Source organism: Mycobacterium sp. NGS18 (assembly GCF_059813185.1).
Genome location: NZ_JCALEC010000006.1, coordinates 56,669 through 112,111 on the forward strand (window position 1 = coordinate 56,669; position 55,443 = coordinate 112,111).

The following is a 55,443-nucleotide window of genomic DNA, read 5'->3' on the forward strand; positions in this document are numbered from 1 at the left end:
TCGAGCAGCCCGACGAGGTAGCCGACCGGGTGCTGCAATTCCTGACCTGATGAGCCGCGCGATGAGCGGACATCGGATGGCCGTGGTCGACGCGCAGTTCTACTGGATGTCGGCGAAGATCCCCAGCGACCAGTTCCTGCTCTACGCCTTCGCCGGAGTGCCGGCCGACCTCGACGCTGCCGTCGCAGAGGTGCTTTCCCGGGCCCGGCAGAGCCCGGCGCTGACCATGCGGGTCGAGGATGCCGGTTCCCTGAGCTACCCGCGGTGGGTTCCGGCGTTCGGCCACATCGGCGCGCTTCGGCATCGCGTTCCCGAGGACAGCTGGGCCGGTTGCCTGGACGCGGTGGTGCGGCTCGGCGGTGACCAGCTTGACGTCCGGGCGGCGCCGTGGCGGCTGCACGTGTTCGCACCGGTGCGCGGCATCCCCGGCCACCGCGGCGCCGGCACGGTGGCCGTGCTGCAGGTGGCACACGCCCTCGCGGACGGGGCGCGGGCCTCAGCGCTGGCGGCGTGGCTGTTCGGGCGCGCCGCACCGGTAACCGAGGTGGGCACCCCGGCGCGCGGGTTTCTGCCCTGGCGCGCGGTCGTCGCGGCACGGGCGCACCGCAGCCGCGTCCGCGACACCGCGGCCGGACTGTTGCCGCCTGCCGTCGGGGACCGGCCGCCGCTGGCCACCAACAACCGGCCGGCCGGCGCCCGCGCGGTACGCACCCTGGTGCGCCGCCGTGCGGAACTGAGCGGGCCCACCGTCACCGTGTCAGTGCTGTCGGCGGTGTCCGCGGCGCTGTCGGACTACCTCGACGAGCCGTGCGATGCGCTGGGCGCCGAGGTGCCGATGGCCAAGACCGGTGTTCGCCTGGCGCACAATCATTTCGGCAATATTGCGGTAGGACTGTATCCGCGATCGGATCGTGAGGTGCGCTGCGAACGGATCGCTGCCGACCTGGCCGGCGGCCGGCTTCGTGCCGAGCACCCGGCCACGGCGGCCGCCGACCGGGCCTTCGCGGCGACACCGGCGGCGCTGTTGCGTTGGGGTATCGGAAAGTTCGACCCGCTGGCCCGGCCGGTGCGGGTGACCGGCAACACCGTGGTGTCCAGCGTGCACCGAGGTGCGGCGGACCTGCGCTTCGGCACCGCGCCGGTGCTGCTGACCGCCGGGTTTCCCGCGCTGTCCCCGGCGATGGGCCTCACCCACGGCGTCCACGGCATCGGCGACACCGTGGTGATCAGCGTGCACGCCGCCGAGTCGGCGATCAGTGACGGATATCTACGATTACTGGATGCGTCATTGTAGTTTGGGGCACATGGCCGCTGCTGATGTTGCTTTGCTGATCCTGCGCCTGGTGCTGGGTGTGACCCTGGCGGCACACGGTTTCAACAAGTTCTTCGGCGGGGGCCGCATTCCGGGCACCGCCGGGTGGTTCGAGAGCATCGGGATGAAATACGGCACATTCCAGGCGGTGACGGCCGCCAGCGCCGAGATCGCCGCCGGGCTGGGACTGGCCGCCGGCCTGCTCACCCCGATCGCGGCCGCCGGGTTCGTGGCGCTGATGTCGGTCGCGGTGTGGACCGTGCACCGCGGCAACGGCTTCTTCGTGCTCAGCGAGGGCTGGGAATACAACCTGGTGCTGGCCACCGGCGCCGTCGTGGTGGCAATGCTCGGGCCGGGCCGGCTCAGCCTGGATCACCAGATCTTCTGCCGCTGTTGGCTCAACGGCTGGGCGGGCCTGGCGATATCGGTCGGGCTGGGGCTGGCCGGTGCGATCGGCCAGCTGGTGCTGTTCTACCGGCCGCCGGCCGTGACCGGCGAGTAAGCCAGTCCGCTACCGCCTGGCTGAACTGAAACGCGGTGGCCGACTGGCGTTTCGAAATCGTGCGTACGGTGTGAAACATGCAGGTACACCAGGTCCGAACCCGCCGCAGCGCCGAGGATTTTCCCCGCTCGGAGCACCTTGCCTGGAAGATCGCGGAGCTGGCGGTCGATCCGGTCGCCGTCCCAGACGACACCGCCGAGATGGTGATCAACCGGATCATCGACAACGCCGCCGTCAGCGCTGCGGCGGTGTTGCGCCGGCCGGTGACGGTCGCCCGCCGTCAGGCGCTGGCCCACCCGGCTGAGCCGGGCGCGCAGGTGTTCGGCGTTCCCGGTGGCTACTCGGCGGAGTGGGCGGCCTGGGCCAACGGGGTTGCGGTGCGCGAGCTGGACTTTCACGACACGTTCCTGGCCGCCGAATACTCCCACCCCGGCGACAACATTCCGCCACTGGTCGCCGTCGCCCAACAACTCGGTGTCTCCGGCTCCGAGCTGATCCGTGGCCTGGCCACCGCCTACGAGGTGCAGATCGGCCTGGCCAAGGGAATCTGCCTGCATGAGCACAAGATCGACCACGTCGCGCACCTGGGCCCGTCGGTGGCCGCCGGCATCGGCACCATGCTGCGGCTCAATCCGCAGGTCATCTACTCCGCGATCGGCCAGGCGCTGCACCTGACGACGGCCACCCGGCAGTCCCGCAAGGGAGGGATTTCCAGCTGGAAGGCCTATGCCCCGGCTCACGCCGGCAAGGTGGGCATCGAGGCGGTCGACCGGGCGATGCGCGGTGAGGGATCCCCGGCACCGATCTGGGAGGGCGAAGACGGCGTCATCGCGTGGCTGTTGTCCGGTCCCGAGCACACCTACCGGGTGGCGCTGCCCGGCCCCGGCGAACCCAAGCGCGCCATCCTGGACAGCTACACCAAGGAGCACTCGGCCGAATACCAGAGCCAAGCGCTGATCGATCTGGCGCGCCGGCTGCGGGAACGCATCGGCGATTTGGAGCAGGTCGCATCGATCGTGCTGCACACCAGCCACCACACCCATTACGTGATCGGGACGGGCTCGGGTGATCCGCAGAAGTCCGACCCGGATGCCTCGCGCGAGACCCTCGACCACTCGGCGATGTACATCTTCGCGGTGGCCTTGCAGGACGGCGCCTGGCACCACGAACGCTCCTACGCGCCTCAGCGGGCGCACCGCCCGGACACCATTGCGCTGTGGCACAAGATCTCCACCGTCGAAGACTTGGAGTGGACTCGCCGTTACCACTCGACCGAGCCGGACGAGAAAGCCTTCGGGGCGCGCGCCGAGGTGACATTGAAGAGCGGCGCGGTGATCACCGACGAACTGGCCATCGCCGACGCGCATCCGCTGGGGGCGCGGCCATTCGGGCGCACGCAGTACACCGCCAAGTTCGCCGAGCTCGCCGACGCAGTGGTCGAACCGGCCGAGCAGCATCGGTTCCTGGGGGCGGTCGAGGGCCTGGCGGGCCTTGACGGCGGGCAACTGGGTGCCTTGAACATCCTGGTCGATCCCCTGGTGCTGGACAAGGCGCCGGATACCCCGGAGGGGATATTCCGGTGAGCGGGCCAGGTGGGCTCGGGGGGTTTCCCCGCGCGTACCTAGAACACGTTCTAATCTGACGCTCATGGGCTTTCTCAAACAGGACACCCCACAGATCGATTTCGAGGAGTGGAGCCGGGGCACTCGGGCGGAGCGCATCATCCCGATGGCCCGGCACTGGGCCGAAGTCGGCTTCGGCACCCCGGTGCTGCTGCATCTGTTCTACGTGGTCAAGATCGGCCTGTACATCCTGGGTGCGTGGCTGATCTGTCTGACCACGCGCGGTATCGATGGCTTCACCGATGTCGCGCATTGGTACGCCGAGCCGGTGGTGTTCGAGAAGGTCGTGCTCTACACGATGTTGTTCGAGGTGATCGGCCTGGGCTGCGGGTTCGGGCCACTGAACAACCGGTTCTTCCCGCCGATGGGATCAATCTTGTACTGGTTGCGCCCGAACACCATTCGGCTGCCGCCGTGGCCGGGTCGGATACCGCTGACCGCCGGCGATCGCCGTACCCCGTTCGACGCTGCGCTGTACGGCACGCTGCTGGTGTTGCTGCTCATTGCGCTGTTCTCCGACGCGACCGGGCCGGTCCCGGCGCTGGGGACGACGGTCGGGGTGCTGCCGGCGTGGCAGATCTGGGCGGTGCTGGGCGTGCTGGCGGTGCTTGGGCTTCGCGACAAGGTGATCTTCCTGGCGGCCCGCGGCGAGGTCTATGCCTCCTTGACCGTCGCCTTCCTGTTCGCCGGCTACGGCGTGGACCTGATCCTGGGCGCCAAACTGGTATGCCTGGTCATCTGGCTGGGCGCGGCGACCTCCAAACTCAACAAGCACTTCCCGTTCGTCATCTCCACGATGATGAGCAACAACCCGTTGTTTCGGGCGCGGTCGGTCAAACGCAAGTTCTTCGAACACTTTCCGGACGACCTGCGGCCGGGCCGATTGTCGCGCTGGCTCGCGCATTTCTCCACGGTGATCGAGATGGGTGTTCCGCTGGTGTTGTTCTTCAGCCACGGCGGGTGGCCCACCGCGATCGCCGCGTTCGTCATGCTGTGCTTCCACTTCGGCATCCTGTCGGCGATTCCGATGGGAGTTCCGCTGGAATGGAACGTGTTCATGATGTTTTCGGTGCTGGCGCTTTTCGTCGGCCACGCCGGCGTCGGGCTGGGCGATCTGACGACGCCGCTGCCGATCCTGCTGTTCGTCGTGGTCGCGGGAACCGTCGCACTCGGAAACCTGTTCCCGCGCAAGGTCTCCTTCCTGCCGGGCATGCGCTACTACGCCGGCAACTGGGATACCACACTGTGGTGCATCAAACCGTCCGCCGACGCGAAGATCGCCGCCGGCATCGTCGCGATCGCCAGCATGCCCGCCGCTCAGCTGGAGAAATTCTACGGCAGCAAGGAGGCTGCCCAGATCCCGATGTACATGGGATATGCGTTCCGTGCCTTCAACACTCACGGCCGGGCGTTGTTCACCTTGGCGCACCGCGCGATGGCCGATCAGAACGAGGACGACTACGTCCTCACCGACGGCGAGCGGATCACCAGCACCGCGATCGGCTGGAACTTCGGTGACGGGCACTTCAGCAACGAACAGCTGATCGCCGCGTTGCAGCAGCGGTGCAGATTCGAGCCGGGGGAGGTGCGGGTGGTGATTCTCGACGCCCAGCCCATCCACCGGCAAACCCAGTCCTACCGGCTGGTGGACGCCGCCACGGGGGAATTCGAGCGCGGCTATGTGCGGGTAGCCGACATGGTGACCCGCCAGCCGTGGGACGACGACGTGCCGGTACACGTCCAGATGTGACCCAGATAACCGGTCCAACCAGTTGACCAGTCGGGCCCGGTGCTCGACCATATAGCCCATGGATCTGGCGCCCATTCCCCGGACCGCGATCTCCGACACGATCTTCGTGCGCCTCGTCGAGGAGATCCTGACCGGACGCCTGCCGGCCGGCGAACCCCTGCCGTCCGAACGCGAACTGTCCCTGACTCTGCAGGTCAACCGGCATGCGGTGCGCGAGGCGCTCAAGCGGTTGCAGCAGGCCGGGCTGGTCCGGATCAGCCACGGCGGTAAGACCCGGGTGCTGGACTGGCGCGAAAGCGCCGGCCTGGATGCCCTGACCGGGCTGGCCCTTGCCGGAGTGATCCCCGCGCGCCAGATCATCGGCGACGTCGCGGTGATGCGGCGTTCGATCGCTGCGGATGCCGCACGACTCTGCGCGCGGAGCGCCTCGGCGCAGCAGCGGTCCGCGATCACTGCCGCCGCCACGGCATACCCGGCCTCCGGGGAGCTGGAGTTGGTGATCGACGCCGACCTGACGTTCTGGATCGCCGTCATCGACGGGTCCGGCAACATCGCCTACCGGCTGGCGCTGAACACCCTGGTCGCCGCCTACGACGAGATCGGACGTGAGGCGATCTACGCGCTGGGGGCCGCCGAATTCGCTGACCGCAGCGCACACATCGACCTGGCCGCCGCGATCGCGGCAGCCGACGAGGACGCCGCGTACCGGCTGGCCGAAGAGTTGCTGACCCGGTTCGTGGCGGCCTGCCAGGCCGACGCCGAAGGGGAGGGGTAACCGCCATGTTCGATCTCATCGCACACGCGATCCCAGTCTTCGTGCTCTGCCTGGTTCTGGAGTTGGTGTCCTTCGCGGTGCTGCCGAACGACGAGGAGCGTGGCTACGAATTACGGGATACCCGAACCAGTCTCACCATGGGCATCGGCAACGTGATCATCAACATCGGCTGGAAGCTGGCGGTGCTGGCGGTCTTCAGCGGGGCCTACCTGCTGGCGCCGGTTCACCTGCCGGCGAGTAACCCGCTGACCTGGATCGCGCTGTTCGTCGCCGACGACTTCGCCTACTACTGGTACCACCGCACCCACCACACCATCCGGGTGTTCTGGGCCAGCCACGTGGTGCACCACTCCAGTCAGCACTACAACCTGTCCACCGCCCTGCGTCAGACCTGGACACCGTTCACCGCGGTCCCGTTCTGGGTGCTGCTGGCGTTCGCCGGGTTCGCCCCGTGGATGATCCTGCTGCAGCAGTCCATCAGCCTGCTCTACCAGTTCTTCATCCACACCGAGCGGGTCGGAAAGCTCTGGCGGCCCGTCGAATTCGTCTTCAACACCCCGTCGCACCACCGGGTCCACCACGGGTCGAACGAGAAGTACCTCGACACGAACTACGGCGGCATCCTCATCGTGTGGGACCGGCTGTTCGGCACCTTCCAGCCGGAGGCGGAGCGGGTCGTCTACGGGCTCACCAAGAACATCGAGACGTTCAACCCGGTGCGGGTGGCCACCCACGAGTACGTCGCGATCTGGCGCGACGTACGGGGTGCACGCAATTGGCGGGCGGTATGGGGCCACCTGTTTCGCGGGCCGGGATGGCAGCCCGCCGGCTGACAGGCAGCGCGACTCGCGAAGATTACCCAGAATCCCGGGCGTTGCTACCGACACGATGTCGGACCCCCGCCAGGACGTCCTCGGCGGCGCGGAACCGCAGGTGATGGATCTGCCCGGTCGCGACGGTGAAGTCGAAGGCGACCTTGACCTGTCCGCGGTGGATCCAGGCGGCGCCCGGGCGATTCTCGACGAACACAGCAAAGGCAGCTGCCGCAGCGCCGTTGAAGAAACCGGCTACCTCGCCGGCGCCCTCCAAGCGTGTCGGCGTCCCAAGCGCAATCGCGGACGCATCGGCAGTCACCACCACGTCGGGAGCCAGCAACTCGAGCAGCTGTGCGAAGTCTCCCTCGCGCGCCGCGGTCATAAACGCGTCCACGACCTCCCAATCGGCGAGAGCATCGGCGGGCGCTGGTGGGCGCACCTTGGCCCGAGCTCGCGAGGCCAGCTTTCGCGCCGCGACCGAGGTGGTGTCGAGCATCGTCGCGATCAACTCGAAGTCAAAACCGAAGCTGTCGTGCAAGACAAACGCCACCCGCTCGGCGGGCGTGAGCCGGTCGAGCACCACCTGCAGTGCGATACCGACGGTGTCAGCCAGTACCAAGTCGTCGGCGGGATCGGGTGCCGTCGTTTCAACGTCTATCGACTCCGTCGGTATCGGCGTACGAGTTCGTAGCCGGTCCAAGCACAGCCGAGAGGTCACCGTTGTCAGCCAGCCCGGCAGATTTGTGATCGGGGCATCGGCGGCCACCAGCCGTAACCACGCCTGCTGAACGACGTCCTGCGCCGCGTCGACATCTCCCAGGATGTGCGCAGCGATGCGCTGCAGGCGTGGGCGCTCGGCCTCGAAGCCGTCAGCAAGCTGCTCGTCACTCACCATGGCGGTCACACTTTCGTCGTCGGGTGCGTCAACATCCTGACGCACCCGGACCGCCCGGTGCGACCAAGAGGAGGAGAACCCCGTGAAGACCATGACCTGCCAGGAACTGGGTGGACCATGCAACTTCGCCCACCGCGGTGAGAGCGCCGACGAGATCATCAAGGCGCAGGACCGGCACCTCAAGGAACTCGTCAAGGCCGGCGACGACGCACACGTGCCAGCCCGAGACGACATGAAGGGCCGCTGGCGCCGCCCCATGAAGGCGATGGGCTGGTACAACGATGTCAAGAAGCGGTTCGCCGAGCTGCCCGAGGCGTGAGACCGTGAATCCGGCATCATCAGATTTCAGGTACTCGTATCGAGGAGCGCACATATGGCATCCGAGAAGCGCACGGTCAACAGCGATGATCCGTCAGCTCTGATCGACGGCCGCATCGCCGAATTGGCCGACTGGCGCGGTGAGCTGCTGGCCACCATCCGCGAAGTGATCACCACGACGCTGCCCGCCGTGGTGGAACAGTGGAAATGGCGCGGTGTGCCCACGTGGTACCAGGACGGGATCATCTGCACCGGAGAGACCTACCGGGAGAAGGTCAAGCTCACCTTCGCCAAGGGAGCCTCGCTGCCCGACCCGACCGGACTGTTCAACGCCAGCCTCAACGGCAACACCCGGCGTGCGATCGACCTCCTGGAAGGCGACACCCTGGACGCGAAGGCCTTCGCGGCCCTCGTCCGCGCAGCCGCCGAACTCAACGCGCAATGACGTAACACTGGATGCCTCGGCGATCACCGCCGGCGGGGCTTACCCGCGCGGCACCCACTCGCCGTAGAACGGCGGCATCGCCGAGGCCCGGGAGGTGAACTGCGGGTCACGCTTCTCCAGGAAGGCCCGCACCCCGTCGGCCCCGTCGCCGATGCTGGTGTAGAACATCGCCAGCGAATCGACCCGGTGCGCGTCCACCGGGTCGGGCTGCGCGGAGTTGCGGTAGAGCATCTGGCGGATCAGCGCGAACGACACCGGCGAGCGGCCCTTGGTCCAGGCATCGGCCAGCTCTCGCGCCTGCGCCAGCAGCACGTCCGGCTCGTGCAGCGACTGGGCGATCCCGCAGGCGCGCGCGCCCTCCGCGTCCAGGATGTCGGCGCGGTAGAGGAGGTCCAAAGCCGTTGGCACCCCGACGATCCGGGGCAGGAACCAGGTCGAGCAGGCTTCCGGGGTGATACCGAGCTTGCCGAACACCAGCCCGAACCGGGCCTTGGTGGAGAACAGCCGGGCGTCCATCGCCAGCATCATGGTGGCGCCGATCCCGACCGCGGCACCGTTGACCGCGGCGATCACCGGTTTGCGGCAGCCGTAGATCGCCAGCGTCACCCGCCCGCCGGTGTCGCGCACCCGGGCCAGCTCCGGATCGTCGAGGTCGGCCATGTCGGCCAGGGACGGTGTCTTCGACTCGTCGAGGCCGAACACGTTGCCCGAGCTGGACAGGTCCATGCCCGCGCAGAACGCCCGCCCCTCACCGGTGACGATCACCGCGCGGACGCCGTCGTCGTCGTTGACCTCGACGAAGGTGCGCTCCAGCTCCTCGGCCATCTCGACGGTGAAGGCGTTGAGGTTGTCCGGTCGGTTCAGGTACACGGTGAGGATGCCGTCTTCGACCTCGTGGCGGATCGTGTTGAAGTCCATGGCTCGAGACTAGCGACGGTCCCGATCTGAGCCGCGAGCAGACGCGAAAGCCCCTAAAACCGGCCGGAAAAAGGGGCTTTCACGTCTGCTCGCGCAGAGGGACGGACCTAGACTCCGGCGCGGGCCTGCTTGGCCGCGGCGACCAGGTTGGCCAGCGAGGCGGTCACTTCATCGGTCTTGCGGGTCTTCAGGCCGCAGTCCGGGTTCACCCAGAGTCGTTGCGCTGGAACCGCGTCAAGGGCTTCCCGCAGCGAGGTGGCCATCTCGTCGGTGCTGGGCACCCGTGGCGAGTGGATGTCGTAGACGCCCGGCCCCACCCCGTTGGAGAAGCCGATCGCGTTGAGGTCGTCGAGCACCTCCATGTGCGAGCGTGCCGCCTCGAGGGAGGTGACGTCGGCGTCGAGGTCGGCGATCGCACCGATCACCTCGCCGAACTCCGAGTAGCACAGGTGGGTGTGGATCTGGGTCGCGTCGCTCACCCCCGACGTCGACAGCCGGAAGGCGCCGACCGCCCAGTTCAGGTAGGCGTCCTGGTCGGCCTTGCGTAGCGGCAGTAACTCGCGCAGCGCGGGCTCATCGACCTGGATCACCGCGATGCCGGCTTTCTCCAGATCCACGGTCTCGTCGCGGATGGCCAGCGCCACCTGGTTGGCGGTGTCGGCCAGCGGCTGGTCGTCGCGGACGAACGACCACGCCAGGATGGTCACCGGGCCGGTGAGCATGCCCTTGACCGGCTTGTCGGTCAGTGACTGGGCGTAGGTGGCCCACTCCACCGTCATCGGATGCGGACGGAAGACGTCGCCGAAGAGCACCGGCGGCCGCACGCACCGGCTGCCGTAGGACTGCACCCAGCCGTTGGCGGTGGCGAAGAAGCCCTCCAGTTGCTCGGCGAAGTACTGCACCATGTCGTTGCGCTCCGGCTCGCCGTGCACCAACACGTCGAGGCCCAGCTGCTCCTGCAGTTTGATGACATCGGCGATCTCGGCCTTCATCCGGCGGGTGTACTCGCCCCTGTCGATCTCACCGGCGAGCAGCGCGGCCCGGGCCTTGCGGATGTCGACGGTCTGCGGGAACGACCCGATGGTGGTGGTCGGCAGCGGCGGCAGATGCAGCCGCTCGTCCTGAGCGGCACGCCGGGCCTCGGCGCTGCCGCGGTGCGCGCCGGCCGCGGTGATCGTCGCGATCCGGCCACGCACGTCGGCGTTGTTCAGCCGCGGGTCGGACTTGCGCGAGGCCACCGCGGCCTGGGATGCGGCGATCTCGTCGGCTACGGCGTCGCGGCCCTCGGCCAGGGCCCGAGACAAGACGGCCACTTCGGTCACCTTCTCGGCGCCGAATGCCAGCCAGCTGCGCAGGTTGTCGTCCAGCGCCGAATCGGCCTCATACGCCAGCGAGTAGGGGACATGCAGCGTCGAGCACGACGTGGATACCGCCACCGCAGCCGCCGACCCCCGCACGGTCGCCAGCTTCGCCAGCGCGGCCTCCAGGTCGGTGCGCCAGATGTTGCGGCCGTCGACGACACCGGCGACCAGGGTCTTGGAGGCCAACTCCGGAACTGCGGCCACCGAGTCCACCGAGCCGTAGACCAGGTCCACGCCGATCGCCTCGACCGGGGTCCGGGCCAGCGCGGCCAGCGCACCGCCCGGGTCGCCGAAGTAGGTGGCGACGAAGATCGCCGGCCGGCCCGCCACACCGGCGAGGCGGCTGTAGACCTGTTCGGCCAGCGCCGGGGCGTCCGGGGCGCCGTCCGTCACCAACACCGGCTCGTCGATCTGCACCCACTCGGCCCCGGCTTCGGCCAGCTTGGAAAGCAGCTCGGCGTAGACGTCGGTCAGCTCGTCGAGGCGGAAGATCGGCGCCGGCGCACCGTCGACCGCCTTGCTCAGCTGCAGGAAGGTGATGGGACCGATGATCACCGGGCGAGCCGGAACCCCTTGCTCGGCAGCCTCTTTGAACTCAGCGAGCACCTTGGCCGGATTCAGCGCGAACTTGGTGTCCGGGCCGATCTCCGGAACGATGTAGTGGTAGTTGGTGTCGAACCACTTCGTCATCTCCAGCGGGGCGATCTCGGAGTTGCCCCGTGCGGCGGCAAAGTAACGGTCCAGCTCGTCGGCCACCCCGGCGACCCGCTGCGGGAGCGCACCGAGCAGCACCGCGGTGTCGAGCATCTGGTCGTAATAGGAGAACGTGTTCACCGGCACCGAGTCCAGACCAGCGGCGACCAACTGTGCCCAGGTGTCGCGGCGCAGGCCGGCAGCGACCTTCTTCAGTTCGTCTTGTCCTATCCGGCCGGCCCAGTAACTCTCGGTGGCGCGCTTGAGTTCGCGGCGCGGCCCGATTCGCGGAGATCCGAGAACGGTGGCGGTAAAGGGTTGAACGGTCACGATGCGATCCTTTGATCCAGAGGGTGGGTCTCCGCCGGCGGTCGTCCAGCCAATCCGGTTCCGTGCAATTTAACGCACTATAACGCTGAAAAACCAGACGCCCATTCCGCGAGGCGTTGATCCGCCGGGCGCGGCGCGCTCGACACAACAGGCACGTCTTCGGACTCGCAGGCGCGCACCGGGGTGCTCCTAGTGGCCGTCGCTTCCCAGTCGCGGGCGAACCCCTGACCAGTGCCTTTGACGGCGGTCGTTCCTGCATACCGCTGCGGGACAGTCCCGGACTCTCACCGGGTTCCCTCTCGCGCTCCACGGAAAACCGCGTCGCGCTCGATGCCAACGGCGCCACTACTACCGGCGATGTCGGCAAACCAGTTGCGTGGTCGACGTTACCCGTCAATCGCCCTGAAGGGCTGCCAGAGCCTCCGGGATGGGCGCCTGCCCGTCGTTGAACTCGATGGTGCGGCGAATCGTCGAGGTGCCGGTCAGGCAGGTCGCGGTCACCAGCGCGACATTGCCCCGGGACACCTCACCTTTGCCGGTGTGCGGGCCGATATCGATCCGGCCGGTCGCCGGCTCCAGGGTCAGCCGACTCGGCCCCAGCACCGTCCAGTCCAGATCGGTAGCCCGCAGATGGGCGTCGGCGGCCGCCTTGGCCTGCGCGTACGGGTAGAACGGATCGTCTTCCGCCACGCCGTGATCAGGACCGGCGCCGAAGTAGGACACCATCACAAAGCGCCGGATGCCGGCTTGCGCGGCGGCGTCGATGGTGCGGATGGCGGCGTCGCGGTCGACGGCGTAGGTGCGGGCCGGGTCGCCACCACCGGCGCCGGCGGAGAACACCACCGCATCGTGGCCGGCCAACAGGTCGGCCAGCGCGGCGGTGTCGAGTTGCTCGATGTCGGCCACCACCGGAATCGCCCCCGTCACCGCGACCTCCTCGGAGTGGTCGGGATTGCGGAACACCGAACTGACCTCGTGGCCGGGTTCATGCGGCGGTCCCAGCTTCGCCTCTCCTTCGTCGAGCCTCGCTGAACCGCTCGGTTCATGCGGCGGTCCCAGCTTCGCCTCTCCTTCGTCGAGCCTCGCTGAACCGCCGGGTTCGGTCAGGATGCGGCTGAGTAGCAGGGCGACCTTGCCGTGGCCGCCGATGATCACAATGCGCGCCATGGCTTCGACCGTACATGTGGCCGGCGTACGGCGCGCTCGGTCCGTTCATGGGTATGAGAACAAATATTAGGTTATAGTCGGCCGGACGCCCGAAGGAGTTGCCGGCACATGTTCACGCTTCGCTTCGACATGCGGGCGCCGGTGTCGGCTGCACCCCGCGCTGAGCTGTACGCCGCGGCCATCGAAATGTGCGCCTGGGCCGAGACCCGCGGTGCGATCGCCGCGGTGCTGTCCGAGCATCACGGCACCGAGGACAATCACCTGCCGTCGCCACTGGTGCTGGCTACGGCCATCGCCGCCCGCACCGAGGCATTGAGGATCATGCTCGCCGCGGTGGTCCTGCCGTTCTGGGATCCGGTCCGGCTGGCCGAAGACATGAGCGTGCTCGACATCATCAGCAATGGGCGCGTCGCCTATGCCTTCGGACTCGGTCACCGCGCGCAGGAGTACGAGCACTTCGGCATCGAAATCGGCACCCGCGGAACGCTGGCCGATGAGAAGTTGAGCCTGCTGCTGGCGCTGTTGCGCGGTGAGCCGGTCCGCTATGAGGGCCGCCGAATCCATGTGACCCCGGCCGGTGTGACACCGGGTGGCCCGCACATCATGATCGCCGGCGGCAGCGCGGCGGCGGCCGTCCGTGCCGCCCGGCACGGTCTGGGATTTCTCGCTCAGGCGAATCCGGCTGGCCTGAAAGATTTTTACGAATCGCAGTGCCGGGAGCACGGCCATGAGCCTGGTCCGGCCCAGTTCCCCGAGCCTGACGCGCCGACGACCGTCTTCGTTGCAGACGACGTGGATAAGGCTTGGGGCGAACTCGGACCGTACCTGCTCCACGATGCCGTCACCGCCGCCGGCTACCGGCACGGAGATGAGAGCGTAGCGAGCATCTCGCGGGCCGCCAGCGTGACGGAACTGCGGGAAGCACCCGGGCCGTACCGCATCTTCACCATCGGGGAGGCCGTCGAGCAGCTGCGGTCCGGTCGCAGCCTGCCGCTGCTTCCGCTGTGCGGCGGGCTTCCGCCCACCCTTGCCTGGCCCTATCTGGAACATGCAGTGGCAGCCGTTGGGCGCGCGAACTCGGAGGGGAAAGCATGAATCGGAAAACCCGCGTCGTGGTGTGGTCAACCGGCGGTGTCGGCTCCATTGCGATCGACGCGATCCGGCACCGGCCCGATATGGAACTCGTTGGGGTCTGGGTGCATTCGACCGAGAAGGCGGGCCGTGATGCCGGCGAACTCGCCGGTGGCACCGCGCTCGGGGTGGCGGCGACCGGTGACGCCGATGCGCTGATCCGACTGCGGCCGGACTGCGTCGTGTATGCCGCGAGCGGACCGGACCGCGACGCTGCAGCGGTGCCCGACTATCTGCGGCTGCTGGAGGCAGGGATCAACGTCGTCTCGACGTCGTCGACCAGCCTGGTGTATCCGCCGAGCTACTTTCATCCCGAGTGGCGCGAACAGCTACAGGCGGCGGCCAAGGCCGGTGCCGCGTCGTTCTACGTGTCCGGGGTCTTTCCGGGCTTCGGCTCCGATCAGCTCGCCCTGATGCTGGCTACTCAGTCCAAGTCGATTCGCACGCTGACGGTGCGCGAGATCGCGCTCAACGACCACTACCCGGTTGCCGACGTCATGATGGATGGGATGGGATTCGGCCGGCCGCTGGACTTCGAGCCGATGCTGAGCACCCCGGGCTTCATCGAGATGGCTTGGAGCGCACCGATTCACCTGATGGCGCAGGGTCTGGGCGCGCAAGTCGAGGAGATCCGCGGTTCGCTGGACCGGCGGGTCACACGTCGCGATATCGAAGTGGCCTTCGGGACTATCGCGGCCGGGACGTGCGGCGCGGTGTGCACCCGGGCGGTCGGCGTCGTCGACGGACGGGAGGCCATCGTGGTCGAGCACATCATCCGGATGGCCCGCGACGTCGCACCGGACTGGTTGGCCTCGGACTGTGACGCCACCTATCGGGTGGACATCGACGGCGATCCCGACATCCACTGCGCGATGACCCTGGGTGACGCAGCAGGTCACGGTGCCGGCCGGGGCGCGATGGCGGCGACCGCGATGCGCGTCGTCAATGCGGTGCCTTATGTGGTGGACGCGGGTCCGGGGCTGCTGAGTTCGCTGGATCTGCCGATCACGTTGCCCCGCCACGCATTCTGAGGTTATCCACCTGGCCCGTTGGGCCACTTGAGCAGCGATCCGGCGTCGACGCGGATGTGCTGACCGGTGATGTAGCGGGCGTCGTCGCTGGCCAGGAAGACCCCGAGGTTGGCCATGTCCTCGGGCTCGATGTAGGGGATCGGCATGGCCTGGAAGAGGGTGAACAACGGTTCGGCGTCCTCGCGGGTGGCCTTCTTGCCTTGCGAGGTCAGATCCGGGCGGAACATCGAGTACATGCCGTCGTTCTGCAACAGGTGGGTGTTGCAGTTGGTCGGGTGAATGGCGTTGACCCGGATCATCCGCGGCGCCAGGTGCAGGCTCATCTCATCGACGTACTCCATCACGATGCGCTTGCTCCACCCATAGCCGGCGCCACCGGGACCCATGTTCGGATTGTCGGTGGTGCCGCGGATCATTCCGGCGGTCGAACCCGTGACGATGACCGATGCGCCGTCGGGCAGGTGCGGAATGGCGACCGCCACGGTGTTCATCACCCCGACCAGGTCGACGTCGGAGGCGTCGACGAACTGCATCGGGTCGGGTTTGCCCATGGCCATCGGCAGGATGCCGGCGTTGGCGACGACGATGTCGATCTTGCCCAGGTCGGCCAGGCCGGCCTCCACCGCGTCACGCAGTTCGTGCCGCTCGCGCACGTCAGCGATGCGCGCGACGACCCGGCGGCCCAGTTCCTTGACCGCTCGTTCGGTCTCGGCGAGATCATCGGGCGTCGCCAGCGGGTAGGGGTTCGACTCGATCTGGCGACAGATGTCCACCGCGATGATGTCGGCGCCTTCTCTGGCCATCGCGAGGGCGTGGGCACGGCCCTGGCCGCGGGCAGCGCCGGTGATGAATGCGACCTTGCCGCTGAGCTTTCCGGACATGGACCGAACCTATGTGACGGGGTCCGCTTAATCAATAGGTATCGGAACAAAACTTTGGTAGCAGTTTCCCGCCGACGTTCGCTAGCCGGCGGGGCTGCGCTCGGCGGCCCCGCGCACCAGGGTGTCGCGAGCCAGGATCAGCGCGGCGCGGGTTCCCTGGGCGCGCACAATGTTCTCCGGCACCCACAGCAGGTCCATCACGCATCGCGACAGCATCTCCATCGACGGCGTCTCGACCCGGATGTCGGCCGAGCGAGTCCCGGCCGACAACAGCGATTTGAGTTGCCGCAGTCGGGTGGTGAACGCCAGGCCGGGGTTGGGAGTGTCCGGCGGGGAGTGCCGCATCCAGGCGAGCTGGATCTTCCACTCGTCCGGGAATTGGTCCAGGGCGTTGATGTTGATCCAGCTCAAGGCGTCGAGCTTGGCTATCGGTGTCGCGTCCGCACGCAGCACGGCCGCGAATCCACCACCGGCTTTGGCGCCGAATGAGGCCATGATCGAGGCCAGCAGCTCGTCTTTCGAGCCGATCAGCCGGTAGACCGTGCCGGTTCCCATCCCCGCCGCGGAGGCGATATCGCGGACGGTGGTGACCTCGTAGCCTTTGCTTCCGAACTCAGCGCGGGCGACCCGGCGGACGTGGGCGGCCTTGTCATCGGCTTCGGCCGCGCGTTCGTCGGCCCAGGTCTGGATCGCCGCTTCGGCGGCCATGAACGCCGGGGAGCGGTCCAACTCGTCGTCGCTGCAGGGCCCAGCGGCCAAGCCCTGCAACATGATGCGACTGAGCAGCGCCGCGGTCTGGTCGGCGGCCGCCTTGTGCCGGATGACGTCGAGCCCGACATGCATCATCGACTGGCACATCCGGTCGGCGAGCGTCGGTAGGTCGATGTCCGGCCGGATGTGACCGCTCCAGCGCGCGGCCCGCAGGGTCTGCAGCATGGCGTGCTGAGCGCCGGTGGGCGGATTCTGTAGCAGCTTGACCAGTTCCGGATTCGCGCTGGGCGCCTCGTAGAACGACATCTGCAGTGCGGCGCGGTGCGCGACGGCGCACCGCGCGATCGCCGCGCCCAATTCCACGATCGCGTCGGTGACCGGCGCAGAACCCAGTTCGTCCAACCGCTCCTGTGCCACGTCGCCGACCTGCTCGAGGTCGGCGTGGTAGCGCCGGACGAGCTCGACCAGGATGGCTTCCTTGGAGTCGAAATGGTGGTAGAGGCTGCCGGGCAGAATGCCGGCGGCATCGGCGATCTCCTGCAGCGAGGTCCGCAGGCCGGAGGAGGCGATCAGGGTCGCGGCGGTCTGCAGAATCTCGGTGCGGCGCGTGCCGTCGTCGTAGCCGCCGGTACGGTTCGCGGAAGTTGCCGCTCCGGCTGGCTTTCGGCGCCCCACCGTACCTCCACTACGCCCGTGATCAGCCGGGATGTACCCGAGCACCTAGTGACCGAACATTTGGTTGAACGCTACCAGAAGGTAACTGTCGGGCCGGGCAGTTGGGCCGGGCGCCGATCAGGTCCCGGTGGGCAGTTTAGCGGCCAGGTCGAGCACGGTCACGGTGTCGGTGCCGGTCTTCTTCAACCGCTGCGAGGAGCGGTAGCCCAGGTCCACGTCGCGCGCCTGCGCCCGCAGCGCACCGACGGTGAGTTGCTCGCGCGGCAGCTTCCCGAACATGTCAAAGGAGAAGAGCCGCAGCGCGTTCTCGTGGGTGATCTTGTCTATCTCGTCGTCGGGCACGCCGTTGAGGTAGCCGGCGAGTGACTCCGGTGCCAGTGGCCACGTCGAGTCGGAGTGCGGATAGTCGCATTCCCAGGTGATCATGTCGAGGTTGAGCTTGTGCCGGTTCTCGATACCGAAGCCGTCGTCGATGAAGCAGGTCACGATGCGCTCCAGGAAGACCTCGCTGGGCAGCTTGCCTCCGAAGTTCTGATGGGTCCAGGCGCGGTGCATCTTGTAGACCCGGTCGACGCGCTCCAGGAAGTAGGGAATCCAGCCGATGCCGCCTTCGGAGAGCGCGAAGGTCAGGTCGGGGAACTTGCGCAGCGTCGGCGACCAGACCAGATCTGCCGCCGCATTGACGATGCTCATCGGCTGCAGGGTGATCATGGTGTCGACGGGGGCGTCGATCGAGGTGATCACCACCGATGACGACGAACCGATGTGCAGGCAGACGACGGTGTTCTCGTCACTGCAGGCCTGCCAGAACGGATCCCAGTGCGGGTCGTGCAGCGAGGGGTACTCGAGTTTGGTGGGGTTCTCCGAGAAGGTGACCGCGTGACAGCCCTTCTTCGCCACCCGCCGGACTTCGTCGGCCATCAGGTTCGGGTCCCAGATCGGCGGCAGTGCCAGCGGGACCATCCGGCCCGGGTAGGTGCCGCACCATTCGTCGATGTGCCAGTCGTTGTAAGCACGCAGCACCGCCAGCGCGAGATCCTTGTCCTTGGCGCGAGCGAAGTACTGTCCGCAGAACTGCGGGTAGGACGGGAAGTTCATCGCGGCGGCGACGCCGTTGGCGTTCATGTCGCGGATCCGCTCGTGGATGTTGTAGCACCCTTCGCGGATCTCGCTCAGTTTGGTCGGCTCGGCGCCGTACTCGTCCGGGGGGCGGCCGGCGACCGCGTTGAGGCCGACGTTGGTGGCTTCCTGTCCCTCGAAGACCCAGGCGTCGGTGCCGTCGGCGCGCTGGATCAGCTTGGGCACATCATCTTTGTATCTGTCGGGGATGTGGCCCTCGAACATGTCGGGCGGCTCGACGAGGTGGTCGTCGACTGAAACGAGGACGAAGTCGTCCATCTTCATTCCGGGCTCCTCGGGCTGTGCGGGTCATCAACCGGCGTCACGTGTGTCCGACTCTACGGCGGAACAGATATTTGGTCAACGCTCTGCGATGGAGGCGAACTCGGGGGTGATCAGGTCGTCGATCTCGGCCCACGGGATGGTGATGACCTTGAGGCCGCGACCGAATTGCACGTCAGGAAAGTGGAACTCGATGCCGTCGCGGGTGGGGATCCAGCGCCTGAAGTTGATGTCGACCGGTGCGAACTGGCCGGCGCGCCGCCAGTCGCGCAACTCCGCCGGCGAAGCGACCGGTGTCAGACGCGCCTCTACCCGTTCGCCGAGGCGAGTCAGCCCGGCCGTCTTGTCGCGGAACAGGTTGTCCCACGTGATGATGTCACCGGTGCGGGTGTCGCAGACAACCGTGCCGACCGTCTGCATCGGCATGTGCGGCTCCGCGGTGTTGTAGGACCCGACGAAGACCTCCGATACCGTCGTGGCCCGGACGTGCAGCGTTCCCTTCGCGTCAAAGGTCCATGGCCGCCGCGTTGATCCGTCCCAGGTTGCTTGGGTGACTTCACGGTTCGCCTCGGCGTCGATGTGGTCGTTGATGGCCTCCGACGTCGGTGACTCGCCGGCACCGAGGCGCTGATAGTGCACGGTCCAGGTTCCCAGACCGTCGGGGCTGGCACCGGAGATCACCGCTTCGGCGGTTTCGGCGCGGGCGACCGCCGCCGTAACGGTGCTGCCCAGCACGAGCAGCACCAGGATCGGAGCGATTCGCCGTGCGAGGCTCACTATTTGAGCTCAACGCGACTGGCCAGCCATCGGCCGTCGACCCGTTCCATGGTCATCGCGGCCCGGCTGCGATCCAGCCGTGCCGCCGGGTTGGCGACATTGGTGATCGCCTGGTCGATGAAGAGCAGCACCTCGACTCTGTTCTTCGTCGCGGACTTGACCGCGGAGTCCACCACGATTCCCCTGCTCATCGCCTTGTTGTCGATCAACACCTGGCGCAGTTGGGCCGCCGACTGGCTGTACATGTCCCGGAATTCGCCGGTCGCGCCGTCGACTACCTTCGCGAAGTTGTCGTCGACGCTGGTGGTGTCGATGCTCGTCAGCGTGGTGGCATAGGTCTGCGCGGACGCCAGCGCCGCCTTGCTTGCGGCGGCGATGCCGCGCTGCTGCTGGTAGTTCCAGCCCAGGAAAGCCAACGCCCCCAGCGCCGCGACGGAGATGACGGCAGCGACCGCCAGGGCGACACGACGCCGGCGGTGGCGGGGAGCGGGTGGCGACGCGGCCTCCTCGTCGCCCTCTTCGGAGACGTCGGCCGCGGGCGTCTCGTCGCAGAGTTGAGCGGTCATGGTTTCCTCCTTCGTCAGCTCGGTGGGTCCGGGGGCAGTTGCACCTGCATCGGAACCCCGCCGAAAAGTGTGGGCAGGGTGCGCGAGTCGGCCGGGACCGGATCGGTCTGTGCCAGCGGGTCATAACCCGGCGGTGGGCCCGCCGTGTCGTCTCCCGGCGGGCGCGGCGCGTTACGGGCGCCGCGGACCAGAACCGAAGGATCGGGGTTCTGGCAGTAGGTGTGCAGATACGGCTCGGGATAGTTCGGTATGGCCGGTGGCAGGGGCGGGAGCCCGTAGTCGCAGCTGTACCGGGGCCACAGATCCGCGATCACCCAGACCGCCCCGTCGCGCACCACGCTGCTCAACGCCTCTACCGCCGAGCCGCCGCGATCGGAGTTGACGATCTCGTTCAGCGCCGGCAACCGCGCGTGGGACAGTTGTGCGGTCGTGACGAGGTTGCCCAGCAGCTGGACCATGGTGTCGGAGTTGTCTTCGATGATCTTGTCCAGCAGGGTGAATGGCCGATCGCCGCGATCGACCAGCGTGCGGAACCCGCCATCCATCGCTGCCGCGCCCCGCATGATGTCGTGCACGTTCTGCGAGGTGCGCATCAGCCCGGCGCTGCTGTCGACGACGGTGGTCAAAACGGTGCGGCTGGTCCGCAGGACGCTCACCGTCTGGGGAAGCACCGAGTCGAGCGTCGAGATGAGGAACGCCCCGCCGTCGAGTAGGGCAGCGAGCTTGGCCGGCCCTTGATTCGACACCCGAAGCTCGGTGGTGATGGCGGCGAGCTGCTGCGGGTGCACCTGTGCCAGCAGTCCATTGGCGTCGGCCAGCAGTTGCGCCAGCGGCACCGGTATCGCGGTGTGGTCCTCGGCGATGACGGCCCCGTCGGTCAGGGCCGGTGCGCCGGGCTGCTCGGGCTGGAAGTCCAGGTACTGCTCGCCGGCTGCGGACAGCGCGGAGACCCGGACGCGACTGTTCTGCGGCACCCGTTTGCGGCCGTCGATCTCGACCGTGGCCACGACTCCGGTTTCGCCGAGTTCTACCGCGGCGACCTTGCCGACCCGCACGCCCCGCAGCGTGACGTCCTGGTTGGGTAGCAGGCCGCCGGATTCGCGCAGGTGTACGTGTACGGCGATGGTGGAACGGAACGGGCTGATGCCCAGCGTTCCGCCGATGATGTAGGCCAGGACGGCGATCAGGGTCACGATGATGCCGGTCACCGACACCGCGACGCGGTGGCGCTTGCAGGCTCCGGCCGAATCGACCAGCAGTCGTGCCGGTCGTTCCAACAGGTGCTGGGTGCTATTCATCATCGCGGCTGATGCTCGGGCCCGTAGATGCGGCTCAACAACAGATTCCACTCGTATCGGAGGCTACCGATCATGGCATGCCAGTCGGTGCCGTCCGGGCCATGGATGCCCGGATCGCCGGGATAGTTCTTATCGGGCAGCGCGCCGATCGCCAGCTGGGTGACGACTCCGACGGCGTGGATGTCCGGTCCGCTGGTGATGTGGGTGATCCCGGTGATCATCCGATTCCAGATGTTCATATTCAGATCGGGATCGGTCGAGATCTGGTTGAAGACGTCCGAGAGCCGGTTGAGATCGCTGATGGTGCTGCGCGTATCGGTACCCTGCATCGAAGGAAAGCGGTTGAGCTGCCGGGTGATCCGGCCGGCAGCAGAAACCATGTCGGCGAGGTTGGTGGCGTTGTCGGCCAGGGTGGCCGTGGCCGGCGTGGCCGCGGCGAGCGCCGTGTTGAGGGTGTCACGGCGAGCGGTCAGGGTGGCGGCCAGATCTGAGGTGTTGCGCAACGCCTTGTCGATCTGCGTTGAGCGGGCGTTGAACCGCGACAGCAAAGTGTTGGAGTTGTGCAGCAGTGCGGCGACTTTTTCGCCCCGCCCGCCTACTGCAGCTCCTGCGCCGTTGACGGTGGAGACCAGCCGGCGGATCGCGCCGCCGTTGACCAGGAGAGCGGCCGAACCGAGGACGTCTTCGATGGTCGCGGCGGAGGTGGTGTGGTCTGCCGCGATGGTGTCGCCGTCGACTAGGCGCGCAGAATCCGCAGTCGCATCCGGACCGCGTCGCACCGCGATGAAGATATCGCCGAGGGGAGTCGCCGATCGCAGCTCGGCGATGGTGTCGGCGTACAGCGGTGCGTTGGCGCTGACCTTCATCGTCACGTGCGCCGAGAAGTTCTGGGCCTGAAGGGATTGGACTTCACCGATATCGGCGCCGTTGAGTTTGACCTTCGCCTTCACCGGCAGGTTCAGCGCGTTGGTGAACACCGCCGTCAGGGTGATATCGCCGTCGATGCGCCCCGGCGCGGGCAGCGGGATGCTGGCCAGACCCCCGGCACACCCAGAGAGCGTCAGCGCCATACCGGCTGCCACCACGGTCCGCATCATTTTGCGACTCCCGCCATGTGTTCGAGTAGTCCCGTCATTCCCTCCACGAAGAAGGTGGTGCCGAACGCGGGCGCGTTGTCGGCGACCGTCCCGGTGGCGCAGCCCAGATCCTTGATCCCGGCGAGATTGCAGATCTCCTTGGCCATTTGGCCGTTGAGCATCAGTTTGTCGAGCGTGGGATGGATCCGCAGTGTGTGACCACTGGGATCGACGGCGTTGTAGATGTTGGTGCCCACCAGCGGGAGTACATCGAGGATCTCTTCGACCTGGCGGCGGTTGTCGTTGAGGGCGACGGTGAGGGAACCGAAATCACTGACGGTTCCCTTGAGGGTGTCGCGGTTCTTCTCGAGGAGTGCGGCCGCCTGGTCGAGGACCTGGTTGGCCTTGGCGCCGGTGCTGCCCGCGCCGAGGTTTTCGGCGGCGATCAGGTCGCTGAGCGCGCGGATGCTCGAGCCGAATTCCCGGATCGCGGTGTCATTGTCGGCGGCGGCCTGGGTCAAGTCGGCGAGGCTGGCAGCGATCGACGCGATGGACTTTCCGGTGGCCGCGCCGTTGTCGGAGCTCAGCCGCAGCGCTTGGGAGAGTTGATCGAGGGCGGACTTGATGTCGGGCCCGCTACCGGAGGAGATCTTGGCACCGATCCCGATCAGGTTGGCGAGCGGGCCGTGGCCCTGGCCGTCGCCCTCCAAAGCGCGAGAGAGCTTGTCGGCCATGGCCAGGGTGCGATCGAACTCGACGGGCGTTCTGGTACGGGGAAGGCTGATGACATCCCGGTCGCGCAGCTTGGGGCCACCGCCGTACGGCGGTGTCAGCTCGACGTGCCGATCGGTCAGGATGGACGTCGCGACGGTGACCGCCTGAACGTCGGCGGGGATGTCGACGTTTTTGTCGATGACGAGTTTCACCTCGACGTAGCTGTCTTTGGGGACGATTTCGGTGACCTTGCCGACCGGCATCCCGAGGATGGACACCGCATTGCCCTCGTAGAGCCCGACGGCTTCTTCGAACTGCGCCGTGACGGTCAAAGCCCGGTGCTGATTACCGGATGCTGAGTGCCACAGCAGTATTCCGGCGATGGCGAGGAGTGCCAGCCCGATCGCGATCGACCTGGTACGGGTGGCAATGGCGGTCATCCGGGCAGCCTCGCCGGGTCCGGCGGCGGCCAGCCCGGGAACGGGTCCCCGGCGGGTTGGCAATCGGTGAAGTACTGCGCCAGCCCGAATTGCTTTCCGCGTCCGCTGAGTGCACACATCCACGAGTCGATGAGCACCCCGGCCGGCAGGTTGATGTCGAGCGCGGTACCGCTGCCGCTGGCGTTGGCGAGGTTGCGGAACGCCACCGGCATCACCTGCAGCGTATTGCGGACCAGCGCGTCGTGGCTGGCGGCCATCTGCGCGAATTGCTGCATGTTGGCCAGCAGCTCGTTGATCGCGGGCTCGTCGCCCAGGATCGTTTTCACGGTGTCGACCAGGGCGGTGGTGCCGTCGAGCAAGCGGTGCAGCGACGCCTGCCGGGCGTTGATCGTCTGGAGCAGGTCGCGGCCCTGGATGACCAGCGCGCCGAGGTCGGCCTTCTGGTCGCGGATCAACCCGGTGATGGTGTCGACGTTCTGGAGCAGGGACCCGATCTGATCGCGCCGGGTGGCGATCACGGCCGCCAGGGATTGGACGTTTTGCAGGGCCTCCGGCAGCGCCTCGGGCACACCGGCGAGGCCGTTGCTCATCTCGGCCATGGAGGCGGCGATGCGGTCGGCGTCGACCTGTTCGAAGGTGGTGGTTGCGTCGGCCAGGGTGGCCTGCAGGTTGTAGGGCACCGACGTGTTGGCCAAGGCGATGGTGCGGGAACGCAGTTCGCCGTCTCCGGCGGGGGACAACTCGAGGTAGCGCCGCCCCAGCAGGGTGGTCAGCTTGATCGCCGCTCGGGAGGCATCGCCGACCCGCACACCGTTGCCGACGGTGAATTTCACCGTGACGTGATCGCCGGTGAGCGCGACGTCTTTGACGGTGCCAACCTCGATTCCCGCCACGGTGACCTGGTCCCCGGGCCGCAGTTGGGCGGCCTGTGCGAACTCAGCCCGATACCCGGAGTGCCCCAGTGCCAACTTGCCGATGCCGACCAGTGCGGTGATGACCACGGCCATGATCGCCACCGTGATGGTGCCCACCCAGATCGGGTTGTAGCCCTCGATCGCGCGCTTGGGTCTCGGTGACATCGCCGTCCTACCTGCAGATCGGTGAGTGTTGGACGATGTTGCCCGGGGAGGCCAGTTTGACGGTGCCGGGGATGACCCGGCCCAAGAACGCGAACACCGTGGAGTTGATGTCGCAGATGTAGCCGTCGATGTAGCTTCCGCTCTGGGTTGCTCGGGCAAGGCCTTTGAGCACCAGCACCAGATTCGCCCCGTAGTGGGCGAACCGCTGCCGGCCTTCGCCGGTGAGATGCCCCACGAATCCCGGCTCGCGCGCCAGAAACTCCTCAAGCTGCGGATAGATCGCATCCAGCAGAACCGACAGGCGATCGGTTGCCTGGGTGATCGAACCGGTCGATGCCGCCAACTCGTCGCGCCGCGCGGCCAGTGTCGATAATGCGGTGCGGGAGTAGTCGATCACCGATTGCAGGTCTCGGTCTTGGCGCGCCAGGATCGCGGTGACCTCGTCGAGGTTGGCGATGACGTCGCCGAGGACCTGATCGGGCCCGGCGAACGATTCGGCCAGAGCTGAGGTCTGACTGATCAGGGTCACCACCGACGCGGAATCGCCTTGCAGTGCCGCAATGATGCCACCGGTGAGGTTGTCGACCTGCCGCGGGCTCAGGAGGGTGAACAGCGGCTCGAATCCGTTGAGCAGATGGGAGATGTCGAACGACGGGTTGGTGCGCTCGACGGGGATGATGCCGTGATCTGGTAACGCCTTGGGGGAGTCGCCGGTTCCGGGGGAGAGCCCGAGATAACGCTGGCCGATGATGTTCTGGTAGGTCACCGATGCGGTCGTGTCGTCGTAGAGGGCGTGGGCCTTCGGAACTCGGAACGTGACTCTGGCCAGGATGCCGTCCAACTCCACCCGGTCGACGCGTCCCACCCGAACGCCTGCGGTGCGTACGTCATCGCCGCTGTGCAGTCCGGATACGTCGGTGAACATCGCGCTGTAGGTGTTGGTCGGGCCGGAGACTTCTCGGCGCAGCGTGACGAAGACCAGCCACGTCGCGGTGAGGGAAAGCACCAGGAACAAACTCAGTCCGAGCAGCGCCTTGCGGTACCTCATCGGGCACCGCCCGCGCTCGCCGTCAACCGCACGGTGGTGCCGCGAAGCAGCGGCGTCAGCAGGATTTCGGCGCCCACGTTGGCCTGATCGCCCATGATGACCTTGAGCTGTTGCTTCTCGGTGCTACTGCCGACCGGGCCGACGTTGCCGCCGAATGACTGCGGTTGCACCGGCTCCGATGCTTCCGGTTCGGGGCCGGCGGGCGGGGGCAGGACAGAGAAGCGTGGTGGTGCGAAATTCGGCCGGTTCTCGGTGATGCCGGGGGGCAGCGGAAAGCCGCGGGTTTCCAGCGACGGCGTCAATGCCGGTGCGGTGGGGACCTCGGGAGCGGTGAAACAACTGGGCCCGAGCATGTCCCCGTAGCGGGGGCAGTCCGAGCGCACATAGGTCCGGGTCGGGTTCAACGAGATGACGGCTTTGGCCTGCAGCTGATTGGTGTCGTAATTCCAGGCGACGTCCATGACCCGGCCGACCAGTGTGGTCAACCGAGTCGAGATGCCGTGCAGGGTCTCGGCGTGATCGCCCAGCACGCCCAGCACCGGTGTCAGCTTCGTGGAGATGTCGATCATCCGGTCGGTGTTGTTGTCGAAGGCCTCGCCGAGCACTCCGGCGGTGCCCAGCCCGACCGAGAGCAGATTCATCAGCTCTGAACGCTTTTCGGCAAGAGTCCGCATCGGCTGGACCGCGTTATCGAGAGCGTCGAGTAGCTCCGGCGCCGTCTGCCCCAGGGCGGCGGTGGCCGCGGTGAGCGCGGACATGGTCGACGGGCCGATGGTGTCGTCGGTGACGACGGTGCTGAGCTGGTTGACGATCTCGTTCAGGTCGCCGCCGGCACGCTGTAGCCGATCGCCCCGACCGCTGGTCGCCTCGCCCAGGGCGGTGAGCCATCCCACGCTGTCGCCGGTGGGCTGGCGCCCCACCGATGCGAGCACTTGGCGGAACTTGTTCAACGTGGTCTGGAAGAGCACGGTCGGCAGGGTCTGATCTTCTTTGATCACCGCTCCGGTGCGCACGGGGGCCGAATATGGGCCGTTGTCGACCAGTTGCACCGAGGACACCGCGAAGACGTTCGAAGGCACCACTCGGGCGGTCACCGTGGCGGGGATGCCGGGCGCGTGTGCGGGGCTCAGATCGAGTCGCACCAGGTTGGGATGGCCCGTCGCAGCGGGGGTGACGGCCGAGACGAATCCGACCAGCATGCCCCGGAACTTGACGTCGGACTTCACCGGCAGGCCGTCACCGACATTGACGAGTTCGGCGCTGACCCGCACGGAATGCTGCAGCACGCCCTGGGACTGGGCGATCATCAGTGTCGCGGCGACGGCGACGATCGCCAGTAGTGCCAGCCCGTCGAGGAACAACCGGGCGTTGGAGGGCCCACCATCATTGGCCTCGAAGGAGTTCGGCATCGTCAGCCTCCGAACCTGGCGCCGGCGTTGACGCCCCACATCGCCATGGTCAGCAGCGCATTCAAGATGATCACCACCGTGATGGTGGCCCGCATCGCATGACCGGCTGCCACTCCCACTCCCTGCGGGCCGCCTGAGGCGAAATAGCCGTAGTAGCACTGGATCACGGCGGCGAAGAAGATGAAGATGACTCCCTTGATGGTGGCGTAGAAGACGTCACGTCCGCTGCTGAACAGGGCGAAGTAGTGGCCGTAGGTACCCGCGGAGGTGTCGGCGATGATGCCGACCACGACCTGCGCGGACAGATATGCCGCCGCCAGGCATACCAGGAACAACGGGATGGCAGCCAGAACCGACGCTGCCACCCGCGTGGTCACCAGGTACGGAATCGGTTTGATCGCCAGGGCATCCATCGCGTCGATCTCTTCGGCAATGCGCATGGCGCCCAGTTGAGCGGTGAAACGGCAGCCCGCCTGGGTGGTGAAGGCGATCGCGATCATGACCGGCACCAACTCGCGGGTGGAGCCCCACGAGGACAACAGCCCGGTCGCCGGCCCGAGGCCCAACAGGTTCAGCGCGTTGTAGCCCTCGATGGCCAGCAGCGCGCCGGCGGTGATACCCAGCACCACGGAGACGCCCATGGTGCCGCCGCCCACCACGAGCGCCCCGTTGCCCCAGGCGATATCGGACAGATTGCGGAAGAACTCCCGGCGGTAGCGAGCCAGCATGACCGGCACCGCCAGCACCACACGACAGATGAAGTCCAGCATGTGGCCGCCCTTGGCCACGGGCAGCCACACGACCTCGGCCGTTCGAAGGAGGTGGTGAACCGCACGAGGGCGGTAGACGGCTACGGTCATCGCGCTTACAGGCTCGCTTTGGGGAAGAGCAGCAGATACAACTGGCTCATTCCGACGTTGACGATCATCAGCAGCAGAATCGATTCGACCACCGCGGCGTTCACCGAATTGGCGACCCCGGCCGGCCCTCCGCGGGTGTCCAAACCTTTGTGGCAGGCCACCACCGCGACGATCGCTCCGAAGGCGATCGCCTTGGCCAAAGCCAGGACGAGGTCGTCGACGGTCGCGAAGGAGGCGAAGGTGGCAACGAACGATCCCGGAGTTCCGCTCTGCACGAACACGTTGAACAGGTAGCCGACGAAGAAGCCGGCGCACGTCGCCAGCCCGGTCAGCGCGACGCCCACCAAGATCAGTGCGGCGAAACGGGGAACCACCAGTCGGCGGATCACCGAAACCCCCATGACCTCCATCGCCGCGACTTCCTCGCGCATCGTCCGCGACCCGAGGTCTGCGCTCACCGCCGAGCCGACCGCTGCCGCCAGCAGTATCGCGGCGACCAGGGGCGCTCCTTGACGGATCACAACCAGCCCGTTGGCGGCGCCCGAGAGAGATTCGGCGCCGACCTGCCCGGCGAGTACGGCGAACTGAATCGAGAGCGTGACCCCGACCGGAATCGTCACCAGCAGTGTCGGGACCAAGGCGGTACCGGCCATGAACGCGGCCTGCTTGACGAACTCCGATACCGCGAAGCGTCCGGTGAACAGATCGATGAAAAGGTACTGCACGGTACGCAGGCCGAGGATCGCCTGACCGCCCACCGTGCCCAGCGACCGCAGCGGATGCGCCCGGACATAGGACCTCGCCCAGGCACCGACTTCGGCAAGGGGCGACCCCCCGTCGATCTCGTCTTCGCGCTCCGATGAGACAGTCAGCGGACCCTCCCCGTTCCAAACGCCAAGCCGTTGACCGAGCTACGGGCCAAACCGGCCAGACTGCTGCAACCGCTCTGCCAACCCTTCGGCACAGCGGACCCAATGTTTGGTTTCGTCAGCGGAGCCTATCGTGCGCTGCCGGTGTGGTCAACGCTTTGTCGGGCGCGGTGTCGGCTTCTCGCCAGAGGCCGTGGATCGGCTGGTTCGGTACGCCCGGGAACAGTTGCTCGCTCGGGCCCGAGGTCACCCAACCGCCGAGCTTGGTGGCTAGATGCGGGGCGAACACCGCTCCGTACAGTCCGTTTCCGATCACGATGACGGCGACGATGGACAACACCGACGATTTCCATCGGGTCGTCGAGCGGTTGTCGGCCCACGCCTCGATGACGTTGCGGCCCTGCGCGTCCGTTCGCCCGAGCAGATAGGTGAAGACCATCATCTGCACGCCCATGGCCAGGGCGTCGTACAGCGGATACTGCTGCGGCGTCCCTTCGCTCAATGCCAGGCCTGGGATGACGTAGCCATAGGAGAAATTGCCGAGCCGGGCGCCCAACATGCCGTTGAACAGAAACGCCCAGCAGAAGCCGACGATTAGACCGACCGTCAGCAGCGTGACAGGGCGGCGCCAGTCGAATCCCGCGGCGACTCGGCGTCCAAGCGAGGACCCGATCAGGGCCGGCACCAGGAAGTAGGACATGTAGCCGATGGGCACGGCCAACGGCAGACCGCCCCAGGTCATGTTCAGCGGCCACCATGACGGCATCCGGGGCAGCTCCGGCGGGAATTGCGCATACATCGCCCAGTCGTACGGGGCCTCGATCCAAGAGAACGAGAGCGCCGAGATGCAGAGCAGCAACAGCGGGTGTAGATGCCGGCGACGGTAACTCAGGTAGACACCTACCGCGAAGAACACGATTCCGGTGACGTAGGAGAAGATCTGGGCGGCCGCAAGCGACGGCGCCAGCCCGGCGCTCACCGGCGGGCCTCCGGGTCGAAGTAGAGCACCACTCCGTAGATCAGTGCGATCAACCCGAGCAGGGTGCCCAGCATGATGACAGCGCCCACGTCCGCCTCCTTCACAGCATTTCGGTAGGTAGTGGATACTATCCTTTCTAGATAGCGGAGACTATCCTAAATTCGTCCGATGTCGAGTGAGATTCGAGGAGTGAATCAGGTTGTCCCAGCGAACCTCCGGTGCCGGACGGAGTACGGTGGCGGTCCGACGGCCCCGTGGCGAACCGCGCCGGCTGTTGCTCGATGCCGCACGAGACCTCTTCGCCCGCCAGGACTATCGCAGCACCACGACGCGGGAGATCGCGCAGGCGGCCGGCGTCACCGAACCGCTGTTGTTCCGCCACTTCGGCTCCAAAGCGACGCTGTTCCGGGAGGCGCTCGTCGCACCGTTCATCGGCTTCGTCGAAGAATTCGGTCACACGTGGCAATCGCTTGACCCCGAGCGGACCAGCGAGGAGGAGCTGGCCCGCCACTTCGTCGGGCGGCTCTACGACGTGTTCGTCGGTCACCAGGGTCTGCTGCTGACATTGATGGCATCAGATTCGCTTACCGAGGAGGAGGCGGCCGAGGCCGGCATCGCCGACGTCCGGCGGTCGATCACCCTGCTGGGCCAGATCAGCGCGGAAGGGATGAATCTGCGCTCGATCGGGTCACCGCATCCGAATCTGCCGGCGCACTCCACCGTGGCAATGATCGCCGGAATGGCCGCCTTGCGTTCGACCTACTTCGGCGCCCGGCCACCGTCGAGAAAAGTGATCGTCGAGGAACTCACGCAGGCGAGCCTGCACGGCTTCCTGCACCGCAACAACCAAGGGGTGTGACCATGACAGGCGCCAGCGCGCTCGAGCTGTACTACGACCCGTTCGATCGCGACATCGATGACGACCCGTACCCGGTGTGGAAGCGCATGCGGGAAGAAACACCGTTGTACTACAACGAGAAGTTCAACTTTTATGCGCTGAGCCGTTACGAGGACGTGGTGCGCGAGCTGCCGAACTGGGAGACCTACCGCTCCGGGCGGGGGACCACCGCGGACATCTTGTTCAACAACATCGAGGTACCGCCGGGAATCCTGTTATTCGAGGACCCGCCGCTGCACGATCTGCACCGCGCTCTGCTGTCCCGGGTCTTCACCCCTCGCCGGATGCTGGCCGTAGAACCTCTGGTCCGGGAGTTCTGCGTCAAAGAGCTGGACCCGCTCGTCGGTGCCGGCGGCTTCGATTTCATCGCCGATCTCGGGGCGATGATGCCGATGCGCACGATCGGCTATCTGCTGGGCATTCCGGAGAAGGACCAGGAGGCGATCCGGGACCGCAACGGCTCCTTCATCGAGATGGCCGAGGGGCGCGAACCCGGTGATGTCAGCCAGCAGATATTCGCCGACACCATCATGATGTTCGCCGAGTACATCGAGTGGCGTGCCAACCATCCCTCCGATGACTTGATGACCGACCTGCTGCGGGCGGAGATCGAGGAGGCCGACGGCACCCGGCGCCTGCTGACCCGCACCGAGGTGCTCGCCTACACCGCCATGATCGCCGGCGCCGGAAACGAGACCACGGCCCGGCTGATCGGATTCATGGCACAGTTGCTCGCGGATCATCCGGATCAACGTCGCGAACTCGGGGCCGATCCGGCCCTGATCCCGGGCGCGGTCGAGGAGACGCTGCGCTACGAACCTCCCTCGCCGGTGCAGGCACGCTATGTCGCCCGCGACGCCGAGCACTACGGCCGGTTGGTTCCGGAGGGGGCGTTCATGTTGCTGCTCAACGGATCCGCCAACCGTGACCACCGGCAGTACGCCGACCCGGATCGCTTCGATATCCATCGCGGGGGCAGCCACCTCAGCTTCGGCAAGGGGGTGCACTTCTGCCTCGGGTCGGCGTTGGCCCGATTGGAGGCCAGGGTGGCCTTCGAGGAGGTCCTGAAGCGGTGGCCCGACTGGGAAGTCGACTACGCGGGCGCCGAACGCGCCCACACCGCCAGCGTGCGGGGGTGGGCGCGGCTGCCTGTTGTCACCCGGTGAGCCTCACATGGCGATGCCGAGCCGATCGCAGACGCCGAACACCTCCTCGAAGATGGAGTCGGGAACGGTGAACGGGTCGGTCGCCGACACCTGCCCCAGGTGCGCCGCGATGTCCTCGGCGGCGGGATCGGCACCGGGTTCGGGGAGCCAGCCCTGGCCGAGTCCGACGAAGACACGGGCGAATCGCCCGGCGCAGGCCGAGTAGTTTCGATGCGTGACATCGCAGTCCCGGCTGGCCAGGTAGACCACGATCGGCACCACCAACTCGGGCCGGATCGCCCGTACGAACCCGGCCTCTTCGATCGCTTCGGGGTCGCCGACCGTGTCGGTGACCATCCGGGAAAACCCGAACGGCAGCACGGTATTGGACCGGATTCCCAGCGGGGCACCCTCGATCGCAATGACATTGGAGAGCCCGACCAGTCCGGCTTTCGCGGCGGCGTAGTGGGCTTCTAACGGCTGGCCGAACATGCCGCCCGACGAGGAGATGAACACGAACCGGCCGTAACCCTGCTTCTTCATCACCCGGTATGCGGGCTGACTCAGATAGAACCCGCCGTCCAGATGCACCCGCAGCATGCGCCGCCAGTCGTCAGCGGACATCTCCTCGAACGCAATGCTGTTGAAGATTCCCGCATTGCTGACCACGGCATCAAGGCGGCCGAATCGCTCGACGGCAGCGGCGACGATCGCCTCGCCGCCGGCCGGGCTGTCCACCGAGTCGTGCGAGGACACGGCGACGCCGCCGGCACCAGCGATCTCGTCGACCACCAGGTCGGCAACGCGGGCGTCGGCGCCGTCACCGTGCATCGACCCACCGAGGTCGTTGACCACTACCGAGGCGCCGCGTCGAGCCAGCTCTATCGCATAAAGGCGGCCCAGGCCTCGCCCTGCCCCGGTGACGACGACCACCTGGTCGGTGAAATCGATCATCGCGGCGCCTACCCCTCGATTGATTGACTGTGGTCGCGGCGGACTCTACGGTGGAACAGATATTTGGTCAACCGGGTAGGCGAGGGAGTCCGTGAACCACCACGAAGCCGGCGAATCCCTGCGGCGCTGGAACCTGTTGGCGTCGGCGCTATCCGGCCGGGCGCTGCAGGTGGCAGCAGGCGACGCCGGCGAACCCGCGTGGACCGACGGCAAGACCGTCTACGTCGATCCGGCCCTCGAGGCGGCTCGCCAGCTCGAGGCGGTGGCGGTTCAGGCCAGCCTGCTGGCGGCCGGGAGTCTGGAACCCGGCCTGGTCCGCAAGCTGGTTCGGCGCCGCGCCCTGACCGCCCGCTACCTCGCTGTCGAAGGGCATCGGGCGCTGGCGGCCAACGTCGAACTGCTGCCCCCCGCGGCGGCCTCGCTAATCGACCGGGAGCTCGCCGCCCGCAGCGACTCGCCCGCCGCCTCGCTGGTGCTGGCCGGCACGCTCGACGACGCTCCGCCCGACGCGTTCGGTGTGATCCGCCCGGGAAAGGTGCTGACGGACAAGAGCGCCGGCGAATCGAGTGCCGGCCAGCAGCATCAACCGCGTCAGCAGAGTAAACCGCTGGCCGACCTCGACGACGGTGACGACGGACCGGAGGACGTCATGGATGTCTTCTCCAGTCCGGTCGGCGGCAGCGGCGCGCTGGGCCGGCTGGTCGCCAAGATGCTCGAGGTGACGCGTCGGCTGGGCGGCAACGGCCCGCCGGGGGCCGACGCGCCCACGCATCGGACCCGATCCGGACGGCGTGGCGGCAGCGCGGTGTCCTCTGCCGGCATCGGGGCTCTTGGTGACGACACCGCCGCCGGCAGCACCACCGGGACGACCTATCCCGAATGGGACGTGAATCGCCGGAGCTATCGGCAGAACTGGTGCACCGTAATGGAAATCGCGGCGAGCACCGGCAACGCGGCGACACCGGCGGTCGACTACGGATTGCGGCGACCGCTGGCCCGGCTCGGCGTGGGCTTGGATCGCTACCACCGCCAGCCGCAGGGCGACGACATCGATCTGGATGCGGCGATCGAGGGTCGCGTGGAGGTGCTCGCCGGGTCGGCGCCCGACGAAGCGGTCTACCTGGACAGCCTGCGCCGGCGGCGCGATCTGTCGGTGCTGATCCTGCTGGACGTCTCTGGTTCGGCGGCCGAGCCCGGCACCCTGGGTCAGACCGTGCATGCTCAACAGCGCGCGGCAGCCGCGGCATTGGCCACCGCTCTGCACGATCTGGGAGATCGCCTCGCGCTCTATGCATTTGCTTCCCAGGGCAGGTCGGCGGTGCACCTCACCCCGGTGAAGCGCTTCGACGACCCGCTCGACGCCCTCGCGCTGAGGCGGTTGCAGGGTCTCAAACCTGGTGCCTACTCGCGGCTGGGTGCGGCGATCCGGCACGGCGCGGCCGTCCTGCAAGACCGTGGCGGTACGCCCCGGCGGCTGCTCGTCGTGCTGTCCGACGGACTGGCCTACGACCACGGCTACGAGCGGGTCTACGGCGCGGCCGATGCCCGCCGCGCCCTGGCCGAGGCGCGCCGGCGCGGCACCGGTTGTCTGTGCCTGACGGTCGGAGCGGCCACCGATGTCGACGAGTTGCGCCGGGTATTCGGCAGCGCCGCCCACGCGACCATTCCCCGGCTCGAACAGCTCAACCGGGTGATCGGGCCGCTGTTTCGGTCGGCGCTGAGCTCAGCCGACTTGCGACGACGGATCGCATGAAGAGAAGGGTATGAACGACATGACATCTGCGGCCCCTGGACCGCGTCCCTACTACGTGTCGACCGGCAATGAGGAGCAAGTCTTCAAAGCGGCCTACCGGCAAGGGCTGTCGATCGTGCTCAAAGGGCCTACCGGCTGCGGCAAGACCCGTTTCGTGGAGGCGATGGCCCACGATCTGGGCCGGCCGCTGATCACCGTCGCCTGCCACGACGATCTGACCACCGCCGATCTGGTCGGCCGGTTCCTGCTGCGCGGCGGCGAGACCGAGTGGGTGGATGGGCCGTTGACCCGGGCCGTCCGCGAGGGGGCGCTCTGTTACCTCGACGAAGTGGTGGAGGCCCGCCAGGACACCACCGTCGTGCTGCATCCGTTGGCCGACCACCGCCGCCAGCTACCGATCGAGCGGCTGGGGGTGACGCTGGACGCCGCACCGGGATTCGGTTTGGTGGTGTCGTATAACCCGGGGTACCAGAGCGTGTTGAAGGATTTGAAGGATTCCACCCGCCAGCGGATGGTGGCCATCGAATTCGGCTTTCCCGCAACCGACGTCGAGGAGAAAATCCTTGCCTGCGAGGCCGGCGTCGATCACGAGCGGGCCGCTGAGCTGGTCCGGCTCGGGCAGGCGATCCGCCGCGTGGAGACCGGCGGGTTGCGCGAGGTGGCGTCGACCCGGGTGTTGATCGCCGCCGGCCGGCTGATCGCCGAGGGGCTGACCCCCCGCGAGGCGGCCCGGGCCGCCGTCGCCGGCCCGCTGACCGATGACTCCCTGGTGACCAGCGGCCTGGTGGAGATGATCGATGCGTACCTGCCGGAGAGGTGATTGACGGTCCGCGGGCCGCACGCTAGGGTCTGAACAAATATTAGGTTCGTCACGGAGGCGAGATGTCCTACGAGAGCACCGCGGAACCGATCAAGATCGGTTATCTGATGGACTTCCGGCTCCCCGACGGCTTCCCGAAGAGCTATTTCGAAGACCTGACCCAACCGTTCGACCTGGTGTTCAAGCAGGCGACCGAACGGGGCCTGCTGGACCGGCCGATCGAGATCGTCTACCGCGAGGTCGAGGGTCTGCCCAAGGGTTCGGTCAAGGCCGTCATCGATGCTTACGGCGAACTCTGCGACGAGGGCTGCCTGGCGATCTTCGGACCGCACATCACCGATAACTGCGTGCCGACCCGGGAGGCGATCGAGGAGCGCTTCAAGGTGCCGTGTCTGTCGGTCACCGGATCCGACGAGGCGCTGGGGGAGTGGTTCTTCGCGTTTCCGCAGGGATCGCTGACCGATGAGCCGATCTTCTGGACGGACCTGCTGGCCAAAGGGGGGCACACCGAGGTCGGGGTGCTCAAAGAACAGTCGCTGGTGGGCGAAACCTATCTGAAGAACTTCCGCGAAGCCTGCCGGCGCAAGGGCATTCGGATCGTGGCCGAGGCGACGATCGCCCAGACCGCGCAAGACGCCTCAGCGGCGGTACGCACCCTGCACGAAGCCAAGGCTCCGGCGATCGTGCACTGCGGCTTCGGGTTCGGCGTAGTCTTCATCAACCCGGCGCTGCAGGAGCTGAACTGGGACCCGCCCCGTTTCACCTGCACCGCGTTCCAGAACGCCTGGATCAACCCGGTCATGTGGAACGCGTTCATGGGCTGGGTCGGTATCGACCAGTACGACGAGGGCAATCCGGTCGGTCAGGCGTTCCTCGACGAGTACGAACAGGCCTACGGCCGCCGCACCGAGTGGTGCGTGTCGGTGGTCAACCGCGACGTGGCGATGACTTTGGTGCGGGCCCTGGCCGACGCGCATCCGCTGAGCCCGCGCGGGGTCAAGGAAGCCCTGGAGCGGGTGAAGATGATGCCCGCCGCCTCCGGGGCGCCGGGCACCAGGGTGTCGTTCGGCAACTGGACGCGCCGCGCCTGGATGGGCGCCGGCTATCTGGTCGCTCGCAGACTCGACGCCGACGGCGTCAACTCCCATCTCGTCGACCGTTTTGGAGAGGAATAAGTCATGACCGCAGAGCAGACGGCGCCGTCGCCGACACGCCCCGCACCCGCGGAACCCCGTAAGGGATCGCCGTGGGTATGGGCTTGGGCGGCAGCCGGGTTCGGCTTCCTGGCCTTCCTGCTCGCCAACGCCGAAACCGGCCTGAGTTCGGATCGGGTTCGTAACTCCGCGGTCACCGAAACGCCGCCGTCGCGGCCGGTGCCGGTGCTGTTCGGGTTCGAGCACTGGCTCGGAGTCCTGGAGGCCTTCACCGTCGTGGTGATGATCGGCATCATCGTCACCTACGTGATCGCCTGGCGCCGGCATCCCTATCACCCGGTGTTGCTGATGGGCATCGTCACGACGTTGATCGTCTGGCAGGACCCGATCATGAACTGGGCGCCGTTCGCGGTCTACAACCCCGAGTTGCATCACCTGCCCGAGGACTGGCCGCTGGTGTCACTGTCCCCGACCGTGGAGCCGTTCGTGGTCCTCGGTTACATCATGTTCTACCTGCTGCCCTACTTCCCGGGGATCTGGCTGCTGCGCCGGATTCAGGCGCGCCGGCCCGTCGATTCCTTCGTGTGGCGCCACCCGCTGATCAGCCTGGCGTTCTGCATCCTGCCCTTCGGGATGCTGCTGGACGCGGCCCTGGAGATCACTCTGGTGCAGACCGGGATGTACATCTACTCCCAGGTTCCGTTCGGTTCGATCTTCGTCGGCCAGACCCACCAGTTCCCGTTCATCTTCGAGATCTTCGCGGTCAACTTCGTGATGGTGCCGGCCGGTGTGCTGCTCTATCGCGACGACACCGGCCGCACGGTGGCCGAAAAGTTGGCACAGCGGGCGAAGATCTTCGCCGGCCGCCCGACCCTGGGCATGTTCACCGTGATGCTGGTGCTGATCAACCTGGGCTACTTCTGCTACGGCGGCACCTTCGCCTTGGTCAAGGCGGCACACCTGTCCAACACCGTGGCCTGCGCCTGGCCGTACCCGGAGGCGAAGATCTATGACCCGCAAGGCTTCTACGAGAAGCAAGGCCAGCCCGGCCCGTACTCGGTGGGCATCTGGTCGACCTGGCTGAGCGGTCAACCCGACGGGCGGCCGGACGTCGAGTTGGGCGCGGACGGCGACCGCTGTGGACCGGGCAATGGCTGATCCGCGCAGCGTCGTCATCACCGGCGCGTCGCGCGGGCTCGGGTTCGCGTCAGCGGCGCACCTGTACCGCAACGGTTGGCGCGTGGTGGCCGCGATGCGATCACCGGAACGGGGATTGCCCGCCCTGCGAGAGGCTACCGGCGCCGGCGACGACGATGCCCGGCTGATCGGGATCCCGCTAGATCTGACCGATGCCGCCTCGGTGGCCGCGGCGGCCAAGGCCGTCGAAGCAGCGGTCGGCGCCCCGAATGCCGTGGTTCACAACGCCGGGATCTCGGCGGCGGGGATGGCCGAGGAGACCCCGGCCGAGTTGTGGGAGCGCATGTTTGCCACCTCGGTGTTCGGTCCGGTGGCACTGACCAACGCGCTGCTGCCGACGATGCGGGCGGCCGGACGCGGGCGCATCGTCTTGGTGTCCAGCCAGGGCGGTGTGCGCGGGATGCCCGCGACCGCGGCCTACTCCGCGGCCAAGGGCGCACTGGAACGGTGGGGAGAATCGCTGGCCTGCGAAATCGCCCCGTTCGGCCTGGGGGTCACGATTCTGGTGACCGGAACCTATGACACCGAGATCATCACCGACGCCGGCACCACCGACTGCCGCGACTTCGCCGGGCCGTATGCGCGCCACCACGCCACGATGGACAAACGGGGCCGCTTGGCGATGAAGGTCGCGGCCCGCTCGCCGCAGCGGTTCGCGACCGGACTGGCCAAGGCACTGGAGTCCGGTGCTCCCTTCGTGCGACGCCCGGTCGGCCCCGACGCGCGAATGCTGTTGGCCGCCAACCGGTTACTTTCCGCAGCCGGGCTACACCAGATGATCCGACTGATGATGGGCCTGCCGCGGTTCGGGTCGTTGACGAAGGATGAGAATGGCTGAACGCCCCGAACCCCGGATGATGATCGACGGCAAACTCGTCGACGGACAAGCCGGCACGTTCACCAACATCAACCCGGCCACCGAAGAGGTCATCGGGGAGGTCGCGAACGCCTCCGCAGCCGATATGCAGCGGGCCATCGACGCGGCCCGGCGCGCCTTCGACGACACCGACTGGTCGGCCGATCCGGCGTTCCGGCAACGCTGTCTGCGGCAACTGCAGGAAGCTTTGGAAGCCGAGCAGGAGCAGCTGCGGGAGGAACTGATCGCCGAAGTCGGTTGCCCACGGGCGATCACCTACGGCCCGCAGCTCGACGCACCGCTCTCTGATGCGCTGACCTACCCGGCGCAGCTGATCGATGACTACCCGTGGGAGACGTCGCTGGGCGACGCGTTCGTCTCGGTGACCGGGGCCAACACCACCCGCAAGGTCTGGCGGGAGGCCGTCGGCGTGGTCGGGGCCATCGTGCCGTGGAACTTTCCGTTCGAGGTCACCATCCACAAGATCGGCCAGGCGCTGGCGACCGGCAACACCGTCGTGCTCAAACCCGCCCCGGACACCCCGTTCAACGGCACCCGACTGGGCCGGTTGATCGCCGAGAACACCGATATCCCAGCAGGTGTCGTCAACGTGGTCACCGCAGCGGATCCGCTGATCGGCGAGGAACTGACGCTGTCGCCCAAAGTCGACATGATCTCGTTCACCGGATCCACCGCGGTGGGACAACGAATCATGGAAAAAGGCGCCGCGACCATGAAGCGGCTCTTCCTCGAACTCGGCGGCAAATCCGCCACGATCGTGCTCGAGGATGCCGACCTGGCGTTGGGCTGCATGATGGGCATTGCGCCATGCATGCACGCGGGCCAGGGCTGCGCCAACCCGACCCGCCTACTGTTGCCGCGGTCGCGCTACGACGAAGGCGTGGCCATCCTGCAGGGCATCTACGAAGGGGTCGCCCCAGGCGACCCACAGGATCCGTCGACGTTGTGCGGTCCGGTGATCTCGGCCAAGCAGCGCGACCGCATCCGCGGCTACATCGACAAGGGCATCGCCGAAGGCGCCCGGATGCTGGTCGGGGGAGCCGAGGCGCCGGACGGGCTGGATCGCGGATTCTTCGTCAAGCCAACGCTGTTCGTCGATGTCGACAACGCCATGACCATCGCCCAGGAGGAGATCTTCGGCCCGGTGCTGGCGGTCATTCCCTACGACGACGAGGACGAGGCGGTGCGGATCGCCAACGACAGCCGCTACGGGCTGGCCGGCAACGTCATGTCGGGTTCGCTGGATCACGCGCTGGCGGTGGCCAAACGGCTGCGCGCGGGTTTTCTGGGCATCAACGGCGCCGCCGGTTACGGCGCCGACACCCCGTTCGGCGGTTACAAAGCCAGTGGCGTCGGCCGCCAGAACGGCGTTGCCGGATTCGACCAGTACACCGAGATCAAATCGGTCGCCTACCCGGCGGTTAGCGAGGCTCGACGGAGGAGAGCCGAAGCTGGACCGCCGAATCAACCCGGCGGTTAGCGAGGCTCGACGGAGGAGAGCCGAAGCTGGACCGCCGAATCAACCTGCCGGGTAAAAGGAGCAACTGTGCAACTGTTCGACGACCTGGAGGACTTCGGCGCCTTCGACGACGTGGTCTCCGGGGATGTGCGCGATCCCTACACCGAACTGGCCCGGTTGCGCCGGGAGGAACCGGTGCAGCGCATCGACATGTCCGGGATGCCGCACGAGGAATCCAAGCCGGTGTTCATGGTGTACCGCCACGAGGACGTGCTGAAGATGTTGCGCGACAACGAGACCTTCTCGTCATCGATCATCATCGACACCTTCGGCGACGTGCTCGGCGAGCAGGTGATGCTGGGCATGGACGAGCCGGTCCACGGCCGGCACCGCGCACTGGTGTCCAAGGCGTTCTCGCCGAGAGCGGTGGCCGGCTGGGAGCACGAGTTGGTGCTACCGGTGGCCAACCTGCTGATCGACCGGTTCGCCGATCGCGGCCACGCCGACCTGGTCAAGGAGTTCAACTTCGAATATCCGACCCGGATCATCGCCCGGATACTAGGCCTGCCCGAGCAGGACTACGAGCAATTCCAGCGCTGGTCCATCTCGCTGCTGTCCTTCACCATCAACCCCGAGCGCGGCCGGGCCGCGTCGCTCGCCCTGCGCGACTATTTCGCCCCGATCCTGGCCGCCCGCCGGGCCGAGCCGCGCAACGATCTGATCAGCCGGCTGGCCGACGCCGAGATCGACGGGCAGAAGCTGTCCGACGAGGAGATCTTCTCGTTTCTGCGGCTGCTGTTGCCGGCCGGTATCGAGACCACCTACCGCTCGCTGGGCAACCTGCTGTTCGCGCTGCTCACCCACACCGATCAACTCGACGCCGTGCGCGCCGACCGGTCGCTGCTGCCCCAGGCCATCGAAGAGGGGGTGCGTTGGGACGCCCCACTGCTGACCATCACCCGGGTGGCCAGCTGCGACACCGAGCTGGGCGGGGTTGCCATTCCGGCCGGCTCCGCGGTGATGCCGATGCTGGGGGCGGCCAACCGTCAGGACGACCGCTATCCCAATCCCAACCTGTTCGACATCTTCCGCGAATCCAAAGTCCACGTGTCCTGGGGCCACGGCGCCCACGTCTGCCTCGGCAGCCACCTGGCCCGGATGGAGATGCGCGACGCGCTCGGGGTGATGTTCGACCGATTGCCGAACCTTCGGCTGGACCCCGACGGGGGCGACCCGCACATCCGCGGCCAGGTGTTCCGCTCACCGACCTCGCTGCCGGTGCTCTTCGATGCCCTATGACCCCGCTGCGGTTTGACGGACGTGTCGCCGTCGTCACCGGCGCCGGGCGCGGGGTGGGGCGCAGCCACGCCATGTTGTTGGCGGCCAAGGGCGCCCGGGTGGTGGTGGCCGACTACGGCGTCGGCATCGACGGCAGTGCCCCGTCGTCGACACCGGCCGACGAGGTGGTGCAAGAGATCACGACCGGCGGAGGCCACGCCGTCGCCTGCTACGCCTCGGTCGCCGAACCCCAAGGCGCACAAGCCGTCGTCGACACCGCGATCGAGCGGTTCGGCCGGATCGACGTGGTGGTCAACAACGCCGGCATCCATGACCCCGGCCTGTTCGGCGAGCTGACGGTCGAGCAGTTCCGCAGCATGATCGACGTGCACTACTTCGGCAGCCTGTTGGTCGCCCGGGCCGCCTGGCCGCACTTCGTCGCGGCGGGCTATGGCCGCATCGTCAACACGGTCTCCGAAGCCATGCTGGGCGGCATCTCCGAGCTGAGCAGCTACGGCGCCGCCAAAGGCGCGGTGTTCGGCCTGACCCGCAATCTGGCGACCGAGGGCAGCGCGCACGGCATCCGGGTCAACGCCGTTGCGCCGCGCGCCTACACCCGCATGTCCGCGTCGCATTCGGACTCCGTGGCGGCCCAGCTGTCCATTCCCAAAGAGATCATGGACACCATCAATGCCAGCATGCCTCCCGAATTATGTGCTCCGGCAGCGGCATTCCTGGCCCACGAAGATTGTCCGCTCAACGGCGAGGTGCTGCAGATCGGGATGGGCGGGGTCGCGCGGATCGCCGTGGTCCGCTCGGTGGGAATCACCAAGTCACCGCTGACCGTCGAGGACATCGCCGAGAACCTCGAGGAGATCATGAACCTTTCCGACGCCCAGGTGACCGCCGTCACCGAGATGGTGCAGTGACTAACGCAGGAGGCTCCCAATGAGCGACTTCGAGTCGGTCGACTTCTTCACTGACCAATCGTTGATCCCCAACCCGTACCCGTATTTCGACCATCTGCGGGCCAAGTGCCCGGTCGTGCACGAACCGCATCAGGGCGTGCTCGCTGTGACCGGGCACGCCGAAGCGCTTGCGGTGTACAAGGATCCGGCGTTTTCCGCGTGCGTGTCGGTCGCGGGTCCGTTCTCCGGGCTGTCGTTCGAAGCCGTTGGCGACGATGTCGGCGACCTGATCGAGGCGCACCGGGCCGAGATTCCGATGAGTGAGCACATCGTCACCCAGGACCCGCCGGAACACACCCGCACCCGCGGGCTGCTCAGCCGGCTGCTCACCCCGAAGCGGCTCAAGGAGAACGAGGAGTTCATGTGGCGGCTGGCCGACGAGCAGCTCGACAAGTTCGTCGCCGGCGGCAGCACCGAGTTCATCGAGGACTACGCAAAACCGTTCTCGATGCTGGTCATCGCCGACCTGCTCGGGGTGCCCACCGCCGACCATCAAGAATTCCGCCGGGTGATGGCCGGCGAGCACGTGGGCTCCCTGGACGACGATCCGGTATCCCACAACCCGCTGCAGTGGCTCGACGACACGTTCTACGCCTACATCGAAAACCGGCGTGAGCAACCGCGCGGGGACGTGCTGACCGAGCTGGCCCAGGCGAAATATCAGGACGGGTCCACGCCGGAGATCATCGACGTGGTGCGCGTTGCCACCTTCCTGTTCGCCGCCGGTCAGGAGACCACCGTCAAACTGCTCAGCGCCGGCTTGCGGGTGATCGCCGAGCAGCCCCAGATTCAGGCGCTGCTGCGCGACGACCGCAGCCGCATTCCGGTGTTCTTGGAGGAGGCGTTGCGGACCGAGAGCCCGGTCAAATCGCATTTCCGGATGGCGCGCACCACCACGACGGTTGGGGAGACGACGGTGCCCGCCGGCACCACGGTGATGTTGCTGCCCGGTGCCAGCAACCGCGACCCGCGCAAGTTCGAGCAGCCCGACGACTTCCGGCTCGATCGGCCCAACGTGCGTGAGCATGTGGCGTTCGGGCGCGGGGTGCACTCCTGCCCCGGGGCGCCGCTGGCCCGCGCCGAGGGCCGGATCTCGCTGAACCGCATCCTGGACCGGATGGCCAATATCCGCATCTGCGAGGAGCGGCACGGCCCGCCCGACGCGCGCCGATACAACTACGAGCCGACCTTCATCATGCGGGGCCTGCAGGACCTGCACCTGGAGTTCGATCCGGTCGGCTGAGCAGGGGCCGGCCACCCCGCCCGCGGGTGCCTTCGGTGGGTTGGTTGACAATCGTCGTCAAGGACCCTCGTTGATGAAGGAGAGCACCCATGGCCGAAGCCGTCATCGTAGAAGCGGTGCGCTCGCCGATCGGCAAGCGCAACGGCGGACTGTCCGGGGTGCACCCGGCCGAACTGTCCGCCCAGGTACTCAACGGGTTGGTCGGCCGCGCCGGGGTGGACCCGGCCCTGGTCGACGACGTGATCTGGGGCTGTGTCATGCAGGCCGGTGAGCAGGCCCTGGACATCGGCCGGACCGCACTGCTAACCGCGGGCTGGCCCGAGACCGTGCCCGGGGTGACGGTGGACCGCCAGTGCGGCTCCAGCCAGCAGTCGGTGCACTTCGCCGCCGCCGGTGTGGTCGCCGGGCACTACGACGTCGTCGTCGCCGGAGGCGTGGAGTCGATGTCCCGCACCCCGATGGGCTCCTCGCTGGCTAACGGCGGGCACCCCTACCCCGAGGCGTTCCGCAACCGCTACACCCAGACCCCCAACCAGGGGATCGGTGCAGAGATGATGGCGTCACGCTGGGGTCTGGACCGCACCGCCCTGGACGAGTTCGCACTGGCGTCGCATGAAAAGGCCGCCGCAGCACAGGATTCCGGCGCGTTCACCGACGAGATCGTGGGGATTAAGGATGCCGAGGGCAACGTGATCAGCGCCGACGAGGGCATCCGCCGCGGCACCACCATCGAGAAGATGGCTCAGCTCAAGCCGGCCTTCAAAGAGGACGGCGTCATCCACGCCGGCAACTCGAGCCAGATCTCCGACGGGGCGGCAGCGCTGCTGTTCATGTCGGCGACCAAGGCCAAGGAACTGGGGCTGACCCCGCTGGCGCGGGTGCACACCGCGACGCTGGCCGGTGCCGACCCGGTGATGATGCTGTCCGCCCCGATCCCGGCGACTCAGAAGGCGCTGCAGCGCAGCGGTCTGAGCGTCGACGACATCGGGGTGTTCGAGGTCAACGAGGCGTTCGCGCCGGTACCGATGGCCTGGCTCGCCGACATCAACGCCGATGCGAAGAAGCTCAACCCCAACGGCGGAGCGATCGCGCTCGGTCACCCGCTCGGCGGGTCCGGCGCCCGGATCATGACCACCATGCTGCATCACATGCGGGCCAACGGGATTCGCTACGGGCTCCAGACCATGTGTGAGGGCGGCGGCCAGGCTAACGCCACCATCTTGGAGCTGCTGTGAGTGAGGCGGCCGTTCTCGTCGAGCGGCGCGGAAACGTACTGCTGATCACGATCAACCGGCCTGAGGCCCGCAACGCGATCAACGGCGCGGTCAGCGCCGGCATCGGTGACGCCCTGGCGCAGGCGCAGGACGACGATGAGGTGCGCGCGGTGGTGCTCACCGGCGCCGGCGACAAATCGTTCAGTGCCGGAGCCGATCTCAAGGCGATCGCCAACCGGGAGAACATCTACCACCCCGACCACCCCGAGTGGGGTTTCGCCGGCTACGTGCAGCACTTCATCGACAAGCCGACCATCGCGGCCGTCAACGGCACCGCGCTGGGCGGTGGCACCGAGATCGCTCTGGCCAGCGACCTAGTGGTCGCCGAACAGCGCGCTCAGTTCGGGCTGCCCGAGGTCAAACGCGGCCTGCTCGCCGGTGCCGGCGGAGTGTTCCGCATCATCGATCAACTTCCCCGCAAGATCGCCCAGGAGCTGCTCTACACCGGGGAGCCGATCTCGGCTGCCGACGCCGGCCGCTGGGGACTGGTCAACCGGGTGGTCGATGACGGCGGGGCACTGCAGGCCGCCCTGGAACTCGCCGAACAGATCACCGGCAACGCGCCGCTGTCGGTGCGGGCCACCAAGCGGATTGCCTACGGCGTCGAGGACGGCGCCATCCCCGGCGAGGCGGCCGACTGGGCCCGAACCGGCCGGGAGTTCAGCGCGCTGCTGAAGTCCGAGGACGCCAAGGAGGGTCCACGGGCGTTCGCCGAGAAGCGTGCCCCGGTGTGGAAGGCGCGTTGAGCGACGTGCCCGAGCCGCTGATCATCCCCATTCGCGGTCGCGCCCCGCAGCTGCACCCGGAGTCGTGGGTGGCGCCGAACGCCAGCCTGATCGGGCAGGTCCACCTGGCCGCCCGAGCCAGTGTCTGGTATTCGGCGACGCTGCGCGCCGAGGTGGAGCCCATCGAGATCGGTGTCGACACCAACATTCAGGACGGGGTGACCGTCCACGTCGACAAGGAGTTCCCGGCCTGGGTGGGCGCCCGGGTCAGCGTCGGGCACAACGCGGTGTTGCACGGCTGCACCATCGAGGACGACTCCCTGATCGGGATGGGCGCGATCATCCTCAACGGTGCCGTGGTGGGTGCCGGCTCCCTGATCGCGGCCGGTGCCGTCATCCCGCAGGGCATGGTGGTGCCGCCCCGATCACTGGTGTCGGGGGTGCCGGGCCGGGTGCGACGGGAGCTCAGCGAGGCCGAAATCCGCAATAACCGGCACAACGCCGCGGCCTACCGCCGGCTGATCGAAGTCCACCGGGCGAACTGACGCAATCAGGCCACCGACTGCCGTTCGGCCGCTAGGTTTTGGATCATGACCCAGACCAGTTCGGCCCGGCCCGGCCTGCTGCGCGAGTTCACCGACATCTTCACCAAGGTCTCCGCGCCGTATCACGAGCCGCGGTCCGTCGTGCACCGTCGTCGTGTCGTGGTCTCGGTGGTGGTGCTGCTCGGTGCCGCCGTCCTGGCGTCGATGCACACCAAGAACCCGGGCGACGCCGCGTTCTACTGGCTGTCGCTGGCCCTGGCGGCGGTCTGGTCGGTGGGGGCGGTCGTGGCCGGTCCGCTGCACCTGGGCGCGGTGCGCTTCCGCGGCCGCAACGAGCGGCCGGTGTTCACCGGCACCGGTGTCGGCTTGGTGCTCGGCGGGGTCTTCCTGCTCGGCGGGCTGGCGGTGCAGCAGATCCCGCCGCTGGCCGACCAGGTGACCGCGATCCTCGACTACACCACGCAGGTGTCCTGGCGGCTGGTGGTGTTGATCGCCATCGTCAATGCGGTCGCCGAGGAGATGTTCTTCCGCGGTGCGCTTTTCAGTGCGTTCGGCCGCCGCTACCCGCTGGTGTTGTCGACGCTGCTCTATATCGCGGCGATGATGGCCGCCGGCAATCTGATGATCGGTGTCGCCGCGCTGGTGCTCGGCACCGTCTGTGCGATCGAGCGCCGGGCCACCGGCGGCGTGCTGGCCCCGGTGCTGACGCATTTGGTGTGGGGGCTGATGATGGTGCTCGCGCTGCCGCCGATCTTTGGCAGGTAGCCGCTCAGGAGTCGGTGAACTTCGGCGTGCGCCGGTCCTGAAATGCGCGGGTGCCCTCGCGGAAGTCGTGGGCGTCCAACAGAATCGACTGGCCGACGTATTCGCGGTCCAGCGTCGCGTCCAGCTCGGTCAGCGTCGCGGCGTTGATGGCGTGCTTGGTCTTGGCGAAGGCCGCCGCCGGACCGGCCAGCAACCCGGCCAGCACCTTGTCCACCTCGGCGTCGAAGTCCTCGGCCGGGTACACCGCACTGATCAAGCCCCACTCCAAAGCCTCGGCGGCCGGCAGCCGTTCGGCCAGCAGCGCCAGCCGCATGGCGCGGATCCGGCCGATCGCCGCGGCGACCAGCGCCGAGGCGCCACCGTCGGGCATCAGCCCAATCTTGGTGAACGCCAACAGGAAAAACGCTTTGTCCGACGCCAGCACCAGGTCGCAGGCCAAAGCCAGCGACACCCCGACACCGGCGGCCGGGCCCTGCACCACGGCCACCACCGGCCGCGGCAGCGCGGCGATCGCGCGGATGGCGCGGTTGGCCTCGACGATGATCTCCGTCGGCACGCCGTCCGATGCGTCCTCGGCGCTGATCCCGGCGCCGGAGCTGAACCCGCGGCCGGCCCCGCCGAGTCGCACCGCGCGCACCCGCGGATCGCGGGCGGCGCCCTCCATGGCGTCGGCGATACCGGCCAGCACGCCGGTGGTCAGCGAGTTGAGGCTGTCCGGGCGGTCGATGGTCACCGAGAGCACCCCGTCGGCCAAAGTCACGGTCAGGCCCTCCACTGGGGCCAGGGTGTCGATGCCGGAGTCGATTGTCGTCATGGCACTCACCTTAGGATGCACATCACAGGTGCAGACGACGAGGAGGCAGACATGGCGGGACCACTGGCGGGGCTGCGGGTCATCGAACTCGCCGGGATCGGACCGGGGCCGCACGCGGCGATGATTCTCGGCGACCTGGGTGCCGACGTGGTTCGGGTGGACCGCCCGCCGAAATTCGGTGGCGGCGCGTCGAAGGACACCATGCTGCGCAACCGGCGGTCGGTGACCGCCGACCTGAAGTCGCCGGAGGGCCGCGACCTGGTGCTCGCCCTGGTCGCCAAGGCTGACGTGCTGATCGAGGGCTTCCGCCCCGGCGTCACCGAGCGGCTCGGTTTGGGGCCGGAGGACTGCGCCAAGGTCAACGACAAGCTCATCTACGGTCGGATGACCGGCTGGGGGCAGACCGGACCGCGCGCACTGCAGGCCGGTCACGACATCAACTACATCTCGCTCAACGGCGCCCTGCACTCGATCGGCCGCGCGGGGGAGCGCCCGGTGCCGCCGCTGAACCTGGTCGGCGATTTCGGTGGCGGTTCGATGTTCCTGCTGGTCGGCATCTTGTCGGCGTTGTGGGAGCGGCAGAGCTCCGGCAAGGGGCAGGTGATCGACGCGGCCATGGTCGACGGCTCGAGCATGCTCGGGGCGATGATGTGGAGCTTCCGTGCCCAAGGCATGTGGAGCGACGAGCGCGGCGTCAACATGCTCGACACCGGCGCCCCCTACTACGACACCTACGAGTGCGCCGACGGCCGTTACGTCTCGGTGGGTTCGATCGAGCCGCAGTTCTTCGCCGAGCTGCTGGCCAAGCTGGGCCTGGACCCGGCCGCGGTGCCGGAGCAGAACGACAAGAGCCGCTGGCCGGAGCTGCGCGAGGTGTTCACCACGGCGTTCGCGGCGCACGACCGGGACCACTGGGCCAAGGTGTTCGCCGACTCCGACGCCTGCGTCGCACCGGTCCTGGCCTTCAATGAGGTGCTCTCGGACCCGCATGTCGCCGAGCGCGACACCTTCTACGAGGCCGACGGTTCCCTGCAGCCCATGCCGGCGCCGCGGTTCTCCCGCAGCGTCCCCGACGTCCCGACGCCGCCGGCGGTATTGGGGGCCGACAACGACACCATCCTGAGCGACTGGGTATAGTCCCGACCAACCGGCTGGTTGGTTGACGAAGGGATGACACGGTGCAGATCAAGGATGCGGTGGCAGTCGTCACCGGCGGTGCCTCTGGGCTCGGTTTGGCGACGACGAAACGCCTGCTCGACGCCGGCGCGCAGGTGGTGGTGGTCGACCTGCGCGGCGCCGACGCCGTGGCGGAGTTGGGGGACCGGGCCCGGTTCGCCGAGGCCAACGTCACCGACCCCGAGGCGGTCACCGCGGCGCTGGATGTCGCTGAGTCGTTGGGGCCGTTGCGAATCAACGTCAACTGCGCGGGCATCGGCAACGCGATCAAGACGCTGAGCAAAAACGGCGCCTTCCCGATCGAGGAGTTCACCAAGGTGGTGCAGGTGAACCTGATCGGCACCTTCAACGTGCTGCGGCTGGCCGCCGAGCGCATCGCCAAGACCGAACCGGTCGGTGAGGAGCGCGGCGTCATCATCAACACCGCCTCGGTGGCCGCGTTCGACGGTCAGATCGGCCAGGCCGCCTATTCGGCGTCCAAGGGCGGCGTGGTCGGCATGACCCTGCCGATCGCGCGGGACCTCTCCCGCGACCTGATCCGGGTCTGCACCATCGCCCCGGGGCTGTTCAAGACCCCGCTGCTGGGTTCGCTGCCCGAGGAGGCGCAGCGTTCGCTCGGCGGGCAGGTGCCGCACCCGGCCCGGCTCGGCGACCCCGACGAGTACGGCGCCCTGGCCGAGCACATCATCAGCAACCCGATGCTCAACGGCGAGGTGATCCGCCTCGACGGCGCGATCCGAATGGCACCGCGATGAGCGCTTGCGCGAAGAGCATCAAGCACAGCAAGGAGTCCACATGTCCCTAACAACGAAATTCACCGAGACGTTCGGTGTGGAGCATCCCATCGCCCAGGGCGGCATGCAGTGGGTGGGCCGTGCGGAACTGGTTGCGGCGGTGGCGAACTCGGGGGCGCTGGGGTTCCTGACCGCGCTCACCCAGCCCACCCCGGCCGATTTGGCCAACGAGATCGCCAAGACCCGGGATCTGACCGACAAGCCGTTCGGGGTGAACCTGACCATCCTGCCGACGATCAACCCGCCGCCCTATGACGAGTACCGGCAGGTGATCGTCGACGCCGGCATCAAGATCGTCGAGACCGCCGGGTCCAACCCGGCGCCGCACCTACCGATGTTCCACGACAACGGGATCAAGGTGCTGCACAAGTGCACCTCGGTACGGCACGCGGTCAAGGCGCAGAGCCTCGGCGTGGACGGCATCAGCATCGACGGGTTCGAGTGCGCCGGCCATCCCGGCGAGGACGACATCCCCGGTCTGGTGCTGATCCCGGCCGCGGCCGCCCAGATCGAGATCCCGATGATCGCCTCCGGCGGCTTCGCCGACGCCCGCGGCCTGGTCGCTGCCCTGGCACTCGGCGCCGACGGCATCAACATGGGCTCGCGGTTCATGTGCACCGTCGAATCGTGCATCCACCAGAACGTCAAGGAAGCCATCGTCGCCGGCGACGAGCGCGGCACCGAGCTGATCTTCCGGCCGCTGCGCAACACCGCCCGGGTGGCGTCCAACACCGTCTCGCGCGAGGTCGTCGACATCCTCGACAAGGGCGGGCAGTTCCCCGATGTGCAGGAGTTGGTGGCCGGGGTCCGGGGCCGCAAGGTTTTCGACGACGGCGACGTTGAGGCCGGGATCTGGTCAGTGGGCACCGCGATGGGGCTGATCAACGACATCCCGACCGTCGGCGAGTTGGTGTCGCGGATCGTGGCCGAGGCCGAGGAGATCATCAGCGACCGGCTGGGCGGCATGCTCGAGGACGAGGACGAGGAGAACGTGGCTTAACCCAGGCGGTATCAATCCGGTATCATGCTGGTCATGGGCATGACGCTGCGCACCAGCGACGAGCAGGCCGAGGCGTTGCGGCGGCAGGCTGCCGCAGAGGGCCGATCGATGCAGGCCGTCGCATTGGCGGCTATCGATGAGTACATCGCGCGCCGGACGCATAAGGCCAAGGTCTCCGAGACATTGCAGCGAGTCGTTCGTGAGGAAGCAGGGGTTCTGGAGCGTCTGAAGGACGCATGATCGAGTACCTGGATCTCGAGGACCTGCTTGAGATCGCCCGCGCGGCCGTCGGCGAAGACGTCGCGGTCCGCGATTACGGCCTGCTCGAATCGGCGTTGGCTCGGCCGCGTGCGTCGGTGTTCGGCGAGGACGCCTACGCGGACCTGCACGTCAAGGCCGCCGCACTGATGCAGTCGCTGGCGCGCAATCACGCGCTGGTCGACGGTAACAAGCGGCTGGCCTGGACTGCCTGCCGGACATTTCTCGCCATCAACGAGGTGGGGATCAGCGCGCCCGAGGACGACCGGTTCGAGTTCGTGATCGCCGTTGCCACCGGTGGGCTGGCTGATCTCGGCGAGATCGCCGAGCGGTTGCGGGGCTGGAGCTATTTGGGTGAGTGAGCCTTCCCGCGGCTCGGTACGGGTGGCCAGCAGAACCGGCAGCCGGTGATCCAGCGGGTGCGGCACGCGGCGAGCCGTCAAGCGATGCGTTCGCTGTCGCGCATGATCAGCCGTAGCTGAGGGGCCCGCCGGATGGGCGGCCGCCAGCGCGCAATCACGCGATAGTGAAAGGCGCCGCTGCCGCGGCGCCCGTCACTCAACTGGCCAGCGGATGCCAGTCGTCGAGCTGCTCGGAGGTGTCGCCTTCGACCAGGACATCGCCGTGGTACAGGGCCTCGAAGTCGACCTTGATGACGTCGGAACTTGAGTCGTCGATCCACATGACACTGAGCGTATGGGTCACTATTAAGGGATCATTGAGTCACGTTTCGGGAAACTGTGGCAATACTACCGGCGGGTAGCCTTTGCCGGTCTTTTCGGCTGGGACTGTGCTTTTTGCGTGCACGCCGGTACGGCCGGGCCACACCGCTGAGACGCTAGGGTGGCCCCATGACATCACCTTCGACCTTGGACAACCCGCTGTTCGCTCGGATCTGGACGTTCATGTCGAGTCGCGAGACCGACTGGCTGCGGGATCGGCGCCGGGAGAACCTGGAGGGTCTGTCCGGGCGGGTGCTGGAGGTCGGGGCGGGCACCGGAAGCAACTTCGCGTTCTATCCCGAGACCGTCACCGAGGTTGTCGCCCCCGAGCCGGAGTCGCGGCTGCGGGAGGCCGCCAGTCAAGCGGCGGCCACGGCGCCGGTGCCGGTGAGCGTCGTGGCCAGCACCGTCGAGGCGCTGGATGCCGGCGAACCGTTCGATGCGATCGTGTGCTCCCTGGTGTTGTGCTCGGTCGAGCAGCCCCGCGAGGTGCTGCGGCAACTGCTCGCGTTGCTCAAGCCCGGCGGAGAGCTGCGCTATTTCGAGCATGTCGCCAGCGCCGGGGCGCGGGGCGGGCTGCAGCGACTGGCCGATGCCACGATCTGGCCGAAGCTGTTCGGGAATTGTCATACCCACCGCGACACCGAGCAGATGATCACCGACGCCGGCTTCACCGTCGGGACATCCCGGCGCGGCCATCAGTTTCCGGCGTGGGCGCCGGTACCGGTGTCGGAGTTCGCGCTGGGTCGTGCCAACCGCCCGGCCTGAGCCGCGCTAACCCAACAGCGAGGGCAGCCGCTGCAGCAAGCCGGGTAATGCCGCCGAGGCGGTCTCGCGGATGCTCACCGTGGCTCTGGCGGACAACGGCGTCGCTTCGGGGTTGACCTCGATGACGGTCTTGCGCTGCTCCAGCGCCAACTCGGGCAGGCTGGCCGCCGGATAGACCACGGCAGATGTTCCCACCACGACCAGCACATCGGCGGCGTCGATGGCCCCGATCGCGGCGCTCCACGGGCCCTCCGGCAGGTTTTCGCCGAACCAGACGATGTCGGGGCGGATCAATCCGCCGCAGCCGCAAACCGGCGGGGCCACTTCCAGCTGCGGCTCCGACATCTCCGGCAGTTTCTTGGTGTAGGGGTGATCGCACTCCGCGCAACGGAATTTGAACATGCTGCCGTGTAGATGGTGAACCGTGGAACTGCCGCCACGCTCATGCAGATTGTCGACGTTCTGGGTGATGACTTGGACCTCGGCATGCTGCTCCCAGTCCGCGACCGCGCGATGGCCGGCGTTCGGTCCGACCCGGCTGGCCAGGTGATGGCGCCACAGGTACCAACCCCAGATCAGTTCCGGGTGCCGGTTCCAGCCGTCGATGCTGGACACCTCATAGGGGTCGTAGCGCGACCACAGGCCGTTCTTGTCGTCACGGAAGGTAGGCACCCCACTCTCCGCTGAGATCCCCGCGCCGCTGAACACCGCCACCTGCACGCCACCAACATAGCCGGGATACTGGGTCGATGGACTTCACGGAACTGCTGGGGATCGATGCGCAGCCGGGCGCTCCGTTGTTCGAGCAGGTCAGGACACGAATGATCGAGGCGGTCCGCGAAGGCGCCCTGCCGGCGGGAACCAGGTTGCCGACGGTGCGCGAGTTGGCCGGTCAGCTGGGCCTGGCGGTCAACACGGTGGCCCGCGCGTACCGGGAGCTGGAGACCGCCGGGGTCGTCGAAACCCGCGGCCGTTTCGGCACTTTCGTGGCGAGCAGCGACCCGACCGGTGCGGCCATGACGGCGGCCGCCGGCGCTTTCGTCGCGGCGGCCCGCGCGGTCGGCCTCGGCAAGGCCGACGCGTTGCGCTACCTCGACGTGGCCTTCGACAACGTCGGCGGTTCTTAGCCGAATTCCAGCAGGGTCAGCGACGGGCGCGCGTCGGCGAGGGAACGCAGCCCGTAGATGGTGGGTAGCACAGTGTTGAACAGCCACCCGCGGCCCCGCGGCAGCTGCAGATCGTGGACCGCCCGGACGCCGGGCACGGTGTCCACCAGCTTGGCGCTGTCGGCGGCGGACAGGGTGAACGGCATCGAGGGCGCCCGGTAGCGCAGCGATGTCGGCACGCCGTGACGGAGCAGCCAGCCGATCCAGGCGGGCGGGAGGTCGAAGATCATCCGGCCGCCCGGAAAACGGCGGGCGCACTCGGCGATCAGGCCCAGCGACTGCTCGGGCTGCAGGTACATCAGCAGGCCCTCGGCGCTGATGAACACTCCGTCAGACGTGTCGAGGCGGTCCATCCAGCTGTAGTCCAGTGCGGACTGGGCGCACACCGAGACCCGCGACTCTGCCGGGAGCAGTCGCTCGCGGATCTCGATGATCGGCGGCAGATCGACGGTGAGCCAACGGAATTGCGGATCCTCAACCGCTTCGCTGATCCGCCAGAAGCTGGTCTGCAAGCCCTCGGCCAGTGCCACCACGGTGCCCGTCGGGTGCTGGCGAAGGAAGCGCAGCGCCTCGGTGTCGATGCCCAGTGCGCGCACGGCGATGTCCTGGCGGGTCGAGCCGAACTTGGCGAAATCGAAGTCGATCGAGTCCGCCAGCCGGACCGCCATCGGATCGTTGATGATCCGGTCGGGACGGCGGGCCTCGGTCGCTCGCGCGTTCAGGGTCAGCAACGCGGTCTCGGAGACGCCGGTCAGGGTGACTTTCTGTGCCTGGCTCACCTGTGCGACCTTACCGGTGGCGGTTCAGCGCAGCGTCTTGGTCAAGGTGCGCAGGTTGCGGGTCGTGGTCGACGCCGCGTACCGCTTCTTGCCCATCGTCTTGCCCACGGTGCTGTCCAGGGTGTTGCCCTTGGGGATCTGCCAATAGATCACCCCGTCGCCCGGCGCGATCTTTTCGCCGGGGCCGGTCCGGGTCTCGTCGGCGAGCGCGGACAGCTCGGCCAGCGCCGCCTCGTCGGCGACGAAGGTGACATAGGAGTGAGAGCCGGCGACCTCCGGTTCGAACGGGTAAGCCGCGACGATGTCGCGCACCGTGTCGATGTCGTAGACCAGCACCCGGGCCGGGTAGCCGAAGCGCTTACCCAGGACGGCTTCCACGGTGCTGCGCACCGCCGCGGCACCCTTCGGTGATTCCAGCACCACGTTGCCGCTGGCGAGAACGGTGCGGACCTCGGCCAAGCCGGCCTCGGTCAGTGCGGCAGCAACGTCGGCCATCTTGAGGTTGACGCCGCCGACGTTGACGCCGCGTAAGAACGCCGCGTACCGGGTCATCTGCGCGATAGTAACGCCGCGTACCGGGTCATCTGCGCGATAGTAACGACGGCGCACACCGGCTTCAATCGGTACGCTTCCGGCATGGGACGCCAGGTATTCGACGACAAGTTGCTGGCAGTGATCAGCGGGAACTCGCTCGGCGTGCTGGCCACCGTCAAACGCGACGGGCGTCCGCAACTGTCGAACGTGCAGTATCACTTCGACCCGCGCGCGGTCGCGGTGCAGGTGTCGGTCACCGAACCGCGGGCCAAGACCCGCAACCTGCGTCGCGATCCGAGGGCCTCGCTGTTGGTCAGTTCCGACGACGGCTGGTCCTATGCCGTCGCCGAAGGGGATGCGCAGCTGACGCCGCCGGCCGCGGCTCCCGGCGACGACACCGTCGAGGCGCTGGTGGCGTTGTACCGCAACATCGGCGGCGAGCACCCGGATTGGGACGAGTACCGCGAGGCGATGGTGACCGATCGCCGCGTGCTGCTGACGTTGCCGATCACGCACCTGTACGGCATGC

Annotated in this window: 57 protein-coding genes, 1 pseudogene and 1 riboswitch (2 of these 59 only partly in view); of the genes and pseudogenes, 34 read left to right on the forward strand and 24 right to left on the reverse strand. The window is 67.4% G+C overall.

Annotated elements, in window-relative coordinates; translation table 11 throughout:
* The 7 genes from AC5Y31_RS13340 to AC5Y31_RS13370 all read left to right on the forward strand — a co-directional run.
* Nucleotides 1-50 carry the 3' end of an alpha/beta fold hydrolase gene (locus tag AC5Y31_RS13340; RefSeq protein ID WP_065024975.1) on the forward strand. The gene continues 841 nt to the left of window position 1, outside the view, so the window shows 50 of its 891 coding nt (coding positions 842-891); the start codon falls outside the window, past its left edge; it ends in the stop codon at nucleotides 48-50.
* 11 nt (nucleotides 51-61) lie between these two features.
* A complete protein-coding gene (locus AC5Y31_RS13345) occupies nucleotides 62-1,294 on the forward strand; it encodes a WS/DGAT/MGAT family O-acyltransferase (protein ID WP_499980872.1) in 1,233 nt (410 codons plus the stop codon).
* Nucleotides 1,295-1,304: 10 nt separating this feature from the next.
* Nucleotides 1,305-1,814, forward strand: a complete 510-nt coding sequence (locus AC5Y31_RS13350; protein WP_499980874.1) for a DoxX family protein — start codon at nucleotides 1,305-1,307, stop codon at nucleotides 1,812-1,814.
* A gap of 77 nt (nucleotides 1,815-1,891) precedes the next feature.
* Complete coding sequence (gene prpD, locus AC5Y31_RS13355; protein WP_499980875.1) at nucleotides 1,892-3,397, forward strand: 2-methylcitrate dehydratase PrpD; 1,506 nt, start codon at nucleotides 1,892-1,894, stop codon at nucleotides 3,395-3,397.
* Between the two features lie 64 nt (nucleotides 3,398-3,461).
* Nucleotides 3,462-5,186 (forward strand): DUF3556 domain-containing protein, encoded by a 1,725-nt coding sequence (locus AC5Y31_RS13360; protein WP_499980876.1) that lies wholly within the window; start codon nucleotides 3,462-3,464, stop codon nucleotides 5,184-5,186.
* Between the two features lie 58 nt (nucleotides 5,187-5,244).
* Nucleotides 5,245-5,961 carry a FadR/GntR family transcriptional regulator gene (locus AC5Y31_RS13365; RefSeq protein WP_065024978.1) on the forward strand — a complete coding sequence of 239 codons (717 nt, stop codon included), beginning with the start codon at nucleotides 5,245-5,247 and terminating at the stop codon, nucleotides 5,959-5,961.
* Between the two features lie 5 nt (nucleotides 5,962-5,966).
* Nucleotides 5,967-6,794 (forward strand): sterol desaturase family protein, encoded by an 828-nt coding sequence (locus AC5Y31_RS13370; RefSeq protein ID WP_301631091.1) that lies wholly within the window; start codon nucleotides 5,967-5,969, stop codon nucleotides 6,792-6,794.
* A gap of 22 nt (nucleotides 6,795-6,816) precedes the next feature.
* Here AC5Y31_RS13370 and AC5Y31_RS13375 read toward each other — a convergent pair whose 3' ends face one another.
* On the reverse strand, nucleotides 6,817-7,716 hold the full coding sequence (locus AC5Y31_RS13375; protein ID WP_499980878.1) for a sigma factor: 900 nt from the start codon (nucleotides 7,714-7,716) through the stop codon (nucleotides 6,817-6,819).
* A gap of 46 nt (nucleotides 7,717-7,762) precedes the next feature.
* Between AC5Y31_RS13375 and AC5Y31_RS13380 the strand changes: the two genes are divergently transcribed.
* Entirely contained in the window at nucleotides 7,763-7,990 is a 228-nt protein-coding gene (locus tag AC5Y31_RS13380) for a hypothetical protein (protein ID WP_301635966.1), read from the forward strand.
* A gap of 54 nt (nucleotides 7,991-8,044) precedes the next feature.
* Nucleotides 8,045-8,434 (forward strand): DUF1801 domain-containing protein, encoded by a 390-nt coding sequence (locus AC5Y31_RS13385; protein WP_499980880.1) that lies wholly within the window; start codon nucleotides 8,045-8,047, stop codon nucleotides 8,432-8,434.
* 39 nt (nucleotides 8,435-8,473) lie between these two features.
* On the opposite strand, the gene AC5Y31_RS13390 is transcribed toward AC5Y31_RS13385, so the two are convergent.
* The 3 genes from AC5Y31_RS13390 to AC5Y31_RS13400 form a co-directional block, all read right to left on the reverse strand.
* On the reverse strand, nucleotides 8,474-9,352 hold the full coding sequence (locus tag AC5Y31_RS13390) for a crotonase/enoyl-CoA hydratase family protein (RefSeq protein ID WP_065024982.1): 879 nt from the start codon (nucleotides 9,350-9,352) through the stop codon (nucleotides 8,474-8,476).
* 107 nt (nucleotides 9,353-9,459) lie between these two features.
* Entirely contained in the window at nucleotides 9,460-11,736 is a 2,277-nt protein-coding gene (gene metE / locus AC5Y31_RS13395; protein ID WP_499980881.1) for a 5-methyltetrahydropteroyltriglutamate--homocysteine S-methyltransferase, read from the reverse strand.
* A gap of 133 nt (nucleotides 11,737-11,869) precedes the next feature.
* Nucleotides 11,870-12,068, reverse strand: a riboswitch (cobalamin riboswitch).
* A gap of 61 nt (nucleotides 12,069-12,129) precedes the next feature.
* Nucleotides 12,130-12,903, reverse strand: a complete 774-nt coding sequence (locus AC5Y31_RS13400; RefSeq protein WP_499980883.1) for an NAD(P)H-binding protein — start codon at nucleotides 12,901-12,903, stop codon at nucleotides 12,130-12,132.
* Nucleotides 12,904-13,011: 108 nt separating this feature from the next.
* On the opposite strand from AC5Y31_RS13400, the gene AC5Y31_RS13405 reads away from it, so the two are divergent.
* Nucleotides 13,012-13,998, forward strand: a complete 987-nt coding sequence (locus tag AC5Y31_RS13405) for an LLM class flavin-dependent oxidoreductase (protein WP_065024987.1) — start codon at nucleotides 13,012-13,014, stop codon at nucleotides 13,996-13,998.
* On the forward strand, nucleotides 13,995-15,065 hold the full coding sequence (locus AC5Y31_RS13410; protein ID WP_499980884.1) for an NAD(P)H-dependent amine dehydrogenase family protein: 1,071 nt from the start codon (nucleotides 13,995-13,997) through the stop codon (nucleotides 15,063-15,065). The genes AC5Y31_RS13405 and AC5Y31_RS13410 overlap by 4 nt, the downstream gene beginning before the upstream one ends.
* A 2-nt stretch (nucleotides 15,066-15,067) precedes the next feature.
* On the opposite strand, the gene AC5Y31_RS13415 is transcribed toward AC5Y31_RS13410, so the two are convergent.
* The 14 genes and pseudogenes from AC5Y31_RS13415 to AC5Y31_RS13480 all read right to left on the reverse strand — a co-directional run.
* The gene (locus AC5Y31_RS13415) at nucleotides 15,068-15,946 is read right to left on the reverse strand and encodes a mycofactocin-coupled SDR family oxidoreductase (RefSeq protein ID WP_065024989.1); all 879 of its coding nucleotides are present in this window, start codon (nucleotides 15,944-15,946) and stop codon (nucleotides 15,068-15,070) included.
* Nucleotides 15,947-16,027: 81 nt separating this feature from the next.
* Nucleotides 16,028-17,332: a TetR/AcrR family transcriptional regulator gene (locus AC5Y31_RS13420; RefSeq protein ID WP_499980887.1), complete on the reverse strand. Its 1,305-nt coding sequence runs from the start codon at nucleotides 17,330-17,332 to the stop codon at nucleotides 16,028-16,030.
* 117 nt (nucleotides 17,333-17,449) lie between these two features.
* Nucleotides 17,450-18,736 (reverse strand): amidohydrolase family protein, encoded by a 1,287-nt coding sequence (locus tag AC5Y31_RS13425; RefSeq protein ID WP_499980888.1) that lies wholly within the window; start codon nucleotides 18,734-18,736, stop codon nucleotides 17,450-17,452.
* Between the two features lie 75 nt (nucleotides 18,737-18,811).
* The gene (locus AC5Y31_RS13430) at nucleotides 18,812-19,510 is read right to left on the reverse strand and encodes a DUF3298 domain-containing protein (protein ID WP_499980889.1); all 699 of its coding nucleotides are present in this window, start codon (nucleotides 19,508-19,510) and stop codon (nucleotides 18,812-18,814) included.
* Nucleotides 19,510-20,076 (reverse strand): Rv1363c family protein, encoded by a 567-nt coding sequence (locus AC5Y31_RS13435; RefSeq protein ID WP_499980890.1) that lies wholly within the window; start codon nucleotides 20,074-20,076, stop codon nucleotides 19,510-19,512. Before AC5Y31_RS13435 ends, AC5Y31_RS13430 begins: the two co-directional genes overlap by 1 nt.
* A gap of 14 nt (nucleotides 20,077-20,090) precedes the next feature.
* Nucleotides 20,091-21,377, reverse strand: a complete 1,287-nt coding sequence (locus AC5Y31_RS13440) for an MlaD family protein (RefSeq protein ID WP_499980892.1) — start codon at nucleotides 21,375-21,377, stop codon at nucleotides 20,091-20,093.
* On the reverse strand, nucleotides 21,374-22,471 hold the full coding sequence (locus tag AC5Y31_RS13445; RefSeq protein WP_499980894.1) for an MlaD family protein: 1,098 nt from the start codon (nucleotides 22,469-22,471) through the stop codon (nucleotides 21,374-21,376). The genes AC5Y31_RS13440 and AC5Y31_RS13445 overlap by 4 nt, the downstream gene beginning before the upstream one ends.
* Nucleotides 22,468-23,604: an MlaD family protein gene (locus AC5Y31_RS13450; RefSeq protein WP_499980895.1), complete on the reverse strand. Its 1,137-nt coding sequence runs from the start codon at nucleotides 23,602-23,604 to the stop codon at nucleotides 22,468-22,470. The genes AC5Y31_RS13445 and AC5Y31_RS13450 overlap by 4 nt, the downstream gene beginning before the upstream one ends.
* A complete protein-coding gene (locus tag AC5Y31_RS13455) occupies nucleotides 23,601-24,683 on the reverse strand; it encodes an MCE family protein (RefSeq protein WP_065024994.1) in 1,083 nt (360 codons plus the stop codon). Before AC5Y31_RS13455 ends, AC5Y31_RS13450 begins: the two co-directional genes overlap by 4 nt.
* 7 nt (nucleotides 24,684-24,690) lie before the next feature.
* Entirely contained in the window at nucleotides 24,691-25,731 is a 1,041-nt protein-coding gene (locus tag AC5Y31_RS13460; RefSeq protein WP_499980897.1) for an MCE family protein, read from the reverse strand.
* Complete coding sequence (locus tag AC5Y31_RS13465) at nucleotides 25,728-27,140, reverse strand: MlaD family protein (protein ID WP_499980898.1); 1,413 nt, start codon at nucleotides 27,138-27,140, stop codon at nucleotides 25,728-25,730. Before AC5Y31_RS13465 ends, AC5Y31_RS13460 begins: the two co-directional genes overlap by 4 nt.
* Before the next feature lie 2 nt (nucleotides 27,141-27,142).
* The gene (locus AC5Y31_RS13470) at nucleotides 27,143-28,000 is read right to left on the reverse strand and encodes an ABC transporter permease (protein ID WP_499980899.1); all 858 of its coding nucleotides are present in this window, start codon (nucleotides 27,998-28,000) and stop codon (nucleotides 27,143-27,145) included.
* Between the two features lie 5 nt (nucleotides 28,001-28,005).
* Nucleotides 28,006-28,872 (reverse strand): MlaE family ABC transporter permease, encoded by an 867-nt coding sequence (locus AC5Y31_RS13475; RefSeq protein WP_065024998.1) that lies wholly within the window; start codon nucleotides 28,870-28,872, stop codon nucleotides 28,006-28,008.
* A gap of 196 nt (nucleotides 28,873-29,068) precedes the next feature.
* Nucleotides 29,069-29,848, reverse strand: a pseudogene (locus AC5Y31_RS13480) (spirocyclase AveC family protein); the annotation flags it as partial.
* A 199-nt stretch (nucleotides 29,849-30,047) separates the two neighbouring features.
* On the opposite strand from AC5Y31_RS13480, the gene AC5Y31_RS13485 reads away from it, so the two are divergent.
* On the forward strand, nucleotides 30,048-30,707 hold the full coding sequence (locus tag AC5Y31_RS13485) for a TetR/AcrR family transcriptional regulator (protein ID WP_499980900.1): 660 nt from the start codon (nucleotides 30,048-30,050) through the stop codon (nucleotides 30,705-30,707).
* 2 nt (nucleotides 30,708-30,709) lie between these two features.
* Complete coding sequence (locus AC5Y31_RS13490) at nucleotides 30,710-31,912, forward strand: cytochrome P450 (RefSeq protein ID WP_499980902.1); 1,203 nt, start codon at nucleotides 30,710-30,712, stop codon at nucleotides 31,910-31,912.
* Between the two features lie 3 nt (nucleotides 31,913-31,915).
* Here the strand turns inward: AC5Y31_RS13490 and AC5Y31_RS13495 are convergent, their stop codons facing one another.
* Nucleotides 31,916-32,845, reverse strand: a complete 930-nt coding sequence (locus tag AC5Y31_RS13495) for an SDR family NAD(P)-dependent oxidoreductase (protein WP_499980904.1) — start codon at nucleotides 32,843-32,845, stop codon at nucleotides 31,916-31,918.
* A gap of 91 nt (nucleotides 32,846-32,936) precedes the next feature.
* On the opposite strand from AC5Y31_RS13495, the gene AC5Y31_RS13500 reads away from it, so the two are divergent.
* From AC5Y31_RS13500 to AC5Y31_RS13560, 13 genes are all read left to right on the forward strand, one after another.
* Nucleotides 32,937-34,598, forward strand: a complete 1,662-nt coding sequence (locus tag AC5Y31_RS13500) for a nitric oxide reductase activation protein NorD (protein ID WP_499980905.1) — start codon at nucleotides 32,937-32,939, stop codon at nucleotides 34,596-34,598.
* 10 nt (nucleotides 34,599-34,608) lie between these two features.
* Complete coding sequence (locus AC5Y31_RS13505; protein WP_499980907.1) at nucleotides 34,609-35,418, forward strand: CbbQ/NirQ/NorQ/GpvN family protein; 810 nt, start codon at nucleotides 34,609-34,611, stop codon at nucleotides 35,416-35,418.
* 62 nt (nucleotides 35,419-35,480) lie between these two features.
* A complete protein-coding gene (locus AC5Y31_RS13510; protein WP_499980908.1) occupies nucleotides 35,481-36,593 on the forward strand; it encodes an ABC transporter substrate-binding protein in 1,113 nt (370 codons plus the stop codon).
* A gap of 3 nt (nucleotides 36,594-36,596) precedes the next feature.
* Complete coding sequence (locus AC5Y31_RS13515) at nucleotides 36,597-37,730, forward strand: spirocyclase AveC family protein (RefSeq protein WP_499980910.1); 1,134 nt, start codon at nucleotides 36,597-36,599, stop codon at nucleotides 37,728-37,730.
* Nucleotides 37,723-38,607, forward strand: coding sequence for an SDR family NAD(P)-dependent oxidoreductase (locus AC5Y31_RS13520; protein WP_499980911.1), 885 nt, complete (start codon nucleotides 37,723-37,725; stop codon nucleotides 38,605-38,607). The genes AC5Y31_RS13515 and AC5Y31_RS13520 overlap by 8 nt, the downstream gene beginning before the upstream one ends.
* Before the next feature lie 16 nt (nucleotides 38,608-38,623).
* Nucleotides 38,624-40,126, forward strand: coding sequence for an aldehyde dehydrogenase family protein (locus AC5Y31_RS13525; protein WP_499981071.1), 1,503 nt, complete (start codon nucleotides 38,624-38,626; stop codon nucleotides 40,124-40,126).
* 66 nt (nucleotides 40,127-40,192) lie between these two features.
* On the forward strand, nucleotides 40,193-41,404 hold the full coding sequence (locus tag AC5Y31_RS13530) for a cytochrome P450 (protein WP_064854176.1): 1,212 nt from the start codon (nucleotides 40,193-40,195) through the stop codon (nucleotides 41,402-41,404).
* On the forward strand, nucleotides 41,401-42,312 hold the full coding sequence (locus tag AC5Y31_RS13535; protein ID WP_499980913.1) for an SDR family NAD(P)-dependent oxidoreductase: 912 nt from the start codon (nucleotides 41,401-41,403) through the stop codon (nucleotides 42,310-42,312). The genes AC5Y31_RS13530 and AC5Y31_RS13535 overlap by 4 nt, the downstream gene beginning before the upstream one ends.
* Nucleotides 42,313-42,331: 19 nt before the next feature.
* Nucleotides 42,332-43,594 (forward strand): cytochrome P450, encoded by a 1,263-nt coding sequence (locus AC5Y31_RS13540; protein ID WP_499980915.1) that lies wholly within the window; start codon nucleotides 42,332-42,334, stop codon nucleotides 43,592-43,594.
* A gap of 89 nt (nucleotides 43,595-43,683) precedes the next feature.
* Entirely contained in the window at nucleotides 43,684-44,829 is a 1,146-nt protein-coding gene (locus tag AC5Y31_RS13545) for a thiolase family protein (RefSeq protein WP_065025935.1), read from the forward strand.
* Nucleotides 44,826-45,614, forward strand: a complete 789-nt coding sequence (locus AC5Y31_RS13550; RefSeq protein WP_065025936.1) for a crotonase/enoyl-CoA hydratase family protein — start codon at nucleotides 44,826-44,828, stop codon at nucleotides 45,612-45,614. The genes AC5Y31_RS13545 and AC5Y31_RS13550 overlap by 4 nt, the downstream gene beginning before the upstream one ends.
* Before the next feature lie 5 nt (nucleotides 45,615-45,619).
* Nucleotides 45,620-46,138 carry a gamma carbonic anhydrase family protein gene (locus tag AC5Y31_RS13555; protein WP_065025977.1) on the forward strand — a complete coding sequence of 173 codons (519 nt, stop codon included), beginning with the start codon at nucleotides 45,620-45,622 and terminating at the stop codon, nucleotides 46,136-46,138.
* A 45-nt stretch (nucleotides 46,139-46,183) separates the two neighbouring features.
* Entirely contained in the window at nucleotides 46,184-46,903 is a 720-nt protein-coding gene (locus tag AC5Y31_RS13560) for a CPBP family intramembrane glutamic endopeptidase (protein WP_499980917.1), read from the forward strand.
* Nucleotides 46,904-46,907: 4 nt separating this feature from the next.
* Here AC5Y31_RS13560 and AC5Y31_RS13565 read toward each other — a convergent pair whose 3' ends face one another.
* A complete protein-coding gene (locus tag AC5Y31_RS13565) occupies nucleotides 46,908-47,717 on the reverse strand; it encodes an enoyl-CoA hydratase (RefSeq protein ID WP_499980918.1) in 810 nt (269 codons plus the stop codon).
* 51 nt (nucleotides 47,718-47,768) lie between these two features.
* On the opposite strand from AC5Y31_RS13565, the gene AC5Y31_RS13570 reads away from it, so the two are divergent.
* From AC5Y31_RS13570 to AC5Y31_RS13590, 5 genes are read left to right on the forward strand one after another with little or no spacing between them, the layout of a single operon-like run.
* Complete coding sequence (locus AC5Y31_RS13570; RefSeq protein ID WP_499980920.1) at nucleotides 47,769-48,854, forward strand: CaiB/BaiF CoA transferase family protein; 1,086 nt, start codon at nucleotides 47,769-47,771, stop codon at nucleotides 48,852-48,854.
* Between the two features lie 41 nt (nucleotides 48,855-48,895).
* On the forward strand, nucleotides 48,896-49,648 hold the full coding sequence (locus AC5Y31_RS13575; RefSeq protein ID WP_499980921.1) for a 3-hydroxyacyl-CoA dehydrogenase: 753 nt from the start codon (nucleotides 48,896-48,898) through the stop codon (nucleotides 49,646-49,648).
* A gap of 40 nt (nucleotides 49,649-49,688) precedes the next feature.
* A complete protein-coding gene (locus AC5Y31_RS13580) occupies nucleotides 49,689-50,687 on the forward strand; it encodes an NAD(P)H-dependent flavin oxidoreductase (RefSeq protein WP_499980922.1) in 999 nt (332 codons plus the stop codon).
* Nucleotides 50,688-50,720: 33 nt separating this feature from the next.
* A complete protein-coding gene (locus AC5Y31_RS13585; RefSeq protein ID WP_499980923.1) occupies nucleotides 50,721-50,927 on the forward strand; it encodes a CopG family transcriptional regulator in 207 nt (68 codons plus the stop codon).
* Nucleotides 50,924-51,307, forward strand: coding sequence for a type II toxin-antitoxin system death-on-curing family toxin (locus AC5Y31_RS13590; protein ID WP_499980925.1), 384 nt, complete (start codon nucleotides 50,924-50,926; stop codon nucleotides 51,305-51,307). The genes AC5Y31_RS13585 and AC5Y31_RS13590 overlap by 4 nt, the downstream gene beginning before the upstream one ends.
* Before the next feature lie 196 nt (nucleotides 51,308-51,503).
* Here the strand turns inward: AC5Y31_RS13590 and AC5Y31_RS13595 are convergent, their stop codons facing one another.
* A complete protein-coding gene (locus AC5Y31_RS13595; protein WP_267887459.1) occupies nucleotides 51,504-51,629 on the reverse strand; it encodes a hypothetical protein in 126 nt (41 codons plus the stop codon).
* Nucleotides 51,630-51,796: 167 nt separating this feature from the next.
* Here AC5Y31_RS13595 and AC5Y31_RS13600 point away from each other — a divergent pair, with 167 nt between their 5' ends.
* Entirely contained in the window at nucleotides 51,797-52,435 is a 639-nt protein-coding gene (locus tag AC5Y31_RS13600; protein ID WP_499980927.1) for a class I SAM-dependent methyltransferase, read from the forward strand.
* Nucleotides 52,436-52,441: 6 nt separating this feature from the next.
* Here AC5Y31_RS13600 and AC5Y31_RS13605 read toward each other — a convergent pair whose 3' ends face one another.
* The gene (locus tag AC5Y31_RS13605) at nucleotides 52,442-53,155 is read right to left on the reverse strand and encodes an NAD-dependent deacylase (RefSeq protein WP_499980928.1); all 714 of its coding nucleotides are present in this window, start codon (nucleotides 53,153-53,155) and stop codon (nucleotides 52,442-52,444) included.
* A gap of 29 nt (nucleotides 53,156-53,184) precedes the next feature.
* Here AC5Y31_RS13605 and AC5Y31_RS13610 point away from each other — a divergent pair, with 29 nt between their 5' ends.
* Nucleotides 53,185-53,562, forward strand: a complete 378-nt coding sequence (locus tag AC5Y31_RS13610) for an Rv1152 family transcriptional regulator (RefSeq protein ID WP_065025943.1) — start codon at nucleotides 53,185-53,187, stop codon at nucleotides 53,560-53,562.
* Here AC5Y31_RS13610 and AC5Y31_RS13615 read toward each other — a convergent pair.
* Both AC5Y31_RS13615 and AC5Y31_RS13620 read right to left on the reverse strand, forming a co-directional pair.
* A complete protein-coding gene (locus AC5Y31_RS13615; RefSeq protein ID WP_499980930.1) occupies nucleotides 53,559-54,380 on the reverse strand; it encodes a class I SAM-dependent methyltransferase in 822 nt (273 codons plus the stop codon). The genes AC5Y31_RS13610 and AC5Y31_RS13615 overlap by 4 nt on opposite strands.
* A gap of 24 nt (nucleotides 54,381-54,404) precedes the next feature.
* The gene (locus AC5Y31_RS13620; protein WP_499980931.1) at nucleotides 54,405-54,932 is read right to left on the reverse strand and encodes a DUF1697 domain-containing protein; all 528 of its coding nucleotides are present in this window, start codon (nucleotides 54,930-54,932) and stop codon (nucleotides 54,405-54,407) included.
* An 84-nt stretch (nucleotides 54,933-55,016) separates the two neighbouring features.
* On the opposite strand from AC5Y31_RS13620, the gene AC5Y31_RS13625 reads away from it, so the two are divergent.
* Nucleotides 55,017-55,443, forward strand: partial view of a PPOX class F420-dependent oxidoreductase gene (locus AC5Y31_RS13625; RefSeq protein ID WP_499980932.1) — the 5' portion only. Its footprint extends 17 nt past the window's final position; only the first 427 of its 444 coding nucleotides appear in the window; its start codon is at nucleotides 55,017-55,019; the stop codon falls past the right edge of the window.

Coding starts and splice junctions, on each gene's coding strand:
- AC5Y31_RS13345 (WP_499980872.1), top strand. CDS start 62: ATGAGCGGACATCGGATGGCCGTGGTCGACGCGCAGTTCTACTGGATG.
- AC5Y31_RS13350 (WP_499980874.1), top strand. CDS start 1,305: ATGGCCGCTGCTGATGTTGCTTTGCTGATCCTGCGCCTGGTGCTGGGT.
- prpD (WP_499980875.1), top strand. CDS start 1,892: ATGCAGGTACACCAGGTCCGAACCCGCCGCAGCGCCGAGGATTTTCCC.
- AC5Y31_RS13360 (WP_499980876.1), top strand. CDS start 3,462: ATGGGCTTTCTCAAACAGGACACCCCACAGATCGATTTCGAGGAGTGG.
- AC5Y31_RS13365 (WP_065024978.1), top strand. CDS start 5,245: ATGGATCTGGCGCCCATTCCCCGGACCGCGATCTCCGACACGATCTTC.
- AC5Y31_RS13370 (WP_301631091.1), top strand. CDS start 5,967: ATGTTCGATCTCATCGCACACGCGATCCCAGTCTTCGTGCTCTGCCTG.
- AC5Y31_RS13380 (WP_301635966.1), top strand. CDS start 7,763: ATGACCTGCCAGGAACTGGGTGGACCATGCAACTTCGCCCACCGCGGT.
- AC5Y31_RS13385 (WP_499980880.1), top strand. CDS start 8,045: ATGGCATCCGAGAAGCGCACGGTCAACAGCGATGATCCGTCAGCTCTG.
- AC5Y31_RS13390 (WP_065024982.1), bottom strand. CDS start 9,352: ATGGACTTCAACACGATCCGCCACGAGGTCGAAGACGGCATCCTCACC.
- AC5Y31_RS13400 (WP_499980883.1), bottom strand. CDS start 12,903: ATGGCGCGCATTGTGATCATCGGCGGCCACGGCAAGGTCGCCCTGCTA.
- AC5Y31_RS13405 (WP_065024987.1), top strand. CDS start 13,012: ATGTTCACGCTTCGCTTCGACATGCGGGCGCCGGTGTCGGCTGCACCC.
- AC5Y31_RS13410 (WP_499980884.1), top strand. CDS start 13,995: ATGAATCGGAAAACCCGCGTCGTGGTGTGGTCAACCGGCGGTGTCGGC.
- AC5Y31_RS13415 (WP_065024989.1), bottom strand. CDS start 15,946: ATGTCCGGAAAGCTCAGCGGCAAGGTCGCATTCATCACCGGCGCTGCC.
- AC5Y31_RS13425 (WP_499980888.1), bottom strand. CDS start 18,736: ATGAAGATGGACGACTTCGTCCTCGTTTCAGTCGACGACCACCTCGTC.
- AC5Y31_RS13435 (WP_499980890.1), bottom strand. CDS start 20,076: ATGACCGCTCAACTCTGCGACGAGACGCCCGCGGCCGACGTCTCCGAA.
- AC5Y31_RS13440 (WP_499980892.1), bottom strand. CDS start 21,377: ATGATGAATAGCACCCAGCACCTGTTGGAACGACCGGCACGACTGCTG.
- AC5Y31_RS13445 (WP_499980894.1), bottom strand. CDS start 22,471: ATGATGCGGACCGTGGTGGCAGCCGGTATGGCGCTGACGCTCTCTGGG.
- AC5Y31_RS13450 (WP_499980895.1), bottom strand. CDS start 23,604: ATGACCGCCATTGCCACCCGTACCAGGTCGATCGCGATCGGGCTGGCA.
- AC5Y31_RS13455 (WP_065024994.1), bottom strand. CDS start 24,683: ATGTCACCGAGACCCAAGCGCGCGATCGAGGGCTACAACCCGATCTGG.
- AC5Y31_RS13460 (WP_499980897.1), bottom strand. CDS start 25,731: ATGAGGTACCGCAAGGCGCTGCTCGGACTGAGTTTGTTCCTGGTGCTT.
- AC5Y31_RS13465 (WP_499980898.1), bottom strand. CDS start 27,140: ATGCCGAACTCCTTCGAGGCCAATGATGGTGGGCCCTCCAACGCCCGG.
- AC5Y31_RS13470 (WP_499980899.1), bottom strand. CDS start 28,000: ATGACCGTAGCCGTCTACCGCCCTCGTGCGGTTCACCACCTCCTTCGA.
- AC5Y31_RS13490 (WP_499980902.1), top strand. CDS start 30,710: ATGACAGGCGCCAGCGCGCTCGAGCTGTACTACGACCCGTTCGATCGC.
- AC5Y31_RS13495 (WP_499980904.1), bottom strand. CDS start 32,845: ATGATCGATTTCACCGACCAGGTGGTCGTCGTCACCGGGGCAGGGCGA.
- AC5Y31_RS13505 (WP_499980907.1), top strand. CDS start 34,609: ATGAACGACATGACATCTGCGGCCCCTGGACCGCGTCCCTACTACGTG.
- AC5Y31_RS13510 (WP_499980908.1), top strand. CDS start 35,481: ATGTCCTACGAGAGCACCGCGGAACCGATCAAGATCGGTTATCTGATG.
- AC5Y31_RS13515 (WP_499980910.1), top strand. CDS start 36,597: ATGACCGCAGAGCAGACGGCGCCGTCGCCGACACGCCCCGCACCCGCG.
- AC5Y31_RS13520 (WP_499980911.1), top strand. CDS start 37,723: ATGGCTGATCCGCGCAGCGTCGTCATCACCGGCGCGTCGCGCGGGCTC.
- AC5Y31_RS13525 (WP_499981071.1), top strand. CDS start 38,624: ATGATGATCGACGGCAAACTCGTCGACGGACAAGCCGGCACGTTCACC.
- AC5Y31_RS13535 (WP_499980913.1), top strand. CDS start 41,401: ATGACCCCGCTGCGGTTTGACGGACGTGTCGCCGTCGTCACCGGCGCC.
- AC5Y31_RS13540 (WP_499980915.1), top strand. CDS start 42,332: ATGAGCGACTTCGAGTCGGTCGACTTCTTCACTGACCAATCGTTGATC.
- AC5Y31_RS13545 (WP_065025935.1), top strand. CDS start 43,684: ATGGCCGAAGCCGTCATCGTAGAAGCGGTGCGCTCGCCGATCGGCAAG.
- AC5Y31_RS13560 (WP_499980917.1), top strand. CDS start 46,184: ATGACCCAGACCAGTTCGGCCCGGCCCGGCCTGCTGCGCGAGTTCACC.
- AC5Y31_RS13565 (WP_499980918.1), bottom strand. CDS start 47,717: ATGACGACAATCGACTCCGGCATCGACACCCTGGCCCCAGTGGAGGGC.
- AC5Y31_RS13570 (WP_499980920.1), top strand. CDS start 47,769: ATGGCGGGACCACTGGCGGGGCTGCGGGTCATCGAACTCGCCGGGATC.
- AC5Y31_RS13580 (WP_499980922.1), top strand. CDS start 49,689: ATGTCCCTAACAACGAAATTCACCGAGACGTTCGGTGTGGAGCATCCC.
- AC5Y31_RS13585 (WP_499980923.1), top strand. CDS start 50,721: ATGGGCATGACGCTGCGCACCAGCGACGAGCAGGCCGAGGCGTTGCGG.
- AC5Y31_RS13590 (WP_499980925.1), top strand. CDS start 50,924: ATGATCGAGTACCTGGATCTCGAGGACCTGCTTGAGATCGCCCGCGCG.
- AC5Y31_RS13595 (WP_267887459.1), bottom strand. CDS start 51,629: ATGTGGATCGACGACTCAAGTTCCGACGTCATCAAGGTCGACTTCGAG.
- AC5Y31_RS13600 (WP_499980927.1), top strand. CDS start 51,797: ATGACATCACCTTCGACCTTGGACAACCCGCTGTTCGCTCGGATCTGG.
- AC5Y31_RS13610 (WP_065025943.1), top strand. CDS start 53,185: ATGGACTTCACGGAACTGCTGGGGATCGATGCGCAGCCGGGCGCTCCG.
- AC5Y31_RS13620 (WP_499980931.1), bottom strand. CDS start 54,932: ATGACCCGGTACGCGGCGTTCTTACGCGGCGTCAACGTCGGCGGCGTC.